Raw genomic sequence first — 55,872 nt, 5'->3', positions numbered from 1 at the left:
CGTGCCCCCAGGCGATGTGCCACGCGGGTGAGGGAGGACCTACGACGGTCGTGAGGGTTGGTGGATTACCAGCTGCTCTTGGTGACGCCCGGGAGCTCGCCGCGGTGTGCCATCTCGCGCAGGCAGATGCGGCACAGGCCGAACTTCTTGTACACCGAGCGGGGACGGCCGCAGCGCTGGCAGCGCGTGTAGCCACGGACCGCGAACTTGGGCTTGCGGGCCGCCTTGATCTTCAGGCCGGTCTTCGCCATGTCAGTTCTCCTTGAATGGGAAGCCGAGCCGCTTCAGCAGCGCGCGACCCTCGTCGTCGTTGATGGCCGTGGTGACGATGGTGATGTCCATGCCACGCGAGCGATCGATCTTGTCCTGGTCGATCTCGTGGAACATGACCTGCTCGGTGAGACCGAAGGTGTAGTTGCCGCGGCCGTCGAACTGCTTGCCGTTCAGACCACGGAAGTCGCGGATGCGCGGGAGGGCGAGCGTCAGCAGACGATCGAGGAACTCCCACATGCGGTCGCCCCGCAGCGTGACGTGCGCGCCGATCGGCATGCCCTCACGCAGCTTGAACTGGGCGATCGACTTGCGCGCCTTGGTCACCTGCGGCTTCTGGCCCGTGATGGCGGTGAGGTCGCGGATCGCGCCCTCGATGAGCTTGCCGTCGCGAGCAGCCTCGCCGACACCCATGTTGACGACGATCTTCGTCAGCCCGGGCACCTGCATGACGTTCGCGTGGTCGAACTCCTCGCGCAGGGCCGGGAGGATCTCCTCGCGGTACTTGGCCTTCAGCCGCGGAGCGGCGGTGGTGGACTCGGCCATGCTCAGATCTCCTTTCCGGTCTTGGAGGACACGCGCACGCTGCGCTGGGCCTCGTAGCTGGAACCGTCTGCACGGTTCTTGGTCACGTCGTCGCGGCGGTAGGACACGCGCGTGGTGGTCTTGTCACCGTCGACGTCGACCACGAGCATCACGTTCGAGACGTGGATCGGGGCCTCACGCGTGATGATGCCGCCCTGGCCGCCGTCGGCGCCGGCGCGCGTGTGCCGCTTGATGCGGTTCACGCCCTCGACGATGACGCGGTTGCGCTCGGCGATCACCTCGATGACCTTGCCCTCGACGCCCTTGTCGGCTCCGGCGATGACCTTGACCTGGTCACCCTTGCGGATCGACAGCGTCGACTTCTTGTTGCTGGTCATGTCAGAGCACCTCCGGGGCGAGCGAGATGATCCGCATGAACTTCTTGTCGCGCAGCTCGCGGCCCACGGGGCCGAAGATGCGCGTTCCACGCGGATCGCCGTCGGTCTTCAGGATGACCGCGGCGTTCTCGTCGAACTTGATGTACGAACCGTCCGGACGACGGCGCTCCTTGACGGTGCGCACGATGACGGCCTTGACGACGTCGCCCTTCTTGACGTTGCCGCCGGGGATGGCGTCCTTGACGGTGGCGACGATGGTGTCGCCGATACCGGCGTAGCGTCGACCCGATCCGCCGAGAACACGGATGCAGAGGATCTCCTTCGCACCGGTGTTGTCGGCGACCTTGAGTCGCGACTCCTGCTGAATCATCTGTCTCTCACTTCGCCTTCTCGAGGATCTCCACGACGCGCCAGCGCTTGGTGGCCGACAGCGGGCGGGTCTCCTGGATGAGCACACGGTCGCCGACGCCGGCCGCGTTGGCCTCGTCGTGCGCCTTGAGCTTCACGTTGCGACGCAGCACCTTGCCGTACAAGGCGTGCTTGACGCGGTCCTCGACGATGACGACGACGGTCTTGTCCATCTTGTCGCTCGTGACGAGTCCCTCGCGCACCTTGCGGTAGTTGCGGTCGCTGCTGGGGGTGTCGTTCGTGGTGGTCACGGTTTCCTTCTCGCTGGTGCTCATGCCTCGACCGCCTCGATGATGCCCAGCTCGCGCTCGGTCAGCACCGTGTAGATGCGGGCGATGTCGCGACGGACGGTCTTGAGGCGAGCGGTGTTGTCGAGCTGGCCCGTGGCGTTCTGGAAGCGCAGGTTGAACAGCTCTTCCTTGGCCTCGCGCAGCTTGGTCTCCAGAGCCTCGGCATCGAGGCCGCGCAGCTCTGCGGCAGTGGTCTTCGCAGCCATGCTCAGAACCCTCCCTCGGTGTCGCGGGTGATGAAGCGGGCCTTCATCGGCAGCTTGTGGATGGCGCGGCGCATCGCCTCACGGGCGACCTCCTCGGTCACGCCCGACAGCTCGAACATGACGCGTCCGGGCTTGACGTTCGCGACCCACCACTCGGGCGAGCCCTTGCCCGAGCCCATGCGGGTCTCGGCCGGCTTCTTGGTCAGCGGGCGGTCGGGGTAGATGTTGATCCACACCTTGCCGCCACGCTTGATGTGACGCGTCATGGCGATACGAGCGGACTCGATCTGGCGGTTGGTCACGTAGTGACCTTCGACCGCCTGGATGCCGAAGTCGCCGAACGCGAGCTCCGTGCCGCCCTTGGCCATGCCGCGCCGCTTGGGGTGGTGCTGCTTGCGGTACTTGACCCTACGAGGCATCAACATCAGGACTGCCCTCCTTCGGTGGCAGCGCCCGCGGCGGCCGCGGCAGGAGCTGCCTCGGCTGCGGGTGCGGCCTGCTCGGCCGAGGCCTGCGCAGCACCCTGTGCTGCCGGAGCCTGACCAGCCTGGTCGTCACGTGCGGGACGACGCCCGCGCTGGGGGCGACGGCTGCCGGGAGCGGCGGCGCGACGCGCGGTCTCGGCCTCGCGCTCGGCGCGGGTACCGGCGACCTCACCCTTGTAGATCCACACCTTGACGCCGATGCGACCGAAGGTGGTCTTGGCCTCGTAGAAGCCGTAGTCGACGTCGGCGCGGAGCGTGTGCAGGGGCACGCGGCCCTCGCGGTAGAACTCCGAGCGGCTCATCTCGGCGCCGCCGAGACGACCCGAGCACTGGATCCGGATGCCCTTGGCACCGGAGCGCATGGTCGTCTGCATCGCCTTGCGCATCGCGCGACGGAACTGCACGCGACCGCTCAGCTGCTCGGCGACACCCTGAGCGACGAGCTGGGCGTCGAGCTCGGGCTGCTTGACCTCGAGGATGTTGAGCTGCACCTGCTTGCCGGTGAGCTTCTCGAGCTCACCACGGATGCGGTCGGCCTCGGCGCCGCGGCGACCGATGACGATGCCCGGACGCGCGGTGTGGATGTCGACGCGGACGCGGTCACGCGTGCGCTCGATCTCCACGCGGCTGATGCCGGCGCGATCCATGCCCTTGGTCAGCAGCTTGCGGATCTTGACGTCCTCACCGACGTAGCTGCTGTACAGCTTGTCGGCGTACCAGCGGCTCTTGTGGTCGGTCGAGATGCCGAGTCGGAAGCCGTGCGGGTTGATCTTCTGGCCCATGTCAGCGACCGCCCTTCTTCGAGTTCTTGCGCGACTGCGGCACGTCAGCGGCCGGCTGCACGACGACGGTCAGGTGGCTCGTGCGCTTGAGGATGCGGTTGGCCGCACCCTTGGCGCGCGGGCGCCAACGCTTCATGGTCGGCCCCTCGTCGACGTGCACGACGGAGATCACGAGGTCGGACGCGTCCAGGCCCTCGGTGGTCTCGGCGTTCGCGACGGCGGACTCCACGAGCTTGTAGAAGTTCGACGCGACGGCCTGCGGAGCGAACCGCAGGATCGCGAGAGCCTCGTCGGTGTCCATGCCGCGGACCAGGTCGCCGACACGGCGGGCCTTCTGCGGCGTGACCCGCACGAAGCGGGCCACGGCGAACGCGCCCGGTGCGTCGCCCAGCAGGCGCTCGCGGCGCGCGCTGACGTTGTCTCGGGTGGCTGCACTCATCGCCTCTTGGCCTTTCGATCGTCCTTCTCGTGACCGCGGAAGGTACGGGTGGGGGCGAACTCGCCCAGCTTGTGCCCGACCATCGCGTCGGTGATGAACACCGGGACGTGCTTGCGGCCGTCGTGCACGGCGACCGTGTGTCCGATGAAGGACGGCAGGATCATCGAGCGACGCGACCAGGTCTTGATCACGGTGTGGGTTCCGGCCTCGTTCTGAGCGTCCACCTTCTTCTCGAGGTGGCCGTCGACGAAGGGACCCTTCTTCAAACTACGGGGCATTCTCTACTCCTGGTTCCTGAGCTCGTCGTAGCTCAGCGGCCGGACTTGCGGCGGCGGACGATCATCTGGTCGCTGGCCTTGCGCTTGCGCGTACGGCCCTCGGGCTTGCCCCACGGGGAGACGGGGTGACGTCCACCGGACGTCTTGCCCTCGCCACCACCGTGCGGGTGGTCGATCGGGTTCATGGCGACACCACGGACGGTCGGGCGCTTGCCCTTCCAGCGGTTGCGTCCTGCCTTGCCCCAGTTGATGTTGGACTGCTCGGCGTTGCCGACCTCGCCGATCGTGGCGCGGCAGCGGACGTCGACGTAGCGCATCTCGCCGGAGGGCAGGCGCACCTGGGCGCGCGTACCCTCCTTGGCGACCAGCTGGACACGCACTCCGGCGGACCGACCCATCTTGGCGCCACCACCGGGACGCAGCTCCACGGCGTGGATCTGGGTACCGACGGGGATGTTGCGCAGCGGCAGGTTGTTGCCGACCTTGATGTCGGCGGTCGGCCCGGCCTCGATGGCCTGGCCCTGACGGATGCCGTCGGGCGCGATGATGTAGCGCTTCTCGCCGTCGGCGTAGTGCAGGAGCGCGATGCGCGCGGTGCGGTTGGGGTCGTACTCGATGTGAGCGACCTTGGCCGGCACGCCGTCCTTGTCGTAGCGCTTGAAGTCGATCACGCGGTAGGCACGCTTGTGGCCGCCACCCTGGTGGCGCGTGGTGATGCGACCCTGGTTGTTGCGGCCGCCCTTCTTGGGCAGCGGCTCCACGAGGGACTTCTCCGGCGTGGTGCGGGTGATCTCGGCGAAGTCGGCGACGCTGGAGCCTCGACGGCCCGGCGTGGTCGGCTTGTACTTGCGAATAGCCATGTCTGGTCAGTCCTCAGCTCGGGCTCGAGAAGATGTCGATGCTCTGGCCGGCGGCGACGCTCACGATGGCCCGCTTGGTGTCCTTGCGCTTGCCCTCACCGTTGCGGGTGCGACGCGTCTTGCCCTTGCGGTTGATCGTGTTGACGGCCGTCACCTTGACGCCGAACACGTTCTCGACGGCGATCTTGATCTCCGTCTTGTTCGCGTCCGGACGCACCAGGAACGTGTACTTGTTGTCGTCGATGAGCGCGTACGTCTTCTCGGAGACGACGGGCGCGATCAGGACGTCGCGGTGGTCCTTGTGCAGGGTGCTCATGCTCACTCACCAGCCTTCGTGAAACCGGCGGCCTGCGCGGTCTCCTCGGTGTCGAACCAGACCTCGGCGACCGTCTGGTCGTACCAGGGGCTGTCCGCGGTGTGGTACTTCATCGAGTCGGCGTTGCCCTTGATCTCGTGACCCTTGGGGGCGTTGCCGCTCTTGAGCGGGGCCTTGGAGCCGGGACCGTAGGGCTGCGTCTTGGTCGCACCCTCGGTCGCGTCGGCGGCCGGGGCCTCGACCTTCTCGGCGGGCTCGGCGTCGGCCTTCGTGGCCTCGGCCTTCTTCGCCGGAGCCTTCTTCGCCTTGGCCTTCGTGGCCGGCTTCGCAGCAGGCTTGGCGTCGGCCTCGACGACCGCGGCGCTCAGCGCGACGGTCTCGGTGCCCTCGGCCGAACGCGCCTCGACGAAGGCCTCGAACGCGGCCTGCGTGAAGATCACGTCGTCGCTCAGCACGACGTCGTACGTGTTCAGCTGGTCGAAGGTCAGCACGACGAGGTCGGTGACGTTGCGCAGGCTCTTGGCCGTCAGCGCGTCCTCGCGCTTGACGACCACGAGCACGCGGCGACGCGTGGTGAGCTCGGCGATCGCGGCGACGGCGGCCTTGGTGGAGGGCACCTCACCGGTGACGAGCGACTCCACCACGTGCAGACGTCCGGAGCGGGCCCGGTCCGAGAGGGCACCGCGCAGGGCGGCGGCCTTCATCTTCTTGGGGGTCCGCTGGTCGTAGCTGCGCGGCGTGGGGCCGTGCACGATGCCACCACCGTTGTACTGGGGTGCGCGGATCGAGCCCTGACGGGCGCGGCCGGTTCCCTTCTGGCGGTAGGGCTTCTTGCCACCACCGGACACCTCGCCACGCGACTTGACGTCGTGCGTGCCCTGACGGGCGGCGGCGAGCTGGGCGGTGACGACCTGGTGGATCAGGGGGATGTTCGTCTGCACGCCGAAGATGTCGACGGGCAGCGCGGCATCAATGGTCTTGACGGCCATGGATCAGGCTCCCTTCGCGGCAGAGCGGACCACGACGAGTCCACCCTTGGGGCCGGGGACCGCGCCCTTGACGAGGATGACGCCCTTGGCGGCATCCACGGCGTGGACGGTCAGGTTCTGGGTGGTGACGGTCTCGGCGCCCATGTGGCCGGCCATGCGCAGGCCCTTGAAGACGCGACCCGGGGTGGCGCAGCCACCGATCGAGCCGGGCTTGCGGTGGTTGCGGTGCGCGCCGTGGGAGGCTCCGACGCCGGAGAAGCCGTGACGCTTCATGACGCCGGCGAAGCCCTTGCCCTTGCTCGTGGCGGTCACGTCGATCTCGTCGCCCGCGGCGAAGATCTCCGGGGAGATCTCCTGGCCCAGGGCGTAGTCGGCGATGGCCTCGGTGCGGATCTCGACGACGTGGCGGCGCGGCGTGACGCCGGCCTTCGCGAAGTGTCCGGCCTCGGGCTTGTTGACCTTGCGTCCGTCGATCTCGCCGAAGCCGATCTGGACGGCGCTGTAGCCGTCGGTCTCGGGCGTGCGGATCTGCGTGACGACGTTGGTCTCGGCAGCGAGGACCGTGACGGGCACGATCTTGCCCTCGGCGTCCCAGACCTGGGTCATGCCGAGCTTGCGGCCCAGGAGGCCGCGCGCGTTGACGGTGGAGGAGGTGCTCATGTGTTCAGGTCCTCCCTCAGAGCTTGATCTCGATGTCGACACCGGCCGGCAGGTCGAGTCGCATGAGCGAGTCGACGGTCTTCGGCGTCGGGTCGATGATGTCGATGAGCCGCTTGTGCGTACGCATCTCGAAGTGCTCGCGGCTGTCCTTGTACTTGTGCGGCGACCGGATGACGCAGTACACGTTCTTCTCGGTCGGCAGGGGCACGGGGCCGGCCACGGAGGCTCCGGTGCGCGTGACCGTGTCGACGATCTTGCGCGCCGAGGTGTCGATCACCTCGTGGTCGTAGGCCTTGAGCCGGATACGGATCTTCTGTCCCGCCATGCTCTGGTCGTCCTTACTCTTCGTCAGCTGTGTGTGCCCCTGGGGCTGGTTCTCCCTGGAGGGGATCGCTCCCCCTCCGCCCCCGAGGTCGGGCGTGTCGCGGAGTTGACCACGAGCGTGCGCGAACCTTCTGGAGTTGGGTGGTTGGACCGCCGGTCCCGGGCCGCGGCCTCTGACGAGTCCGCGTCTCCTACGTTTCCAGCAGCCAGGCCGTTCACCGTGCGGCGCACCCGTCGGTCCCGGCGTGAGTTCCGGGCAAGCACGCCCCAGCAATACGGCCGGAGCAACCGCACTAGTCTGACAGAGACTCCCCCGCAAACACAAATCGCCCCCTCCCCCGTTCTCGGGGGGCACGCGTGGGGGCTCCGTCGCCCCGCGGTTGCGCGGCGTCAGCACCCGCTGAGCCTGCTGCTGCGTCGGGCCGGCTCCTCCTCGCGGTGGGCTCCGAAAGGGCCTCGACCGAGGACCTCGGTGCGCCTCCGGACCGGGCTCGCGAGCTCCGGCGGGGCCAGGAGGTAGGTAGCGCACCGAACCACTCCGTCAGAGGTAGGTGACGCACCTGTCTGCCGCGCTGAGAGGTGCGATGCCTACCGCAGACCAGACGGTCGGGCGCGTCACCTACCCCCACGCACTCGCCGACTGCCCGGGAGCCCGCCCGAACCCGGTGCCACCCGGCCGACCCCCGCAGGAAACCCGCCCACGAGCCCGGACACGACGAAGCCCCCCGGACCCGAGGGTCCGAGGGGCTTCGTCTCAGCAGTGCTGGTGTGTCGTCAGATCACTTGTTGATCTTGGTGACACGACCGGCGCCGACGGTGCGGCCGCCCTCGCGGATGGCGAAGCGCAGGCCCTCCTCCATGGCGATCGGCTGGATCAGCTCGACGCTCATCTCGGTGTTGTCGCCGGGCATGACCATCTCGGTGCCCTCGGGCAGCGTGACGACGCCGGTGACGTCCGTCGTGCGGAAGTAGAACTGCGGACGGTAGTTGTTGAAGAACGGCGTGTGACGGCCACCCTCCTCCTTGGACAGGATGTAGACCTGGCCCTCGAACTCCGTGTGCGGCGTGGTGGAACCGGGCGCGATGATGACCATGCCGCGCTCGACGTCCTCACGCTTCGTGCCACGCAGGAGCAGTCCGACGTTCTCGCCGGCCTGGCCCTCGTCGAGCAGCTTGCGGAACATCTCGATGCCCGTGACGGTCGTCGTCTGCTTGGTCTCACGGATGCCGACGATGTCGACGGTCTCGTTGACCTTGACGATGCCGCGCTCGATGCGACCGGTGATGACCGTGCCACGACCGGTGATCGTGAAGACGTCCTCGACCGGCATGAGGAACGGCTTGTCCGTCTCACGCGGGGGCAGCGGGATGTACTCGTCGACCGCGTTCATGAGCTCGAGGATCGACTCGCCCCACTTGGCGTCGCCCTGCAGCGCCGGGTGAGCAGCGACCTTGACGACGGGGACGTTGTCGCCGTCGAACTCCTGGTCGCTGAGCAGCTCGCGGACCTCGAGCTCGACGAGCTCCAGGATCTCCTCGTCGTCGACCATGTCGCACTTGTTCAGGGCGACGACCATGGCGGGGACGCCGACCTGGCGGGCCAGGAGGACGTGCTCACGGGTCTGCGGCATCGGGCCGTCGGTGGCGGCGACCACGAGGATCGCGCCGTCCATCTGAGCCGCGCCGGTGATCATGTTCTTGACGTAGTCGGCGTGACCGGGGCAGTCGACGTGCGCGTAGTGACGGTTCTCCGTCTGGTACTCCACGTGCGCGATCGAGATCGTGATGCCGCGCTGACGCTCCTCGGGAGCCTTGTCGATCTGGTCGAAGGCCGAGGCCTCGTTCAGATCGGGGTACTTGTCGTGCAGCACCTTGGTGATCGCCGCGGTCAGCGTCGTCTTACCGTGGTCGATGTGACCGATGGTGCCGATGTTCATGTGCGGCTTGGTCCGCTCGAACTTCGCCTTAGCCACTGGGGCTCCTTCTGGGTTGTGAGTTGCAGTGTCTGGAATGTTGCCGGATCTGAAAGCCGTCGGGTCCCGCGGGGAGACCTAGGCCACCTTACCGATGACGCCGAGCGTTACTCGCCGCGGGCCTTCTTGATGATCTCCTCCGCCACGGCCTTGGGGACCTCGGCGTAGGAGTCGAACTGCATCGAGTACGAGGCACGCCCCGAGGTCTTGGACCTCAGGTCGCCCACGTAGCCGAACATCTCGGACAGCGGTACCAGTGCCTTGATCATCTTGGCACCGCCGTAGCCCTCCTCCATCGCCTGGACCTGTCCACGGCGGGAGTTGAGGTCGCCGATCACGTCGCCCATGTAGTCCTCGGGCGTCGTGACCTCGACGGCGAACATCGGCTCGAGCAGAGCCGGGTCGGCCTTGCGTGCGGCCTCCTTGAAGGCCATGTTGCCGGCCAGCTTGAACGCCAGCTCGCTGGAGTCGACGTCGTGGTACGCGCCGTCCTCCAGGGTGAACTTGACGTCGACCATGGGGTAGCCGGCGAGCACGCCGAACTCCATGGCTGCCTGACCGCCGGCGTCGACCGAGGGGATGTACTCCTTCGGCACGCGACCACCGGTGACCTCGTTGTGGAACTCGTAGCCGCCCTCGCCGCCCGCGTCGGGGCCGTTGGGGGCCACGCCGATGACGACCTTGGCGAACTGTCCGGAACCACCGGTCTGCTTCTTGTGGGTGTAGCTGTGACCGGTGACCGTCTTCTTGATGGTCTCGCGGTACGCGACCTGCGGCTTGCCGACGTTGGCCTCGACCTTGAACTCGCGCTTCATGCGGTCCACGAGGATGTCGAGGTGGAGCTCGCCCATGCCGGCGATGATCGTCTGTCCGGTCTCCTCGTCGGTGTGGACCTGGAACGTCGGGTCCTCCTCGGCGAGCTTCTGGATGGCGACGCCGAGCTTCTCCTGGTCGCTCTTGGTCTTGGGCTCGATGGCGACCTGGATGACCGGGTCGGGGAAGGTCATCGACTCGAGCACGATCGGCTTGGCCGAGTCGGCCAGCGTCTCGCCCGTGGTCGTGTCCTTGAGGCCCATGACGGCCACGATCTGGCCGGCGCCGACCGACGCGATCTCCTCACGCTTGTTGGCGTGCATCTGGTAGACCTTGCCGATCCGCTCCTTGCGGCCCTTGGTCACGTTGAGCACCGAGGTGCCCGACTCCAGGCGACCGGAGTACACGCGGACGAAGGTGAGCTTGCCCAGGTGCGGGTCCGTGGCGATCTTGAAGGCCAGGCCGGCGAACGGCGCGTCCTCCGACGGCGGGCGGGTGTCCTCGACGGTCTCGTCCTTGGCGTCGTGGCCCTTGACGTCGCCCACGTCGATCGGGGACGGCAGGAAGTCGACGACGGCGTCGAGCAGGGGCTGCACGCCCTTGTTCTTGAACGCCGTGCCGCACAGCACCGGGTTGAGCTCGGCGGCCAGGGTGGCGCGACGGATCGCGGCCTTCAGCTCGTCGACGGGGATGTCCTCGCCGTCGAGGAACTTCTCGGCGATCGCGTCGTCGACGTCGGAGAGCGTCTCCAGGAGGGCCTCGCGACCCTCGGCGGCGGCGTCGGCGAGCTCGGCCGGGATCTCCTCGACCGTGTAGTCCTCACCGATCGTCGTCTCGCCGCGCCACGTGAGGGCACGCATGCCGACGAGGTCGACGACGCCGAGGAAGTCGCTCTCGGCACCGATCGGCAGCTGCAGGACCAGCGGCGTGGCGCCGAGGCGCTCGCGGATGGTCTTGACGCAGAAGTCGAACGAGGCGCCCGTGCGGTCGAGCTTGTTGACGAAGCACATGCGCGGCACGCCGTACTTGTCGGCCTGGCGCCACACGGTCTCGGACTGCGGCTCGACACCGGCGACACCGTCGAACACGGCGACGGCACCGTCGAGGACGCGCAGCGAGCGCTCGACCTCGACCGTGAAGTCGACGTGACCGGGGGTGTCGATGATGTTGATCTGGTGGTCCTTCCACCAGCAGGTCGTCGCGGCGGACGTGATGGTGATGCCGCGCTCCTGCTCCTGCTCCATCCAGTCCATGGTGGCGCCGCCGTCGTGGACCTCACCGATCTTGTAGGTGATGCCGGTGTAGAACAGGATCCGCTCGGTGGTGGTGGTCTTGCCGGCGTCGATGTGCGCCATGATGCCGATGTTGCGGACCCGGGTCAGGTCGGTGGTGATGTCGGTTGCCACGTGGCTTCAGCTTTCCTTCGGAAGTCTTGGATGTTCTGTCGCCGGAGCACCGGGGTGCTCCGGCGAACCGGCTACCAGCGGTAGTGGGCGAAGGCGCGGTTGGCCTCTGCCATCTTGTGCGTGTCCTCGCGCTTCTTGACGCTGCCGCCGAGGCCGTTGCTGGCGTCGAGGAGCTCGTTCATGAGGCGCTCGGCCATCGTCTTCTCGCGACGCTCGCTCGAGTACTTGACCAGCCAGCGCAGGGCGAGGGTGGTCTGGCGGGCGGGGCGGACCTCGATCGGGACCTGGTAGGTCGCACCGCCGACACGACGGGACTTGACCTCGAGGGCGGGCTTGACGTTGTCGAGCGCGCGCTTGAGGGTGACGACCGGGTCGGTGCCGGACTTGTCGCGGGTGCCCTCGAGCGCGGTGTAGACGATGCGCTGGGCGGTCTGCTTCTTGCCGTCGACGAGGATCTTGTTGATCAGCATCGTGACGAGCTGGTTGTTGTAGACCGGGTCGGTCTCGGGGATGCGCTTCGGCGCGGGACCCTTGCGAGGCATTAGCTCTTCTCCTTCTTCGCGCCGTAGCGGCTGCGAGCCTGCTTGCGACCCTTGACACCCTGGGTGTCGAGGGAGCCGCGAACGATCTTGTAGCGCACACCCGGGAGGTCCTTCACACGACCGCCACGCACGAGCACGATGGAGTGCTCCTGGAGGTTGTGGCCCTCACCGGGGATGTACGCGGTGACCTCGGTACCGGAAGACAGACGCACACGAGCGACCTTGCGAAGCGCCGAGTTCGGCTTCTTCGGGGTCGTGGTGTAGACGCGGGTGCAGACACCGCGGCGCTGGGGCGAGCCCTTGAGTGCCGGCGTGGTGGTCTTGGTCACCTTGGTCTGGCGGCCCTTGCGGACCAGCTGGTTGATCGTGGGCACTACGGACTTCTTTCTTCAGGCGAGAAGGACTCTGAGTCGTGCTGCACTCGCCGCCGAACTGGTGCTGGGTGGCGGGATGCGCGCAGCGGCCTGGCAGATCCAGGCACAGCACTCAACAGTACCTTCCCGCACAACGCCCGAGCAAATCGCGGAGTTCCCGCGGCCGGGCTGCTCCGGACGGGTCTCGTCCTGCGGCTGCGTCGGCTCGGACTCGTCCTGCGGCTGCGCTGCCTCGGCGCCGAGCCGGGTCAGGCTCCGAAAGGCCTCGAACGGGGAGCCGACCGGGCCGGCGGGGCCACCACCGGGCAGTGAGAGGTAGGTGGGCCGCGCCACGCGAGGGGTGGAGGTAGGCCGCCCGCGGATGGCGGGCCCGTATCCGCGGGCGGCCTACCTCCCGGGGCGGCTGAAGCGCGGGCCACCTACCGCGCGGGGCACGGAGCGGGCGCACCCGGATCGGCGCGCACCCAGGTCCCTCGTCGAGGCCTCCGCGGCGCAGGTCCGCGGCGAGGCGCGGCGGCGCAGCCGCAGGACGGGACGAAGCCGGGCGGCGCAGCCTCGGGACGAGACCTACTCCCCCGGCGCGAGCAGCTCGGTCAGGTGGATCGCCGGCACGTCGGCCAGGTCGTCGAGCTGGGTGCGGCAGGAGAAGCCGTCGGCCAGGACGACCGCGCCCTCCCCCATCGCGCGGACGGCGGGCATCAGCTGCTGCTCCGCGACCGCCACCGACACCTCGTAGTGGCCACGCTCGACCCCGAAGTTGCCGGCCAGGCCGCAGCAGCCCGACAGCCTCGTGACCGTGGCCCCGGTCCGGCCGAGCAGGTCCATGTCGGCCTCGAAGCCGAGCACCGACGACTGGTGGCAGTGCGGCTGGACGACGACCTCGGTGCCCCTGAGGTCCGGCGGCTCCCAGCCGTCGGTCCGCGCCAGCAGCTCGGCCACGGTGTGGACGCCGGCCGCGACCTCGACGGCCCGCGGGTCGTCGGTCAGCTCCACGGCGTCGGACCGCAGGACGGCGAGGCACGAGGGCTCGAGGCCGACCACCGGCACGCCGGCGGCGACGTACTCGTGCAGCACGGCCACGGTGCGCTCGACGAGCTCGCGGGCGGTGTCGAGCTGGCCGGTCGTGATCCACGTGAGCCCGCAGCAGGACTGCTTCTGCACGACCTCGACCCGGTAGCCGGCGGACTCCAGGAGCCGGACGGCGGCGAGGCCGCCCGACGTGGAGAAGTACTCGGTGAAGGAGTCGGCCCAGATCGCCACGCGCGGTCGCTCGTCGCGGGAGGCCTCGGCCCGAGCGGTGAGCAGCGGTCGCGCCGCCCGGCTGAAGCGCTGCGTGGCGAAGGCAGGCAGGCTGCGACGCTGGTCGACGCCCGCCACCCAGCGAGCCACGTGGGCGAGTCCGGGCACGCGCAGCGCGAGGTTCGCCAGGCGAGCCACCGGAGAGGTGAGCCGCGCCCAGAACGGCAGCTTGCCGAGCACGTAGTGGCTGCGGGGACGGACCCGCCCCCGGTAGGTCTGGTGCAGCACCTCGGACTTGTAGGTGGCCATGTCGATGCCGGTGGGGCAGTCGTTCAGGCAGCCCTTGCAGGAGAGGCAGAGGTCGAGCGCCTCGTGCACCTCGGGAGCGCGGTAGCCGCCGGTGACGAGACGTCCGTCGACCATCTCCTGCAGCACACGGGCGCGGCCACGGGTGGAGTCCTTCTCGTCGCGGGTGGCCTGGAACGAGGGGCACATGACGCCGTTCGACGTCCGGTTGTCGGCCAGGCACTTGCCGACGCCGGTGCAGCGGTGCACGGCGGCACCCAGGTCGCCGTCGTCGTGCAGCAGGCGCAGGCCGCGACGGGTGCCCTGGAGGCCCGCGGCCCACCCCTTGCCCTGCGCGCGTAGATCGGCATCCAGGGCGCGCACGCCCGGCAGGGGTGCCGGGACTCCGCGGCCATGGGGGGCGGCGGACGGCACAGGATCGGGGTCGACGAGGACGCCGGGGTTGAGCAGGTCGTCGGGGTCGAGCACGTGCTTGACGCCGCGGAAGAGCGCGAGAGCCGGGGCGGAGTACATGAGCGGCAGCAGCTCCGAGCGGGCCCGGCCGTCGCCGTGCTCGCCCGAGAAGGAGCCACCGTGCGACGCGGTCAGGCGGGCGGCGTCCTCGATGAAGGCCCGGTACCCGGCCGGACCACCGGGCTCGGAGATCGGGAAGTCGATCCGCACGTGCACGCAGCCGTCGCCGAGGTGGCCGTACGGCTCGCCGTGCAGGTCGTGCTGCTGGAGCAGGGCGTCGAAGTCGCGCAGGTAGGCGCCGACGCTCGCGGGCGGCACGGCGGCGTCCTCCCAGCCGGAGAGCGCGGGGCGGTCCCAGATGCGTGACGCGAGACCGGCGCCCTCCTCGCGGATCCGCCAGAACGCCGCCTGCTCGGCCACCGACGTCACGTGGCGGTGCGCCAGCGCGGCCGAGTCGGCCACGACGCGGTCGGCCTGGGCCGCGAGCTCGGCGGGGTCGTCGCCGGCCAGCTCCACGTAGAGGAAGCCGCCGCCGCGGGGATACTCGGGCACGCCCGCGGCACCCTTGGCGGCCCGGTAGACCTCGATGATCCGGGCGCCGAGGCCCTCGCAGGCGATCGGACCGTGCGGAAGCATGGTGGGCACGTCGTCCCCGGCCTCGGCCATCGACCCGTACCCCAGCACGACGAGGTGCACGTGGCGCGGCGTGGCCACCAGGTCGACGGTGGCACCGAGCAGCACGCCGAGCGTGCCTTCGGACCCGGCCATGAAGGACGCGACGTCGAAGCCCCGCTCGGGCAGCAGGTGCTCGAGGCTGTAGCCGGAGACCTGGCGGCCGAAGCGGCCGAGCTCGGTGCGCACGGTCGCGAGATCGGTCGCGACGACGTCGCGCAGCCGGTCCAGGGTGGGCGACGTCGCGGTGACGTCACGGCCCACCACCAGGCGCTCCCCCGTCCCCGCGGCGAGGTCCAGCGCGGCCACGTTGTCGGAGCTGCGGCCGTACCCGAGGGCACGGTTGCCGCACGCGTTGTTGCCGATCATGCCGCCGATCGTGCAGCGGGTGTGCGTGGACGGGTCGGGCCCGAAGCGCAGGCCCTGCGGCGCCGCGACCTTCTGCAGCGCCGCGTGCACCACACCCGGGTCGACCCGTGCGACCCGCCGCTCGGCGTCGACCTCGTGCACCCGGTTGAGGTGCTTGGCGAAGTCGACCACGATCCCGGTGCCGACGGCGTTGCCGGCGATGGAGGTGCCGGCGCCGCGGGACGTGACGGGCACCCCGGTGGCGCGCGACGCGTCGAGGACGGCGAGCACCTCGTCGACCTCGCGCGGCCGCACGACCACCTGCGGCACGACGCGGTAGAGCGAGGCGTCGGTGCTGTAGAGCGCACGCGTGGTGGTCGAGTCGTCGACGTCGGCGACGCCGCGGCGGCGCAGCTCGGCCACCACGTCGGACGCGGAGGCGCTCCCGGCCGTCGGCGGCGCCTCGAGGCTCACCACAGCTCGAGCGAGGCGTCGAGGATCCCCGCGACGTCGTCCTCGGTGACCTCGCGCGGGGCCGTGGCGAGGAGGCGCTGCTGCTTCATGGCGCCCTCGACGAGCGGGTCGAGGTCGGCGGCGCCGAACCCGACGGCGGCGAGGCCGGCGGGGATGCCGACGTCGCGCATGACCGCCGTGAGCACCTGCGGCAGCAGGTCGGCCGGGTCGTCGGTCATGACGGCGTCGGGGTCGAGCAGGCGGGCGGCGCGCACGTGGCGGTCGGGGGCGGCGTCGAAGGTGAACCGGAACGCGGCGGGTGCGGTGAGGGACACCGCCATGCCGTGCGGCACGAGGCCGGCGTGGCCTGAGGCGCCGTCGTCCGCCGGGTAGTGGTCGGGACGGAACTCGCGGACCTGTCCGGCGATCGGGTAGGCGTTCGCGTGCGGGATGTGCACGCCCGCGTTGCCGAACCCGAGCCCGGCGAAGGTGGCGGCCGTGGCGACCTGCGTGCGTGCCTCGAGGTCGCCGCCGTGGGTCACGGCGCGACGGAAGGACGTGGCCATGAGGGCGAGAGCGCGCTCGGACCAGACGTCGGAGATCGGGTTCGAGCCGCAGTAGGGCACCCGCTGGTCGGCGGTCTTGGCCTCGTAGGACGCGTAGGGCCGAGCCGTGTAGCTCTCCAGCGCGTGGCACAGGATGTCGAGCCCGGACGCGGCGGTCACGTTCGCCGGCTGGGTCAGGGTCAGCTCGGGGTCCACGACGGCCAGGGTCGGCCGCAGCCGGGGGTGGGAGATGCCGGTCTTGACGTGCTGGCTCACCACGTCGAGGACGCAGATGGTCGTGCTCTCGCTGCCCGTCCCGGTCGTGGTCGGCACGGCCACGAGGGGAAGCAGCGGGTTGGCCGGGGCGCGACCGCCGCCGACGGGCGCGTTCACGTAGTCCATGAGCTCGCCGTCGTTGGTGAGCATCAGGTCGACGGCCTTGGCGGTGTCGATGCTGCTGCCGCCACCGACCGCGAGCACGGCGTCGAACGGACCGTTCTCGCGGGCGAAGGAAATGGCCTCGAGCAGGCTCGCGTCGGTGGGCTCCACCCGACTCCGGTCGAAGGTCACGACGTCGATCCCGTCGCGACCGACGCGCTCGGCGATCTCGGCGGGCGCCCCGGTGGCGGCCACGCCGGGGTCGGTCACCAGCAGGACCCGGCGCGCGCCCAGCACGGCGAGGTCGTGGCCGAGCTCGTGGCGGGCGCCGACGCCCAGCTTGAGGCCGGGAGCACCGTAGGTGAAGACGGTCTCGGGATGGTCGGGGGCGAACCCGCTCGCACCGTGGCTCATGTCCGCTCCTGCCGGCCGGGATCCGATGATCGGGAGATGTCGTCCGACAGTAGCATGCTACTGACGACGAACGAGGCGGTCCGCGTCCTCCAGGCCGCGACGTCGACCTCCGGGTCCAGCTGGCGCGCGAGCAGCTCGGCGGTGTGCACGAGGTGGTCGCGCATGAGCACCGCCGCGCTCCGGACGTCACCGGCGACGACCGCCTCGACGATGGGCGTGTGCTCCTCGAGGATCTCCTGCGCACCACGCGACCGGTGCAGGGTCACCGCGCCTCGCGCCTGGATGGAGGCGCGCAGCGCCAGCACCTCCTCCCCCAGCCTGCTGTTGCCGCTCACCGCGTGCAGGGCGGCGTGCAGGGCCCGGTCGTGGCCGTCGAACGCCTGCTCGTCCCCGTCCCTGGCCGCCTGCGCCATCGCCGCCAGGTGACCCTCCAGAGCGGCGCACTGGTCGGCGTCGGCGTGCCGTGCGGCGAACGCGGCGGCGGGGACCTCCAGCAGCAGGCGCAGGTCGAAGACCTCCAGCACGTCCTGCACCGTGACGCCCCGGACCCGGAGCCCCCGGTTGCGCTCGACCGTGACGAGCCCGGCGTCGGCCAGGCGGAGCACGGCCTCGCGCACGGGGGTGCGGGAGACCTCGAGCTCGTCGGCGAGCCGGTAGATCGAGTGCTGGGACCCCGGAGCCATCCGACCGGTCAGGATCTCCTCCCGCAGGCGGGCGAACACCCGCTCGGCGGTCGTCGTGCGGGCGGTCATCGCGTCGCCTCCTCGCCCCGTGTCCGGACCTGACGCGCCAACCTACCGCGCCCGCGTCGACCTGGGAGGCGCACCGTTGTGCGCCTGCGGCAGGATGGAACGGACCGGTTCGCGCTCCGGACCGGTCGAGGCACGCCCCCGCACCGGGCTCGACCCAGCCCCGAGGAGACCCATGAGACGGACCGCGACCCTGCTCGCCCTCGTCGGCGTGCTCACCCTCGGCGCGTGCGAGACCCGGTCCCAGTCCGACGTCGACCCGAGTGCCGACCCGAGCGCCCAGGCCTCTGCCGCCGTCGACGTCACCGAGCACGAGTCCGGCCCGCAGAGCCCGATCTCCTACGGGCTGGAGGTGCCCTCCGGCGCCGCGCAGCTCGGCCCGCTCGTGCGCTACCGCAGCCCCGCACTCATCCAGGCCTACCAGCCGCAGCTCGACGCGGCCGAGGCCCAGAGGGAGGCGGCCGAGGCCGCCGGCGACGAGGACGCCTCCGAGGCACCGGAGCCCACGCCGAGCGAGAGCGAGACGCCCGCGACGCGCCCCAGCGACGACACCTTCGCCCTCATCGACGACGCACCTCGCCCCGACGTCACGATCTCGCTGCTGCGCGTCGACGGGGACCCGACGCTCGTGCTGCGGCGGCTGATCGCCCAGGTCAACGCCGTCATCCCCGATGCCAACCTCGTCGAGGACGACCTCTCGCAGTACTGCAGGGCCGAGGGCAAGCGGATCACCGGCTGCACGGTCTCCGCGCGCGGCGCCACCGCCGACGACCGCGACATCCGCATCACCATCACCGCCGACCCCGGCGACGTGGCCACCCGCACCGCGTACCCGGCCAGCGACCGCCGCCCCGTCATGACCGTGCGCGCCGAGTACCTGGGCGATCCCCGCAGTGGCCAGCTGGAGCCCCGCGCCTCCTCGGCCGAGGTCCCCCGCGACGTCGAGGGCGAGGACCGGTCCGGGCTCATCTGGCCGAGCATGGACGTCGAGGCCGAGGGCAGCGAACCCCTGCTCGATGGACGCTGGACCGTCCCGTCCACGGGGACCCTCCTGCTGAGCGGCGACCGACCGCGCTTCGCGGCCGTCGTGGCCGACCGGGTGCGCGAGGCCGACGCGATCGCCGAGGACTTCGCGGCCAGCGTCGGGACCCCCACCAAGGACGTGGTGGAGGACCTCAACGAGATCAGCACGACGTACTCGGCGCGCGGCGAGGACGGGAGCCGCGCCCGCGCGACCTTCGTGCTGTCGGCCCGCGGGAGCTACGCGATGCTCTTCTACACGCCCGCGCCCGCCAAGCCCTGATCGCCCCGGCTCGCTACCGACACCGCCCGCTACCGGTACTGCTCGAGGTGCTCGAGCGCGTGCTGGACGGCGGGCAGCAGCCGGCGTTCTCCGTCGTCGACGTGGTCGAGCGGGAGCCAGGCCGCGACGTCGGCGGTGCCGTCGACCTCGACGACCCGAGGCGCGGGCAGCGGTCGGCCGGGCCCTGCCCCCTCGACGGTGACGGCGTACAGCAGGTGGACGCCGTGGTAGTCCTCGAACCGGTCGTCGCGCCCCGGCGCCACGGTGTGCACGTCGTGGACGTCGACCAGGCGGCTGGTGGTCGCGGCGAGACCCGTCTCCTCGTGCAGCTCGCGCAGCACGGCGTCGTGCGGCGACTCCCCGTGCTCGACGCCGCCGCCGGGCAGCGCCCACCACCCCGCGGGGTAGCCGGACGGCGAGACCCGGGTCAGCAGCAGGTGCGGCACGCCGCGCTCGTCGTCGACGACCACGACCGCATAGGCACCCAGTCGCTGGGTGCGACGCGCGTCCTGGCTGCTCGTCATCGGCTCCCCCTTGCCCGCTCCACTAGAGTTCTTCCACGATGAGCGCTCTCGACCCGTTGCCCGTGACGACCGCTGCCCCCAAGGAGCGTGTCGCCTACCTCGACAACGCACGGTACTGGGTGATGCTGCTCGTCGTGATCGGGCACTCCCTGACGCAGTTCGTGGCCATGGACTCGGCCCGCGGCGTGTACGTGTGGATCTACGCGTTCCACATGCCGTTCTTCATCCTGATCTCCGGGTACACCGCGCGCCGGTACATGGGCGACGCCCGCCAGGTGCGGCGGATCGTCAGCACCCTCGTCGTCCCGTACCTGATCGTCGAGATCTCGATGCAGATGATCACGCGCCACTACACCGACGAGCCGGACCCCTACATGTTCCTCTCGCCCCAGTGGCTGGCCTGGTTCATGGCGGCGCTGTTCGTGTGGCGGCTGACCACCCCGATCTGGCGGGCGCTGAAGTACCCCATCACGACGTCGATCGCCATCTCGCTCCTCGTCGGGCTCATCGAGGTGCCGAACGTGCTCGCGCTGCCGAAGATCCTGGGGTTCCTGCCCTTCTACGTGATCGGGCTGCACATGAGTCGCGAGCGCTTCGAGCGGCTGGCCGACACCCGCATCCGCATCGCGTCGGCGCTGCTGCTCGCCGGCAGCTTCGTGGTCTGCTACCTGTACTCGGCCGACTGGACGCTCGACTGGCTGCTCTGGAAGCAGCGCTACGACGAGGACCCGTTGGGCGCCACCCCGCTCGAGGGGATCACGCAGCGCGCCGAGCTGTTGGTGGTGGGCCTCGTGCTCACGTTCGCGGCCCTCTCGCTCGTGCCGCGTCGACGCTCGTGGACGACGTTCATGGGCAGCCGCACCTTCTACTGCTACCTCCTGCACGGCTACATCATCCTGGTCCTGCGGTACCAGTTCGAGGTCTTCGACCGGATCGACCGGTACGGCGCCCCCGCCGCGGCCCTCACGATGGTGGTGGCCGTCGTGGTGGCCAACCTGCTGATGACCAAGCTCGTCTCCACCGTCTTCCGACCGGTCTTCGAGCCGCGCCTGACCTGGTTGTTCCGTCCCGAGGCGGACGCGAAGCCGGCCGAGAAGAAGGCGGCCACGGCGGGCTGAGTCGGCGCGCTGCCGGCGGTAGGTCTCGACCTGCGTGGGCGCTGCCTGCGCGGATCCGGTCCGGGCGTCGGGGTGACGCAGGATGCTGCGTCCCCCGAGGCCCGACGACAGCCCGAGAGCTCGACGAAGGTCCCGCCCCGCCGCCCGGTCGAGGCTCTTTCGGAGACCGCGCCGAGCGCTGGCCGAGGCAGCGCACCAGGTCGCGACCCCCTGCGAGAGCGCACCGGTGGGTCGGACGAAGGGCGACAGCGCACCACCACGTCGTCCGCCCGAACGCCGACGGCCCCGGACCGTGAGGTCCGGGGCCGTCGGGGTGTCAGTCGCTCAGGACTCGTACGACGTGAAGTCGTAGTCGTCGAGCTGGACGGGCTGGCCGTCGGCGGAGCCGAAGCCGTAGTCGTAGGACTCGTAGCCCGTGACGGCGTACGCCGCCTGGCGTGCCTCCTCGGTGGGCTCGACCCGGATGTTGCGGTACCGGTCGAGACCGGTGCCTGCCGGGATGAGCTTGCCGATGATGATGTTCTCCTTCAGGCCACGCAGCGAGTCCGACTTGCCGTGGATCGCCGCGTCGGTGAGGACGCGGGTCGTCTCCTGGAAGGAGGCGGCCGACAGCCACGACTCGACGGCCAGCGAGGCCTTCGTGATGCCCATCAGCACCGGACGACCCGAGGCCGGGGTGCCGCCCTCGGCGACGACCCGACGGTTCTCGGACTCGAACGTCGCACGATCGGCCAGGTCACCGGGGATCAGGTTGGAGTCACCCTGCTCGATGACCGTCACCCGACGCAGCATCTGCCGCACGATGATCTCGATGTGCTTGTCGTGGATCGCCACGCCCTGGCTGCGGTAGACCTCCTGGACCTCGTCCACGAGGTGCTCCTGCGCCCGACGGACACCGAGGATGCGCAGGACCTCCTGCGGGTCCGGCGTGCCGTGCGTGAGCTGGTCGCCGACCTCGACGTGGGAGCCGTCCTCGATGAGCAGGCGCGAGCGCTTGCTGACCGGGTACTCCTGCTCCTCGGACCCGTCGTCGGGGACGACGACGAGCTTGCGGGTCTTGTCGGTGTCGTCGATGCGCACCCGTCCGGCCGACTCCGTGATGGGAGCGCGACCCTTGGGCTGGCGTGCCTCGAACAGCTCGACCACGCGCGGCAGACCGTGCGTGATGTCGTCACCGGCCACACCACCGGTGTGGAAGGTACGCATGGTCAGCTGCGTGCCGGGCTCACCGATCGACTGGGCGGCGATGGTGCCGACCGCCTCGCCGATGTCGACGAGCTTGCCGGTGGCCAGCGAACGGCCGTAGCACTTGGCGCAGGTACCGGCCGCCGCCTCGCACGTGAGCACCGTGCGGACCCGGATGGACTCCACACCGGCCACGACGAGCTGGCTGATCTCGACGTCGCCGAGGTCGCCACCGGCCTCCACGAGCACCTCGCCCGTCTCCGGGTGCGTGATCTGGGTGGCTGCGCTGCGCGAGTACGCCGAGGTCTCGACGTTCTCGGCGGGCACGAACGTGCCGTCGTCCAGGCGGGTCGCGATCACCTTGGGCAGACCGCGCTCGGTGCCGCAGTCCTCCTCGCGGATGATCACGTCCTGGCTGACGTCGACGAGTCGACGCGTCAGGTAGCCGGAGTCGGCCGTGCGCAGGGCGGTGTCGGCCAGGCCCTTGCGGGCACCGTGCGTCGCGATGAAGTACTCGACGACGCTCAGGCCCTCACGGAAGTTGGCCTTGATCGGGCGCGGGATGATCTCGCCCTTCGGGTTGGCCACGAGGCCACGCATGGCGGCGATCTGACGCACCTGCATCATGTTGCCTCGCGCACCCGAGTGGACCATCATCCAGATCGGGTTGTCGGCGTCGGCCGTGAACTTCTTCTCCATCTCGCTGGAGACCTCGGCCGTGGCCTGGGTCCAGATCTCGATGAGCTCCTGGCGCCGCTCGTCCTCGGTGATGAGACCGCGGTCGAACTGCTGCTGGACCTTGGCAGCCTGACCCTCGTACTTGGTGAGGATCTCCTGCTTGTTCTCCGGCGTGACGACGTCCTCGATGGAGATGGTGACGCCCGAGCGCGTGGCCCAGTGGAAACCGGTCTCCTTGAGGTTGTCGAGCGCGACGCCCACGTCGATCTTGCTGTAGCGCTCGGCGAGGTCGTTGACGATGACCCCGAGCTCCTTCTTGCCGACCTGGTAGTTCACGTACGCGTAGTCGTCCGGCAGCGCCTGGTTGAAGATGGCGCGACCCAGCGTGGTCTCGCGCGACTCGACCGTTCCGTCGACGCCCGGGATGCGGATGCGCACCTTGCTCTGCAGGGTGATCTCGTGGCGGTCGAACGCCATGACCGCCTCGGAGACCGAGCTGAACGCACGACCCTCGCCCACGTGCCCCTCACGCTCGAGCGTGAGGAAGTACAGGCCGATGATCATGTCCTGGGTCGGCATGGTGACCGGGCGGCCGTCGGACGGCTTCAGGATGTTGTTCGTGCTCAGCATGAGGATGCGGGCCTCGGCCTGCGCCTCGGCGCTCAGCGGCAGGTGCACGGCCATCTGGTCACCGTCGAAGTCGGCGTTGAAGGCCGAGCAGACGAGCGGGTGGATCTGGATGGCCTTGCCCTCGATGAGCTGCGGCTCGAACGCCTGGATGCCCAGACGGTGCAGGGTGGGTGCACGGTTGAGCAGCACGGGGTGCTCGGTGATGACCTCCTCGAGCACGTCCCAGACCTCGGCCCGGACTCCGCGCTCGACCATGCGCTTGGCGCTCTTGATGTTCTGCGCGTGGTTGAGGTCGACGAGACGCTTCATGACGAACGGCTTGAACAGCTCGATCGCCATCTGCTTGGGCAGACCGCACTGATGCAGCTTGAGCTGCGGGCCGACCACGATGACCGAACGGCCGGAGTAGTCGACGCGCTTGCCGAGCAGGTTCTGACGGAACCGACCCTGCTTGCCCTTGAGCATGTCCGAGATGGACTTGAGCGGACGGTTGCCCGGCCCCGTGACGGGACGGCCACGACGGCCGTTGTCGAACAGCGAGTCGACGGCCTCCTGCAGCATCCGCTTCTCGTTGTTGACGATGATCTCGGGCGCGCCGAGGTCGAGCAGTCGCTTGAGGCGGTTGTTGCGGTTGATGACGCGGCGGTACAGGTCGTTGAGGTCGCTCGTCGCGAAGCGGCCACCGTCGAGCTGGACCATCGGACGCAGCTCCGGCGGGATCACCGGGACGGCGTCGAGGACCATGCCCTCGGGGTGGTTGCTGCTGCCGAGGAACGCGGAGACGACCTTGAGGCGCTTGAGCGCACGGGTCTTCTTCTGGCCCTTGCCGGTGGCGATGATCTCGCGCAGCGACTCGGCCTCGGCGTCGAGGTCGAACGACTGCAGGCGCTTCTGGATGGCGGCGGCGCCCATGTACCCCTCGAAGTACGCACCGAAGCGGTACGTCATCTCGCGGTAGAGCATCTCGTCGCCCTCGAGGTCCTGGACCTTGAGGTTCTTGAAGCGGTCCCAGACCTCGTTCAGGCGGTCGATCTCGCGCTGGATGCGGTCACGACGCTGCTTGGCCTCACGCTCGGCGGCGTCCTTGACCTTGCGCTTGGCGTCGGCCTTGGCACCCTCGGCCTCGAGGGCCTTGAGGTCCTCCTCGAGCTTCTGCAGACGCTCGTTGACCTCGTTGTCGCGACGGGTCTCGAGCTGCTCGACCTCGAGGCCGATCTTCGACTCCAGGGACGACAGGTCGCGGTGACGCGCGTCCTCGTCGACGCGGGTGATCATGTAGGCCGCGAAGTAGATGACCTTCTCGAGGTCCTTCGGGGCGAGGTCGAGCAGGTAGCCCAGACGGCTGGGAACACCCTTGAAGTACCAGATGTGGGTGACGGGAGCGGCGAGCTCGATGTGGCCCATGCGCTCGCGACGGACCTTCGAACGGGTCACCTCGACGCCGCAGCGCTCGCAGATGATGCCCTTGAAGCGCACGCGCTTGTACTTGCCGCAGTAGCACTCCCAGTCCCGGGTGGGACCGAAGATCTTCTCGCAGAAGAGGCCGTCACGCTCAGGCTTGAGCGTGCGGTAGTTGATCGTCTCAGGCTTCTTGACCTCGCCGAACGACCACTGACGGATGTCGTCCGCGGTGGCGAGGCCGATCTTGAGCTGATCGAAGAAGTTCACGTCGAGCACGTTGTCTTCTTTCCCTTACGTTTCGAAAGTTCTGTGTAGAGCGGGGAGTGAGGGTGGGGCGCCGCCGAGGCGGCGCCCCAGGGGCTCACACTTCTTCGACGCTGGAGGGCTCGCGACGCGACAGGTCGATGCCGAGCTCCTCGGCGGCGCGGAAGAGGTCTTCCTCCGCGTCGCGCATCTCGACCCTCGAGCCGTCGGCCGAGAGGACCTCGACGTTCAGGCACAGCGACTGCATCTCCTTGACGAGCACCTTGAAGGACTCCGGGATGCCGGGCTCGGGCACGTTCTCGCCCTTGACGATGGCCTCGTAGACCTTGACGCGGCCCACGATGTCGTCGGACTTGATCGTCAGCAGCTCCTGCAGCGCGTACGCGGCACCGTAGGCCTCGAGGGCCCAGACCTCCATCTCACCGAAGCGCTGGCCACCGAACTGGGCCTTACCGCCGAGCGGCTGCTGGGTGATCATCGAGTACGGACCGGTCGAGCGGGCGTGGATCTTGTCGTCGACCAGGTGGTGCAGCTTCAGGATGTACATGTAGCCGACGCTGATCGGGTCGGGGAACTTCTCGCCGGTACGACCGTCGAAGAGCACCGCCTTGCCGTCGGGGCCGACCATGCGCTCGCCGTCGCGGTTGGGCAGGGTCGAGGCGAGCAGGCCCTGGATCTCGTCCTCGCGGGCACCGTCGAAGACGGGCGTCGCGATGTTGGAGTTCGAGGGTGCCCGGTCGGCGCCGATGGCGCGCAGCCGGTCGGCCCACTCGTCCTTCATGTCCTTGATGTCCCAGCCGGCCTTGGCGACCCACCCGAGGTGGATCTCCAGCACCTGGCCGACGTTCATGCGGCCGGGCACGCCCAGCGGGTTCAGCACGATGTCGACCGGCGTCCCGTCCTCGAGGAACGGCATGTCCTCGATGGGCAGGATCTTGGAGATGACGCCCTTGTTGCCGTGACGTCCGGCCAGCTTGTCGCCGTCGGAGATCTTGCGCTTCTGCGCCACGTACACGCGCACCAGCTGGTTCACGCCGGGGCTCAGCTCGTCGCCGTCGGCCGCGTCGAACACGCGGACGCCGATGACGGTGCCGGACTCGCCGTGGGGCACCTTGAGCGACGTGTCGCGGACCTCGCGCGCCTTCTCGCCGAAGATGGCGCGCAGCAGGCGCTCCTCCGGCGTCAGCTCGGTCTCGCCCTTGGGCGTGACCTTGCCGACGAGGATGTCGCCGTTGCCGACCTCCGCGCCGATGCGGATGATGCCGCGCTCGTCGAGGTCGGCCAGCATCTCCTCGCTGACGTTCGGGATGTCGCGGGTGATCTCCTCCGGGCCCAGCTTGGTGTCGCGCGCGTCGACCTCGTGCTCCTCGATGTGGATCGAGGTGAGCAGGTCGTCCTGCACGACGCGCTGGCTGAGGATGATCGCGTCCTCGTAGTTGTGGCCCTGCCAGGGCATGAAGGCCACGAGCAGGTTGGTGCCCAGGGCCATCTCGCCCTCGTCGGTGCACGGACCGTCGGCCAGCGGGGTGCCGACCTCGACGCGCTGGCCCTCGGCGACGAGGGGGCGCTGGTTCGTGCAGGTGCCGTGGTTGGAGCGGCGGAACTTGGCCAGGCGGTACGTGGTGTACGTGCCCTCGTCCTCCATGATCTCGACCATGTCGGCCGAGACCTCCTTGACCACACCCGCCTTCTTGGCGATCGTGACGTCGCCGGCGTCGACGGCGGCACGGAACTCCATGCCGGTACCGACGAGCGGGGCGTCGTTGCGCACCAGCGGCACGGCCTGACGCTGCATGTTGGCGCCCATGAGCGCGCGGTTGGCGTCGTCGTGCTCGAGGAACGGGATCAGCGCGGTCGCGACCGACACCATCTGGCGCGGCGAGACGTCCATGTAGTCGACGTCGCCGGCGGGGCGCAGCTCGGCCTCGCCACCGCGCTGGCGCACCAGCACGGCGTCGTCGACGAACGTGCTGTCGTCGGTGAGCGGCGAGTTCGCCTGGGCGATGATGTAGCGGTCCTCGTCCGTGGCGGTCAGGTAGTCGATCTGCTCGGTGACCGTGCCGTCGACGACCTTGCGGTACGGCGACTCGATGAAGCCGAACGCGTTGATCCGACCGTAGGAGGCGAGCGAGCCGATGAGGCCGATGTTCGGGCCTTCCGGCGTCTCGATCGGGCACATGCGGCCGTAGTGCGACGGGTGGACGTCGCGGACCTCGTAGCCGGCGCGCTCACGCGACAGACCACCCGGGCCGAGGGCGTTCAGACGACGCTTGTGCGTCAGGCCCGCCAGCGGGTTGTTCTGGTCCATGAACTGCGACAGCTGGCTCGTGCCGAAGAACTCCTTCAGCGCCGCCACGACCGGACGGATGTTGATGAGCGTCTGCGGCGTGATGGCCTCGACGTCCTGGGTGGTCATGCGCTCGCGCACGACGCGCTCCATGCGGGCCAGGCCCGTGCGGAGCTGGTTCTGGATCAGCTCGCCGACCGTGCGGATGCGACGGTTGCCGAAGTGGTCGATGTCGTCGGCCTCGACGATCGTGGAGCCCACGGGCGTCTCGAGCTCGGTCTCGCCGGCGTGCAGCGCCACCACGTACTTGATGGTCGCGACGACGTCGTCGATCGTCAGCGTCTGCTGGTCGAAGGCCTCGTCCGCACCCAGCTTCTTGTTGACCTTGTGACGACCGACCTTCGCGAGGTCGTACCGCTTCGTGTTGAAGTAGTAGTTGTCGAGCAGGTTCTGGGCGGCCTCGCGCGACGGCGGCTCGCCCGGACGCAGCTTGCGGTAGATGTCGAGCAGCGCCTCGTCCTGGGTCTGGACGTTGTCCTTCTCCAGCGTGAGGCGGATCGACTCGTACTGGCCGAACTCCTCGAGGATCTGCGCCTCGGTGAAGCCGAGGGCCTTGAGCAGCACGGTGACGCTCTGCTTGCGCTTGCGGTCCAGACGGACGCCGACGAGGTCGCGCTTGTCGACCTCGAACTCCAGCCAGGCGCCACGCGACGGGATGACCTTCGCGGTGTAGATGTCCTTGTCGGACGTCTTGTCGGGCGTGCGCTCGAAGTAGACGCCCGGCGAGCGGACGAGCTGGCTGACGACGACACGCTCGGTGCCGTTGATGACGAAGGTGCCCTTGCCGGTCATGAGCGGGAACTCACCCATGAAGACGGTCTGGCTCTTGATCTCGCCGGTCTCGTTGTTCATGAACTCGGCGGTCACGAACAGCGGGGCGGCGTAGGTGACGTCGCGGTCCTTGCAGTCCTCCACCGAGTACTTCGGCGGCTCGAACCGGTGGTCGCGGAACGACAGGCTCATCGTCTCGGAGAAGTCCTCGATGGGCGAGATCTCCTCGAAGATCTCCTCCAGACCGGACTTCGTGGAGATGTCGGTGCGGCCGGCAGCGAGGGATGCCTCGACCTCGGCCTTCCACTTCTCGCTGCCGATCAGCCAGTCGAAGCTGTCGGTCTGCAGGGCCAGGAGCTCGGGAACCTCGAGCGGTTCGGAGATCTTGGCGAAGGAGATGCGGCGGGGGGCGTTCTTGTCCCCGGTGTTCTGGACAGGTGCGGCGGCGGTGCGCGAGGCGGCCAAGAGGGGTCCTTCCAAAGGCTCGCAAAGGGGTGTCACGTGATGGACTGCGCGCATGACTGACGCCCCCAGTCAAGGGGCAACGAGGGCGACGAGGTGGGCGCGAAGAATCAGTCTAGCCCCCGGGCCCACACGCACGCAAGCCTGGTCCTTGACAAGACGGCCGGTATGGTTCAGAGTATTCGGCCGCTCGTACGGGGAGCAGCGTATTGGGACTGCAATGCCAGTGATTCTCGAGGACCCCAGGCGTCCGGTCGGCACCGGGCGAAGCACCGTCGCCCGCAGGCGGACGTTGGTTCAGAGGGCCTGGATGTCGTCGACGAGCCAGCGGCCGTCGCGCTCGACCATGGTGAGCTCGACACGGTTGCCGAAGACCGTCGGCACCTGCGACCCGTCGGCGAGCCGAGCCTGGTCGACGAAGAGCAGGACCTTCGCCTCGCTGCGCGTGCAGTCGTCTCCGCACGGCAGCGCAGCGGAGTCGCGGGTCGTGGCCTCGACCTGGATCTTGCGCTGCGGAGCCAGGTCGTTGAGGGCCGGCGAGATGGTCTCGAAGTCCTTCGCGAACGAGGGCGTCATGACGTCCTTGGAGTCCTCGAGGTACTGGTCGAGCTGGTCGTAGCGATACGTGAAGATCGTCTCCGCCGCGGACGCCGCGGTCTCGGCCGCCTCCTCGTGGGCGCCGTCCACGCCGTGCGTCTGGCGCCACTCGACGACGCCCCGGTACCCGAAGAACGCGCCGAACACGAGCGAGGCCACCACCATGGCGAGCAGCAGGACCCGCCCGAGCGGCGGGCGGCCACGCGGACCGCTCGGCTCCACCGGAGCGGCCGACGTGGTCTCCGACGTGCCCTCACCGTCGGTGGCCGCGGCTGCGGCGGCGCGATCCTGACGACGCGCGACCCGCGGAGCCACGCGCGGCGCGGCGACACGGTCCTCGTCGTGGTCCTGGTCCGCGCCGGTCCCGACCTGCGCGGCGTCGGCGGCGCCGGTGTCGCGGTCGTCGGTCGGGGTCGCCTCGGGTGCAGCAGGACCCGTGGTCGACTCCTCGACGGGCGTGGCCGGCTCCTCGCGCGGGGTCGAGCCGGGCGTCGACGTCGGAGGCGTGCCGGGACGCGCGACAGGCTTCTTGACGACCTTCTTGGCCGGTCCGGGGCGGGGCGCGTCGCTCGGCTTGCTCTCGCCGGCGATGCGGCGGCGCCTGGAGGGTCCGTCGTGGGTGCTCACTGGTCGGCCTCCGGCGTCTCCTGGGGCTCCGCGCCGGCGCTCGGGGTGGCGCTCGGCGCCGGGGTGGCGCCGCCGTCGGTGCCGGGCTCGCCCGTGGTGGCGTCGAGCGGCACGACGGTCTCGAACTGGCTCACGAGCCAGTCGTCGCCGCTGCGCGTGAGCGTGACCTTCCAGCGGAAGCGACGCTGCACGGCTGCCTCGTCGGCCGACGTCGTGATCGAGGCGTCGACGGCGACGATGGCCACGGCCGAGTCGTCGTCGATGCTGTCGACGGCGACCCCGAGCACGTTGGCGGCGCCGCTCTTCTGGTCCTTGGACTCGAGGGCTCCGAAGACGGCGCCGGTGATCCGCTCGAACTCGGTGTAGTAGCCCGGCGTCAGCAGCGGCTTCATCCGCTTCTGGTAGTCCGCGAGGTCGGCCACGTCGTAGGTGTTGTACACCGTGGCGAAGTCGTTGACCCGCGCCGCGACGGCGGAACGGTCGGAGTCCTCGCCGCCGTCGCCGATCACCCGCGGCACCACCAGGCCCGCGGCCCCCACGAGCACGCCGAGGACGGCGAGCACGACGAGGATGCGGGAGGAGCGGTGCGCGGTCAGCTGGTCGCCGGTCCGAGCAGGAGCCACTTCCACGAGTCCTTTCCGGCGGCGTCCGCCCCGGTCCCCACGGCGGCCCGGTCACGGTTGATGACGGTCTTGTCGGGCCCGCGCGGGACCTTGTCCTTGACGATACAGCCGGCCTCAAGGTCGAACTGCATGTCGTACAGCTCCTGCGGCTCGCGCCGCGGGCGCTGGCCGTTGTCGTCCTCGTCGCACGGCTTGATCGCGGCCGGGTCGGCCGGGTTGGTGATGACCAGGCCGAACGTGGCGTCGAACTCGCCCTCGGCCTGCTTGGCCGGGGCGACCACGCTGAACGAGCCCTCGAGCAGGTACGGGTAGAGGATCGCCAGCACGCGCAGCGACTTGGCGTTGCGTGCGAGCGGCTCGGTGGCCGAGCGCAGGTCGGCGAAGATCGTCTGCAGCTGCGCTGCGTTCTCCTCCACGACGTCGTTGACGAGCGCCGCGCTCGGCGCGCCCTCGTCGACCAGACGTCGCAGGTCCGGGTCCGCGTCGACCAGCGTGTCCGAGAGCAGAGCGAGGTTCTCGGCGAACGTCGCGAGCTGGGGCTGCTTGTCGATCTGGGTCTGCAGGACTCCCGAGGAGTTGCGGATGAGGCTCTGGGTCACGCCGAGGTTCTCCTGGGCGGCCTCGATGAACTCCGACGACGTGTCGAGGATGCGCTCCAGGTCGGGCGCGGTCCCCTCGAAGGCGGCGCCGAGCTCGTCGACCACGGTCTTGAGGCTGCCGGTGTCGATGCTGGAGACCAGCGAGTTCAGGTTGAGCAGCAGCGTCGTGGTGGAGATCGGGATGTTCGTGTCCGACCGCGGGATGACGGTGCCGGCCTTGAGGTACGGGGCCTGGTTGGAGCGCGGCGACAGGTCGACGTACTGCTCGCCGATGGCCGACTTGTTGGCCACGGTGGCGACCACGTCGTCGGAGATCTTGGGGGCGCTCTTCTCGATGTCGAGGATCACGTCCACGCCGTCGTCGGTGAACTTCAGCTGCTTGACCTTGCCGACCGCGATGCCGCGGTAGGTCACCTCGGCGCCGGCGAAGATGCCGCCGGAGTCGGCGAAGTCGGCCGTGACCGGGAAGGTCCGGTCGACGAAGAGCCGGTCGAGCTGGGCGTACTTGCCGCCGACGAAGGTCGCACCGACCGCCACGATGATGGCGAAGATGACGAGCTGGATCTTGGTGAGCCTGGTGATCATCGCGACACCACCGGTCCGAGCACGAGCCGGCCGACGTCCTCGGTCTGCTCCGCCATCAGCTGGCTCGTGGTGGTGACCCGGCAGTTGCCGAGCAGCGCGCAGATGCCGCTCCCACCGGATCCGCCCTGGCTCGAGCCGCCCCCGCCCGAGCTGCTCGACCCCGCGGACGGCGAGGCACTGGGCCTCGGCGTGGTGCCGGTGAGCGAGCCGAGGCCACCGTCGGTGGGCAGCGACGTGAGGCCCTCGACCAGGTCGACGAGCTGGCCCGCCGGGTCCGTCGCGGTCTCGCCCTCGGCGGGCGCCTCGGCGGTGGCCCCGGCCGGGACGAGCGTGTTGCCGAGCGACAGCAGGCCCTCGATCAGGCTCGTGAGCTGGTTGGTGTTGAGCGACAGGTTGATGTCGAGGTTCATGAAGTCGCCGTAGCAGGCGCCGTCGGCCACGTCCTGACGGACGGTCGCATCGTTCTGCGTGGAGGCGTCGTCGGGGTTGTAGGCCGTGCAGGGGTTGCTCGCACGGGCGGGGCTGCCGCCGACGATCGCGTCGGTGAACGGGAAGCTGAAGATCAGCTGGCTCGCGGTCGCGAGGTCGTCACCGGCGTTCGCCAGCTCGCGCAGCGTCGGCTCGAGGTCGCGCAGCACCGCGAGCGTGTCGTCCTTCGACCGTCGGATGACCCCGGTCGCGGTGTCGCTGAGCCGGTCGAGCGAGGTGAGCAGGCCGACGAGGTCGTCGCGCTGGGCGTTCAGCACCCGCAGGGCCTCGGGCAGGTCGTCGAGTGCGGCGGTGATGGCGCCCTCCTGGTCCTGCGTGGCCCGGGCGAGGTTGTCGACCTTCTCGAGCGCGGTGAGGATGTCGGCCTTGTTGTCGTCGAGCTGACCGACGAACGTCGTGGTGCTCTGCAGGAGCTGCTTGATCTCCGGCTCGTTGCCGTCGAGCGTCTTGTTGAGCTCCTTGACGATGGTGTTGGTCTTCTCGAGCCCGCCGCCGTTGAGCAGCAGCGAGGCAGCGCCCAGCACCTCCTCGATGTCGGGGTTGCGCCCCGAGCGGTCGAGCGGGATGCGGTCGCCGTTGCCGAGCTGGCCCACACCGCCGGTGGTCGGCGGGGCGAGCGAGACGAACTTCTCGCCCAGCAGGCTCGTCTGACGGATCTGGGCCTCGGCGTTGTCGGGCAGCTCCACGTCGCGGTTGATCTTGAGCGTGGCGGTGGCCGTCCAGCCGTCGAGCCGGATCTTGGTGACCTTGCCGACCGCGATGTCGTCGACCCGGACGGCGCTCTGGGGCACCAGGTCGAGGACGTCGCGGAACTGCACCGTGACGGTGTACGGGTCGGACCCGAGGTCCGCGCCGCCGGGCAGCGGGAGCTCGTAGGGCGAGAACGAGCAGCCCGAGAGCAGCACGGCGCTCGCCGCGCCGGCGGCCACGGTCCGCCAGGGGCGTCGTCGCGTGGAGGTGTTCACGGTCCGGGTGCTCATCGGTCCACCGCCAGCATCTGGGAGAGGGACGTGTCGGTGCGGTCCGGCGACGTGGGCTCGGCCACCGCCGCGTTCGCCACTGCGGCCCGTGGGAGCGGGAGCCCGCCGATGATCGGCGAGACGATCCCGTCGAGGATCGGCCCGAGCACGTCCTCGCAGGGTCCGTTGAGGTCGATCGGCAGCTGCTCGCTGAGGTTGCAGAGGAGGTCGCCGGGGTTCTCGGCGGCCCCGAGCACGAGACCCAGGACGTCGGCGTGGTTGTCGAGCGTGCCGGAGTCGCCGTTGTAGGCCAGCGCGACGTTCGACAGCGCCGTGGGGCCGCTCACGGTGAACTCCTCGAGGTCCTTCTGGTGGTCACCCAGCACCTCGGCGATCGTGGCGAGCTGCTTGACGTTGCCGCGCAGCTCCGAGCGGTTGTCCTTGACGAGCCCGCGCACCTCGACGAGGGCCTTGGCCAGCGCCTTCACGGTGGCCTGGAGGTCCTCGCGCTCGCCCTCGAGCACGGTGGAGACCTCCGCCGTGCTGTCGAAGAAGTCGCGGACCGCCTGGTCGTTGGTCTGGAGCAGCTGCACGAACTGGTCGACCTCGCGCATGCTGCCGAACAGCTCGTCCTTGTTGTCGGAGAGCGTCTGGCTGAGCTTGCCGAAGTTGCGCAGGGTCTCGTTGAGCTGGGTGCCCTGGCCGTCGAGCTGCGCCGCGGTGTCCTTCACCAGGTTGCTCACGGCACCGTTCCTGTTGGCGCCGTCGGGACCCAGGGCCACCGACAGGTCGTCGAGCGACTTGTAGATCTGGTCGAGCTCCACCGGCACGGCGGTGCGGTCGACGCCCAGCCGGGCGCCGTCCGCCAGCACCTGCCCACCGTCGTAGGCCGGGGCCAGCTGCACGAACCGGTCCCCCACGATCGACGGCGAGACCACGACGGCCTTGACGTCGGCCGGCAGCTTGACGTCGGCGTCGTAGGAGATCGTCGCGCGCACGGTCTCGCCGCGCGGGACGAGCCGGTCGACGGTGCCGACGGCCACGCCGAGGATGCGGACGTCGGAACCCTCGTACAGCGAGTTGGTCTGGGCGAAGTCGACCGTGATCGTGTTCTTCGCGTCGCGCTGGCCGAAGACGATCACCAGTCCCACGACGAGGACGAGGGCGACGAGCACGGTGAGGATGCGGGCGACGCCGGCGAGCCTGGTCATCCGGCACCTCCGATCTTGACGTAGGTCTCGAACCACGGACCGTTGCCCAGGGCGTTGGCGAAGACCCGCAGGAAGCCGGGCATCACGGTGAGGGCGCGGTCGAGGCTCTGCTCGTTGCGCGCCAGCATGGTCGTGACGGCGCGCAGCTGCCTGAGGGCGGGCTTGAGGTCGGCCTCCGTGTCGTCCACGAGGGCGCTGAGCTGCTCGGAGATCTCCTGCGTCGAGACGAGCAGGCGGTGGATGGCCTCGCGTCGCTCGGTGACCGCGTCGAAGAGGACCGAGGAGTCCTTCACCAGCTGGACGAGCTCGTCGTCGCGCGAGTTGATGACACCCGTGACCTTCTTGAGGTTCACCAGGAGGGTGTTGATCTGGTCGTCGCGGGCCGCGAGGTTGCGCGAGAGGTCCGAGACCCCGCGGATCGCGCCGCGGAACTCCTCGGGCGTCTGGGCGGCGACGTCGGACAAGGTCTCGAGCGCGTCGGAGATCTGGCCGACGTCGAGCGCGTCGGTGGTGGTGCTGAGGTCGGAGAAGGCCTGCACCACGTCGTACGGCGGCACCGTGCGGGACACCGGGATCGTGGTGCCCTTCTCGAGGCGGCCCGAGCCCGAGGGCGTGAGTGCCAGGAACTGCGCGCCGAGGAGGGTGCGGATGCGGATCTCCGCACCTGTCTCGCGGCCCAGCCGCGTGCCCTTGTCGACCTTGAACGTGACCTTGACCTTGTTGCCGGCGAGCTCGATGCCACGCACCTTGCCGACCGGCACGCCGGCCACGCGGACCTCGTTGCCGTCCTTGAGGCCACCGATCTCGGAGAACTCGGCGTGGTACGTGTCCCCTGCGCCGATGATCGGGAGCCGATCGGCGCGGAAGGCCGCGACGAGGAGCAGCGCGATGATCGTGAACCCGAGCAGGCCGATGATGACGGGGTTGCGCTCGCGGAAGGGCTTCATGAGGCGGCCTTCCCGTACTCGCCGTTGCCGGTGCGGCAGCGGTCGCCGCCGGCCTGGACGGCACCCAGCTCGCTGATCAGGCCGTCGAGCAGGCCGTCGAGCGGGGTTCCGGTCAGCTGGGAGACGTCGACGTTCAGCTCGCAGACGTAGAAGTTGAACAGGCTGCCGTTGGAGGCCAGGTTGCCCAGCTTCTCCATCTTGATGGGCAGGATCTGCACGGCTTCCTCGATGGTCTTGAGGTTGCGCTCGCTCGACAGGTTCTTGGTCAGGCGGCGCAGCTGCTTGACGTCGGCCGTGAGGTCGGGCCGGCCCTCCACGAGCAGGTTGGAGGTCTCGGTGGTGAGGTCGGAGATCGAGTCGAGCGAGCCGAGGATCGCCTCGCGGTCGCCCTTCAGGCCGGTGACGAACTGCTGCAGGGTGTCGATCGTGGCCGTGAGCTGCTGGTCGCGGCTGCCGATCGTGTCGAGCACGTCGGACAGGTTCACCACGACGTCGCCGATGAGCTCGTCGCGGTCGGCGAGCGTGCTGGTCAGCGACGCGGTGCGGGCCAGCAGGCTCTGCACGTTGCCGGCCTCGCCCTGCAGGGTCTGGACGATCTCGAAGGCGAACTTGTTGGTGTCCGACGGTGACAGCGCCTGGAAGACGGGCTTGAAGCCGTTGAGCAGCACGTTGAGGTCGAGTGCCTCCTCGGTGCGGTCCTGCGGGATGGTCGAGCCCGGGGCCAGGCGTGCGGTGCCGCCCTCGCCGCCCTGGAAGAGCGCCAGGTAGCGCTGGCCGACGAGGTTGCGGAACCGCAGCTGCGCGTTGGTGTCCTGGGTGAGCGGGGTCGAGGTGCGCACCGAGAAGGTGATGATGGCCTCGTCGGTGTCGTGGATCTCGACCTTCTTGATCGACCCGACGGAGACGCCGGCGATGCGGACGTCGTCGCCCTTGGCCACGCCGGTGACGTCGGAGAAGACGGCCTTGTACTCGTTGCTGCTGCCGAGGTTGGCCCCGCTGAGGGTCAGCATCAGCAGGAACGTGGCCGCACCGGTGACGGCGAAGAAGATCGACAGCTTGACGATCGCAGAGATGGACTCGCGGTCCAGAGCCTTGCTCATCGCGTCACCCCCGTCGGAAGAGCACGGTACGGGAGCAACGCGATGAGGTGCTGGTCGTTCGCTCGCTTGCGCTCGCTCATCTCACCGTCACCTCCGTGCCACGCAGGATCGGGCTGAGCAGGAGCGACGCGGCGTCGGGGACGCGGTCGGCGTCGACACCGGCCACGGCGGCGGCCATCCGGCGCACGTCGTCACGCTGCTGGGCGCTGTCGGTGTCGGCCAGGCTGGGGTTCCAGAAGCCTGCCGAGTCGAGGTTGGCCACGGCAGCGCGCTCGAAGTCCGCCTCGCTGCCGAACTTGCCGTTGTGGCTGTTCTCGACGCCCACGAGCTTGTAGATCTCCGGAGCGACCTGGAACGGGTCGGCCTGGTTGTAGGGCCACTTGCTCGGGTCGTTGGCGTTCTTCTTGAAGACCTTGAGGTCCTCGCACACGGCGCCCAGGGTGTTGGGGAGTCGACCGTTGTCCTTGTCCGGCGCGTCGATGTACTTCACCTTGTTCGGGTCGGTCTGCTCGGTCTCGTCGAGGGTCTTGTTGTCGGGCACCACGGCGTTCTCCCCCAGCTGGTAGCCGGTGGGCTGCTCGGCGAGGAGCTCCAGGTCGATGTGCACGGTGTTGTTGCGCAGGACGCTGTTGAGCTTCGGCAGCACCGTGGCCATGCCGCCCGTGAAGCACGGGAAGGTGCTGGAGTAGTCGGCCGTGACGCTGAGCAGCTCGCGGTTCTGCTTGGCGAGCACCTCGAGGTTCTCGCCGTTGGCGTCGACGAAGTCGGTCAGCGTGTTCGCCAGCCGGGTGCCCTCGTCGAAGAACGCCGCGAGCTGCGTGCGCTTGGCGACGACCGTGTTGCCGGTGACGACCGTGTTCTTCAGCAGGCGCCCGAGGGTGGGCATCTGCGCGGCGTAGCCGTCGGAGACGGTGCCGAGCTTGGTGAGGTCGTCGACCAGCGTCGGGACGTCGGGGTTGAGTGCCGTGAGGTACTCGTTGGCGGACACGAGGGTCTCGCCGAGCTTCTCACCGCGTCCCTCGAGCGCCTGGGAGACCGCCGTGAGCGTGTACGACAGCTCAGCCGGTTCCACGGCCTGCAGCAGCGGGTAGAGGTCGTTGAGCAGCTCCTCGACCTCGATCGGCACCTCGGCGCGCTGGATCGTGTCGCCGGCCTTCAGCCGCTCGCTGCCCGCGTCGTCGGCGGGGATCAGCGCGACGTACTTCTCGCCGAACAGGGTCTTGGGCACGATCTCCGCGGTGACGTCGGCCGGCACCTGGCCGATCAGGTCGGGCTTGAGACCGAGCACGAGTCGCACGCCGCCGTCGCGCGGCTCGACGTCCTTGACCTCGCCCACGATCATGCCGCGCAGCTTGACGTCGGCGGCCTGCGGCAGGTTCAGGCCGGCCTTGCCGGTGTCGACGGTGACGTCGTCGGTGGCCACGAAGGTCTTGGAGAAGAACGCGAACGTCAGCCAGACGAAGAAGGCCATGAGGACGACGAGACCGGCCCCGAGGAGCTTCAGGCTCGTGGGACGCTCGGCGAAGGGAGTGGCAGCCATCGTCAACCTGCCAATCTGACGGTGACGGTCGTGCCCCAGATCGCCATGGAGGCGAGCAGGTCGACGACGTTGACGGCGACGATCGACGTACGGACGGCGCGGCCCACGGCCACACCCACGCCCGCGGGTCCGCCGGAGGCGTAGTAGCCGTAGTAGCAGTGGATCAGGATCACCACGACGGCGAAGATCAGCACCTTGCCGAACGACCACAGCACGTCACCTGGTGGCAGGAACGTCGAGAAGTAGTGGTCGTAGGTCCCGGTGCTCTGCCCGAGGAACTGCGTGATCGTCAATCTGGTCGCGAAGTAGGACGACAGCAGGCCGACGACGTAGAGCGGGACCACGGCGATGAGCCCGGCCAGCACGCGCGTGGTGACGAGGAACTGCATCGACGGCACGGCCATGACCTCGAGCGCGTCGACCTCCTCGGAGATCCGCATGGCGCCGAGCTGCGCGGTGAAGCCGCAGCCGACGGTCGCGGCGAGCGCGATGCCGGCGACGATCGGCGCGATCTCACGCGTGTTGAAGTAGGCCGAGACGAAGCCGGACAGTGCGGCGGTGCCGAGCTGGTCGAGCGCGGCGAAGCCCTGGATGCCGACCTCGGTGCCGGTGAAGAAGCACATGGCCACGATGACGCCGACGGTTCCGCCGATGACGGCGAGGGCGCCGGAACCGAGCGCGACCTCGGCGAGAAGCCGCAGGATCTCGCGGCTGTAGTTCTTGATCGTGAACGGGATGGCCCGCAGGACGCGCAGGTAGAACAGCAGCTGGGTGCCGAGGCCCTCCAGCGCTGCCGCGGGGCGCTCGTAGACGGCACTGATCTTCGTCGCCATGTCACATCCCCTTCGGTGGGACGAGCTGGATGTAGATGGACGACACGAAGAAGTTCACGATGAACAGCAGCAGGAAGGTGATGACGACGGCCTCGTTGACCGCGTCGCCCACGCCCTTCGGGCCGCCCTTGGCGTTCATCCCCTTGTAGGCGGCCACGATGGCCGCGATGTAGCCGAAGATGACGGCCTTCACCATGCCTTGGTACATGTCGGGCAGCTGGGCCAGCGCCGTGAACGAGGCCAGATAGGCCCCTGGTGTGCCGTCCTGCAGCACGACGTTGAACACGTAGCCACCGGCGACACCGACGATCGTCACCAGGCCGTTGAGGAAGACGGCGATGAGCATGGCGGCGAGCACGCGGGGCACGACGAGGCGCTGGATGGGGTCGATGCCCAGCACCATCATCGCGTCGAGCTCCTCGCGGATCTTGCGCGAGCCGAAGTCGGCCGCGATGGCCGAGCCGGCGGCACCGGCGATCAGCAGCGCGGTGGCGATGGGGCCGGCCTCGCGCACCACGGCCAGCACCGCGGCGGAGCCCGTGAACGACTGCGCACCGAACTGCTTGATGAGCCCGCCGACCTGGAGGGCGATGACGGCACCGAAGGGGATCGAGACCAGGGCCGTCGGCACGATCGTCACGGTGACGATGAACCAGGCCTGGGTCAGGAACTCCTTGAGCTGGAAGGGTCGCCGGAACAGCGCGACGGTGACGTCGAGCATGAAGGCGAAGAGGCCACCTGCGATCCGTGCGGGCGCCGCGATCTTGGTTGCGCTCACGCGGTGCTGCCCGGAGCGAGGCTCATGTTCTCGTCGAACGACCCGGGCGGAGGCGTGATGCCGTTGTCGCGGCACCAGGCGCCCGGCTCGCGCTGCGCGACACGGGGACGACCGTCCGACGGCTCGAGCTGGCGCGGGATGGGCGGCAGCGGCGGCATCTCGATCTCGGACTCGGCCGCGAGCTCGTCGGCGTCCTTCTCCTCGGACATGCCGATCGGACCGACGCGCTGGGCGTTGAGGAACTGCGCGACGACGGGCTCGGTGCTCGACAGCAGCATCTCGCGCGGGCCGAACATCGCCAGGTGCTTGTGGTAGAGCAGGCCGATGTTGTCGGGCACGGTGCGGGTGGAGTTGATGTCGTGCGTGACGATGAGGAACGTGGCGTCGATCTGGGCGTTCAGGTCGATGAACAGCTGGTTGATGTAGGCCGTGCGCACCGGGTCGAGGCCGGAGTCGGGCTCGTCGATGAGCAGGATCTCGGGCTCCAGCACGAGTGCGCGGGCCAGGCCGGCACGCTTGCGCATGCCGCCGGAGATCTCGCCGGGGAGCTTGTTCTCCGCACCGGCCAGGCCGACGATGTCCATCTTGTCCATGACGATCTGGCGGATCTCGGACTCGGACTTCTTGGTGTGCTCGCGCAGCGGGAAGGCGCAGTTGTCGTAGAGGTCCATGGAGCCGAACATGGCGCCGTCCTGGAACAGCACGCCGAACAGCTTGCGGATCTCGTAGAGGTCCTTCTCCTTGCACGTCGCGATGTCGACGCCCTCGATCCAGATGTGGCCCTCGTCAGGCTTCAGCAGACCGATCAGCGTCTTGAGGAACACCGACTTGCCCGTGCCGGACGGACCGAGCATCACGGAGATCTCACCCGCGGGGAGGGTCAACGAGACGTCGCCCCAGATCAGCTGCGAGCCGAAGCTCTTCGTCAGGTTCTCGACCTTGACCTCGACGCCCACGGACCCCTCCTCCACTCCAGCTCGGCCGGTCCCCGTACCGGGCCCGCAGTCGATGTGACCCGGGCCACCCAGCCTAACGAATTTCGGGCGACTCGGTTACGAGTTCGCTCCGTCATGATGACCCGCGAGTAACGTGTCGCAGGTCTCAGAGACCGTACCCCATGCAACTGCGAGTCACAAAGGTGGCCTCGGTCACGTCCCTGACCCTGCCGTTCGGCCCGTCAGCGGAGCGCGACGGCCGCTCGGGCGATCGGCGCGCCGCCGCCTCCGGACACGACGAGACCCCCGCCGACCCGGTCGGAACCGGGTCTGCGGGGGTCTGCGTCGACGTCACGTGGACGTCAGGCTGACAGCCAGGTCACTTGAGCGTGACGGTGGCGCCGGCGGCCTCGAGGGCCTCCTTGGCCTTCTCGGCGGCATCCTTGGCGACCTTCTCCAGGACGGGCTTCGGAGCGCCCTCGACGAGGTCCTTGGCCTCCTTCAGGCCGAGGCTCGTGAGACCGCGCACCTCCTTGATGACCTGGATCTTCTTGTCGCCGGCCGACTCGAGGACGACGTCGAACTCGTCCTGCTCGGCGGCGTCGCCACCGGCGTCGCCACCGGCGGCAGCGGGGGCCGCAGCGGCCACGGCCACGGGGGCAGCGGCGGTGACCTCGAAGGTCTCCTCGAAGGCCTTCACGAACTCGGAGAGCTCGATGAGGGTCAGTTCCTTGAATGCGTCGAGCAGCTCGTCGGTGCTGAGCTTCGCCATGATGTGGCGTCCTTTCGTTGGTGAGACCCCGAGGGGGTCCCGATCAGATCGGGCGTTCAGCCCTCGGTGGAGTCGGTCTCGGCGGGAGCCTCGACCTCGGGTGTTGCCTCGGCCGCGGGGGCCTCGGCAGCAGTGTCGGTGGAAGCGTCGGCGGGAGCCTCTTCGGCCTTCTTCGCCTCGAGGGCCGCCACGAGGCGGGCCGTCTGGGCGAGCGGGGCGTTGAAGAGGGACGCGGCGTTCTGAAGGCTGCCCTTCATGGCGCCGGCGAGCTTGGCGAGGAGGACCTCGCGCGACTCGAGGTCCGCCAGCTTCTTGACCTCGTCGGCATCGAGCGACTTCCCGTCGAGGAAGCCTCCCTTGATGACGAGGGTGGTGTTCGCCTTCGCGAAGTCACGCAGACCCTTGGCGGCCTCGACGACGTCGCCCTTGATGAAGGCGATGGCGGTCGGGCCGGTGAGCAGGTCGTCCGACAGGTCGACCCCGGCCTCCTTGGCCGCGATCCTCGTCAGCGTGTTCTTGGCGACGGCATAGCTCGCACCCTCACCGAGCGAGCGCCGCAGTTCCTGCAGCTGCTTCACGGTGAGACCGCGGTACTCGGTGAGGACGATGCCGTCGGAGTCGCGCAGGCTCTGCGTGAGCTCGGCGACGGCAGCAACCTTGTCCGGGCTTGCCATGGGTCTCCTTCTGGTGGTCGTTGCCTCGACCGACGCACGCGCTGCGGTGCACGTCGTCGGGAGGTCCTGACGGACCCACCTCTGAAGGACACCTGCGCGGGCCGCCTCGTTCGAGGCACTTCGCGGGCCCTTGCGGGACCCGGCCAGCGGTCTTCGGCGTGGTCAGTCTACGCACGAGCCCCCGCCGCACCAAATCGGTGCGACGGGGGCTCGTGCGGAGCGCTGGTCGAGCGGCGTCACCCGGCAGGTGCCGGGTGGGCTCGCTCGGACTCAGGCACCGCCCATCTGGGAGAGGTCGACGTCGGAGATCTGGTCCTTCGCCGGCGCCTCGATGGTGACGTCCTCGCCCCACTTGGTGTAGTCCATGGTCATCTTCGTGCCCGCGACGTCCATGAGGATGCGACGCGGCAGGTTGTCCGGGCCGATGTACATCGTGTACGTGAGGGTGTCGGGGACCTGCGCGGCGTCCTGGCCGGTGGCACCCAGCTGCTCGGTGAGCTTGCTGGAGTCCACGGTCACGACGTACGGGGTGGCCTCGACGCCGTCGAGCTTCTCCGCGTCGCCCTTCTGCTCGAAGCCGGTGACGGCCTCCTGCATCTGCTCGATCTGCTTGGAGGGGTCGACGCTGTCGAGGAGACCGCCGTACTGCTCGCCCAGCGGGTTGTCCTTGTCGTTGAGGTCGATCTTCGTGAACTTGTTCTGCGTCATCGAGCCCATGTTCATGTAGAGCACGCCGTCGATGAGGCGCATCTCCATCTCGCCCTGGGCGCCGAGCGTCATGGTCATGCTCATGGCGGAGTCGGCAGCGGACTTGCCGGTCGACACGTCGCCGGAGGCCTTGATGTCCTGGCCACCGACGCCGAACGCCATCTCGACGTGGCTGGTCTTGGCGTCCTGCTGGGCCTTGGTCACCTCCGTGAAGAAGTTCTCCTGGGTGAGCTCGGTGTCGGCCTTCTCGCCGACCGAGGACGTGTCTCCCTTGGCGCCGGAGGAGTCGTCACCACCACAGGCGGCGAGGCCGAGGCCGGCGGTCAGGACGATGGCCACCGCGGCGGCGGACTTCTTGAGGCGCAGGTTCATGTTTGGATCATACCTCTCACTTCGCCCGATCCGGCGTCCGGTCGGCCAATTCCGGACGTCCGTCCGGCGACGGGCGAGGATCGCCGCGCCGGCGGACCGAGCCGAGAGGCGCCAGGTGTGACATGGTCGGGCGAAGCGATCGAGGAGGTCCGATGAGCACCGTCGTCGGGGGAACGATCGAGCAGCAGGAGCTCGAGCTGGAGCGCTACGCCGTGCTCAGCGAGCCCGTGGGCCGCGACCTGCAGGCGCTCGTCGACCTCGTCGCGCAGGCGTGCGACGTGCCCAGCGCAGCGATCAACATCATCACGCGCAACCAGCAGCACCAGATCGTCGCGACGGCCGGCATCGAGCCGTCCGTCTGCTCCCGGTCGGACTCCATGTGCGCCGCCGTGATGGCCGAGACCGGGAACGTGGTCGTGCCCGACGCCACGCAGGACGAGCGGTTCCGCACCAACCCGTTCGTCACCGGCGACATCGGCGCCGTGCGGTTCTACGCGTCGGCGCCGTTGATCACGCCCGACGACGTGCACCTCGGCCGGCTGTGCCTGTTCGACGAGACCGCGCGGACCCTGACGTCCGCGCAGGAGGTCTCGTTGCGCACCGTGGCCGGGCAGGTGATGGACGTCCTCGAGCTGCGCCTGCGCACCCGCGAGCTGGAGCGGGCCAACCACCACCTGGCGCTCTTCGCGGGCCAGGTCAGCCACGACCTGCGCAGCCCGCTCACCGCCATCCTCGCCAACGCCGAGCTGCTCGAGACCGAGCCCGTGGTGGTCACCCACGACGACCTCGGCGCCGTCGTGCGCGCCGTGTCGGAGGCGGGCCGGCGGATGAACCGCATGATCGAGGAGATGCTCGACTTCGCGGTCCGCGGTGGCCGGCTGTCGCTCGTCGACACCCCGCTGGAGCACGTGTTCACGCTGGCCCTCGCGGACCTGGAGCCCGTGGTGCGCCGCGGTGGCGCGACGATCACCGTCGAGTCGCTGCCCACCGTGGCCGCCGACGCCGACATGCTCTACTCCGTCGTGCTCAACCTGCTGACCAACGCGCTCAAGTTCACCCGTGAGGGCGTGCCCGCCCAGGTGGTCGTGAGCGCCGAGCGACACGGCGACGCGTGGCGGGTCGTCGTGGCCGACAACGGGCGCGGCATCGAGCCCTCTCGCCGGAGCGCGGTCTTCGACCTGTACGACCGCGGCGACGACCCCGGCGGGCACGGCATCGGCCTGGCCACCACGCGTCGCCTGGTTCGTGCGCACGGGGGTCGGGTGGGCGTGGGCGAGTCGCCCACCGGTGGCGCCGCGGTGTGGTTCGAGCTGCCCGCGAGGTAGCCGGCGGCGAGTTCCGAGATGTGGATCTCGTGGGGAGCTCGTGGGGGACTCGTGTGGATCTGGGCTCCGTAGCGTTCTAGCCATCACCTCGACCACGGTCGAGCCCCACCGGTCCACACAGGAAGAACCCCCATGAACACCAAGAAGGTCCTCGTCCCCCTCGCCACCCTGCTCGCCGCCGGCGCCGTCGCCATCGGCTCGGGCGCCACGTTCACCTCGAGCACCGCCAACACCATCAGCTCGGTGACCTCCGGCACCCTGTCGCACACCAACTCCAAGAGCAACGCCGCGGTCTTCAACCTCACGAACATCAAGCCCGGCGACGTCGTCAACGGCAGCCTGACCATCACCAACACCGGCTCGCTGCCGGCCGCGTTCAGCCTGACCGAGACCACGTCGACGAACCAGTTCGCCGACGACGCCCTGACCCTCACCATCACGAACACGACCTCGGGAACCCAGGTCTACAGCGGCAACTTCGGCGGTCTCGTCGACGGCAAGAAGAACGCCCTGGGCACCGTCGAGCCCGGCGTCGTGGGCAACTACACCTTCTCGGTGCGCCTCGCCGACACCGCCGACAACACGCAGCAGGGCAAGACCGCCTCCGCCGCGTACAGCTGGGACTCCACGCAGCTCTCGGCCACCACCACCAACCAGTGAGACTCGCCCGGACGCCGGCCGTGAGGGAGGCCGACGTCCGGGTGCCCCCGGCCACCAGGGGTGGTCCGCGCGCCTGACTGGGTTCGCGGACCACGGCCGGACGCAGGACACGTGCTGGTCCCCGTACGAGGAGAGGGACCGCACGTTACGACCACCCGCCACGAGCAGGAGAAGGAGAACGTCATGACCATCCCGCACCGCCGCACCCCCCGACGCGCGAGCCGGGTCCTCCCGGTCATCGTCAACTCCCTCCTGCTCGTGGCGACCGTGGCCGGACTGGCCTACCTGGCGCCCAGCCTGCTGGGCTACGAGCGCTACGTCATCACCGGCGGGTCCATGTCCGGCTCGATCGAGAAGGGCGCGGTCGCCTTCGAGAAGGCCACCCCCGTCGCCGACCTCGCCGTGGGCGACGTCATCACCTACCAGCCTCCGGCCGACAGCGGCGTCACCAACCTGGTGACGCACCGCATCACCGACATCGCCACCTCCGAGAGCGGCGCACCCCTGTTCCGCACCCAGGGCGACGCCAACCCGCAGCCCGACCCCTGGTCCTTCTCGCTCACCGCGCCGGACCAGCCCGTGGTCGAGTTCCACGTGCCGCACGTCGGCTGGGCGCTCGTGGCGCTCGCCGACCGGGACACGCGCCTGCTCGTGATCGGCGTGCCGGCCGGCCTCATCGCCCTCGTCAGTGCCGTCGAGCTGGTCGGCGCCCTGCGCAGCGGGGGACGACGTCGCGACCGCGCCGAGGCGCCCGTCCAGCCGCCCGCGCAGCCGGTCGTCCAGCCGATCGCCCCCCTGGTCCCCGTCCAGCTCCCGGTCCCCGTGACCGTCCACTCCTGACCGTTTCCGTGGAGGTCGTGTGACCTTCCCGTGGGGTCCCCGTGGAGTCGACCTCCCTACCGTTGAGGACATGAGCATGAACGCCCGTCACCGAGCACCGTCGCCCCTGCGGGGCCGCGCGCCGCTGGCGGGCGTCGTCGTGGTCCTGGTCGCGCTCGCGTTCTCCGTGACCGGCTTCTCGTCGGCGAGCTTCTCGGCCCGCACCGTCAACCCGGTCGGCACCGTGACGGCCGCGTCGGACTGGACGCCGCCGACCGTCGCGGTCACGCAGCCGGCTGGCAGCACCGTGAACGGCACCACGACGATCGCCGCCACCGCGAGCGACGCGCAGTCGGGCGTCGCCCAGGTGGTCCTGCAGTACCAGCCCGCCGACGCGTCGAGCTGGGTCACGCTGTGCACGGACGCCACCGCCCCCTACTCCTGCTCCTGGGACACCCGGGCGAGCGGCGCGACCCCGGACGGTCCGTACGACCTGCGTGCCATCGCCACCGACAAGGCGGGCTACAGCACCACGTCCGAGGTCGTGCGGACCTACGTCGCCAACACCTTCGCGGTCGTCCTGGCGCCGCTCGGCGAGGTCCTGACCGGGACCACGACCGCATCGATGACCGTCTACAACGCGGGCATCGGCTTCGGCTCCGTCCGCCTCGAGTACGCACCGGCCGGGACGACCCGGTGGACGACGGCGTGCAGCGCCTTCCTGCTGATCAACACGGCCTCCAGCTGCCAGTGGAACACCGCAACGGTGCCCGACGGCACGTACGACCTGCGCGCCACCTACTCCGGCTCCGCGTCGACGGTCCAGACCGACGTCCTCGTCGACAACACCAGGCCCGCCGTCACGATGACCGACCCGGGCACGCCGCTGAGCGGCTCGCGCACCTTCGCGGCCACCGCCACCGACGCCGGCTCCGGGGTCGAGACGGTCGAGCTGCAGTACTCCCAGGGCACCACCGGCACGTGGAAGGCGCTGTGCACCGTCGCGGCTGCCCCGTGGTCGTGCCGCTACGACACCACGGCGCTGGCCGGCGGCACCTATGCGTTCCGCGCCGTGGCCACCGACGCCGCCGGGCTGCAGACGACCTCCGCGATCGTGGCCAACCGGGTCGTCGACAACACGGTCTCCTCGGTGTCGCTGGCCGACCCCGGCCAGTACCTCACCGGCACCGTCACCCTGACCGCGTCCGCCAACGCCTCCGCCGGGATCACCTCGGTCCGGATCCAGCGCGCACCGGCCGGCGGAACCACGTGGACCGACGTGTGCACCGACACGACCGCCCCCTACAGCTGCGCCTTCGACACCAAGGCCGTCGGCGACGGCAGCTACGACCTGCGCGCCCAGCTGGTCGACGTCCGAGGCACCACGACGACCTCCGCCGTCGTGGGTGCCCGATTCGTCGACAACAGCCCGCTGCGGGCCCTCGACGTGCAGGCCTCCAACGGCGGCGGCACGTTGGGTCGGCTCGACAACGGCGACTCGCTCATCCTGACCTACAGCGAGAAGCTGGCTCCCGCCTCCGTCGTCGCCGGATGGGACGGCAGCGCGCGGCCGGTGACGGTGCGGCTGCGCGACGGCAACGTCTCTCCCATCGGCGGCGGCGCCAAGGACGACACCATCGACGTGCCCGGCGTGAACCTCGGTGCGGTGAACCTCAAGGCCGACTACGTCAAGAGCGGCAAGACCGTCCAGTGGTCCGGCACGATGACGGCGACCACGGTCACCGTGGGCACCACGACCCGTACCGTCGTCACCGTCGCGCTGGGTGGGGTGACCTCGGGCTCGGGCCTGCGCACCGTGACCACCGCAGCGACCATGATGTGGACGCCGTCCGCGGCCGCCACCGACCTGTCCGGCCAGAAGTGCTCGACGGCCCCGGCCGTCGAGACCGGCACCGCCGACCGGGACTTCTGATGGCACGCGTCGCTCCGTCGCACCTCGCGCCGGCCGGCACGGCCCTGCTCGGGCTGCTGCTCGGACGGGCGGCCGTGTCCACCGCGCACGAGCCGTACGCGTCGGTGCTGCTGGGGGTCCTGGCCGCCATCGCGCTCCTCTCGGCGGCCCGCCTGGGCACGGCCCGGTGCATCGAGTCGCGGGTGGCTGCGACCGCGGTGGCCCTGGCGACGGTGACGGGCGTCGTGCTCGCCAGCACCGTGGGTCCTCCCGGCTCGACACCGCACCCGGTCGACGTCACGGTGGTCGCACTTGCGCTGGCGGCCGCGGCGGTCCTGACCCTGGTGGTGGCACCCGAGCCGGAGCGCGCGCCCGCAGGTGACCTCTATGCTCGATGAGGTGTCTCACACTCTCTTGATCGTCGAGGACGACGACCAGATCGCCGCTCCCCTGATCCGCACGCTGGAGCGCGAGGAGCACCTGGTCGAGCGCGTGGCCACCGGCACCGAAGCCCTGGAGCGGCTGGCCGTCGGCGGCGTCGACCTGGTGCTGCTCGACCTCGGCCTGCCCGACCTCGACGGGCTCGAGGTCTGCCGGAGGGCCCGGGCGGACGGGTTCGAGGGCGGCATCATGATCCTGACCGCCCGCGGTGGAGAGCTCGACCGCGTCGTCGGTCTGGACGTCGGCGCGGACGACTACCTCGCCAAGCCCTTCGCCCTGGCCGAGCTGCTCGCCCGGGTCCGGGCACTGCTGCGGCGCAGCGCCCGGCCAGGACCCGAGGTCGCCCCCGCGCCTCCCGTGTCGTCCCCGACCGGCGGGGTTCGCGTCGACCGCGACACCCGGCGCGCCTGGGTGGGCGACTCCGAGCTCACGTTGACGGTCAAGGAGTTCGACGTGCTGGCGCTGGTCGAGGCCGCCGGCGGCAGCGTCGTCACGCGCGAGCGCGTGATGGACGAGGTGTGGGACGAGAACTGGTTCGGCTCCACCAAGACGCTCGACACCACGATCGGCCGGCTGCGCCAGAAGCTCGAGGACGCCGAGGCCCCGGGCCGCGTCGTCACCGTGCGGGGCGTCGGCTTCCGCTGGGAGATCGACGCCGCGGATGCGTGACCGCCTGGTCGCGACCTTCGTCGGGCTGACCCTGCTCGTGCTCGCGCTGTTCGCCGTCGCGGCGTCCTACGTGGTGGCCGACGTCGTGCAGGACCAGGAGCGCGAGCGCGCCGATCGCACCGCCGCCCTGGTGGCGGCCGCGGTGGGTGCCCGGCTGACCACGGGAGCGACCGTCGACCAGGACTACCTCGCGTCCCTGCTGCGGGACGACGAGCGCGTGGTCTACCGGACCTCCGGCGGTGAGCGCCTCGCGGCAGGGCGCACGGCCGCCGACGGACCGCGCAGTACCCGGACGGTCGACGGTGGCGGGAGCGTGACCCTCGGCCTCTCCGGGCGGTCGATGACCGACCGTGTGTCGGCCGGAGTCCTGCCGCTGGTCCTGCTCTCCCTCGCGCTCGCCGCATTCGCGGGCGTCGTGGCGGTGGTGATGGCACGACGCTTCGCCCGGCCCTTCGGCGAGCTCTCGGTCGTGGCCGCCGAGATCGGGGCGGGCCGCTTCGACACGCCGGTCCCCCGCTACCGGGTCCGGGAGGCCGACGAGCTGGGCCGTGCGCTGCGCGACACCGGTCGCCGGCTCGACGTCCTGCTGGAGCGTGAGCGCTCGCTGGCCGTGACCGCCTCGCACGAGCTCCGCACGCCCATCACCGCCCTGCGCCTCTCGCTGGAGGACCTCACGCTCTGGAAGCAGGTGCCGCCCGAGGTGGCAGCGGAGCTGACCAGCGCGATCGCCGCCGTGGACCGGCTGGGCGTCGCGGTCACCGAGCTGCTCGAGGAACGTCGCGACGACGCCCTCGACGACGAGGTCGCCCTGGACCTCGTGGACCTCACGTCCACCGTCGCCGAGCGCTGGCGGGAACGGCTGTCCGAGCAGGGTCGCGATCTCGTCCTCACGTCGCGGGCGCCCGTCCCGGCCAAGGTGGCCCCCGAGCCGGTGCGGCAGGTCGTCGACGCCCTGCTGGCACAGGCGACCGACGGCGGCACGGGCAACGTCACCGTCGACGTGTCGACGCTGCGCACCGTGCTGCGCGTGCGCGTGACCGACCAGGGACCACGTCGCCTGCCGAGCGGCGTGCTGCACGGCGACGCCGGGGTCGACGGCCTGGCCGAGGCTGCCGTGACCGCCGAGTCGGTCGGCGGCTACGTCACCGTGCAGGACGCACCGCAGTCACGCGTGATGCTGATCCTGCCCCACCACTGAGGTCGCGCCCCCGGACGCACGGACCCCCTCCGCCCGAGGGGCGGAGGGGGTCCGGTGTCGGCTGGAGGCTCAGGCCTCGTCGGCCGACGTGAAGTTCCGCAGGTGCGTCGTGTCGACGGGGACACCCGGGCCGTTCGTCGTGGAGACGGTGATCTTCTTCAGGTACCGACCCTTGGAGCTGGCCGGCTTGAGACGCAGGATCTCCTCGAGGGCCGCGCCGTAGTTCTCGGCGAGCTGCTCGGCCGAGAACGAGGCCTTGCCGATCACGAAGTGCAGGTTGGCGTGACGGTCGACGCGGAACTGGACCTTGCCGCCCTTGATGTCGCCGACGGCCTTGGCGACGTCGGTGGTCACCGTGCCGGTCTTCGGGTTCGGCATCAGGTTGCGCGGGCCGAGGACGCGGCCGAGCCGGCCGACCTTGCCCATCATGTCGGGCGTGGCGACGACGGCGTCGAAGTCGAGCCAGCCCTCGTTGACCTTGTCGACGAGCTCGTCGGCACCCACGTGGTCGGCGCCGGCCTCACGGGCGGCGTCGGCGTTGGCACCGGTCGCGAAGACCAGGACCCGAGCGGTCTTGCCGGTGCCGTGGGGCAGGTTGACGGTGCCGCGCACCATCTGGTCGGCCTTGCGGGGGTCGACGCCGAGGCGGACGGAGACGTCGACCGTGGAGTCGTAGTTCTTGCTGCCCGACTCCTTGGCCAGCGTGGTGGCCTCGAGCGGGGTGTAGACGGCGTCCTTGTCGATCTTCTCGGCGACGGCGCGGTACGCCTTGCTGTGCTGTGTCATGTCTGGCTTCCTTCGGTGTGCACCAGGTGTGGTCTCGCGGGCCCAGCCGGCCCTGCCACGTGTTGCTGGTCGGGGTGGGTGTGTCAGTCGGTGGTGACGCCCATGGAGCGGGCGGTTCCCTCGACGATCTTCATGGCCTGGTCGAGGTCGTTCGCGTTCAGGTCAGGCAGCTTGGTCGTGGCGATCTCGCGGATCTGGTCCTTGCTGAGCTTGCCGACCTTGTCGGTGTGCGGCGTGGACGAGCCCTTGGACAGACCGGCGGCCTTCTTGATCAGCTCGGCGGCCGGCGGCGTCTTGGTCACGAACGTGAACGAGCGGTCCTCGTAGATCGTGATCTCGACGGGGACGACGTTGCCGCGCATGGACTCCGTGGCGGCGTTGTACGCCTTGCAGAACTCCATGATGTTCACGCCGTGCGGGCCGAGCGCGGTACCGACGGGGGGCGCCGGGTTCGCCATGCCGGCGTTGAGCTGCACCTTGACGAGTGCGGCGACCTTCTTCTTGGGAGGCATTGTTCTTCGGGTCCTTCTGTGGATGGGTGGTGCAGGCCGGAGGAGCCGGCTCAGACCTTCTGGATCTGGGTGAAGCTCAGCTCGACCGGGGTCTCGCGACCGAAGATCTCGACGAGGGCCTTGACCCTCTGCGCGTCGAGGTTGATCTCCGTGATCGTCGCGTGGAGCGTGGCGAACGGACCGTCGACGACCATGACGGAGTCACCCGTCGTGAAGTCGGCGAACTCGACCTTGGGGGACGATGCGGTCTGCTGCTGCTCGGGGGCGTCGGCCGCCTGCTGGGCGACCTCGGCCTCCACCGCCGGGGCGAGCATCTGCTCGACCTCGGCGAGGCTGAGGGGCACCGGCTGGTGGGAGTTGCCCACGAAGCCGGTGACCGACGGGGTGTGGCGCACGACGCCCCACGACTCGTCGGTGAGGTCCATGCGGACCAGGACGTAGCCGGGGAGCACGGTGCGCTTGACGAGCTTGCGCTGCCCGTTCTTGATCTCGGCGACCTCCTCGGTGGGGACGACGATCTCGAAGATGTAGTCCTCGGCGTTGAGCGAGGTGATGCGGTTCTCGAGGTTCGCCTTCACACGCTTCTCCATGCCGGAGTAGGTGTGCACGACGTACCAGTCGCCGAACTGGCTGTAGAGCCGCTCGCGGAACTCCGCGAGCGCGTCGACGGGGGCGTCCTCGCCGGCCTCTTCACCGTCACCGGCCTCGTCGGCAGGGACGTCGGCGTCGAGCTCGGCGTCGAGCTCGGCGTCGACCTCGGCCTCGGCGGCCTGGTCGGCGTCGACGGTCTCGTCGGCGCCCTCGGGCACGTCCTCGACCTCGGGGGCCTCGTCGATCGACGCGGCGGACTCGTCCGACGCCTCGACGTCGGAGAGCTCCTCGACCTCGACGTTGCTCGTCTCGGGGGACTGTTCAGTCACTGGTTTCCTCTGCAGTTCACGCGAACACGGCGAACATCGCCTTGCCGAACCCGTAGTCCAGGCCGGCGACGAACGCCATCATGATCAGGACGAAGACGAGCACGACGAAGAAGTAGTTGACGACCTGCGGCCGCGTGGGCCACACGACCTTCCGCAGCTCCGCGACGACCTGCCGGTAGAAGGTCAACGGCGACGTGCGCCGTTCCTTCGTGGCCGACGTCTCGTGGCGATCGCTCACGGTGTCCCCTTCGTTGGTCGTGCTGGTCTGGATGGTGCGATGTGGTGATGGTGCTGGCACGGCACGAGGGACTTGAACCCCCAACCTTCGGTTTTGGAGACCGATGCTCTGCCAGTTGAGCTAGTGCCGTCCACCGGCGCTTCTGCCCGTCTCCCCCGTCCTGCGTGCAGGACACGAGGGCATGACGAAACAGAGTGAGATCTCACCGGTCCGTCCAGTGTAAGGGGTGCGCACCGGCCGAGTCGAACCGACCGCCGGCGCCCTCTGCCGCCTGCGGCCCGGCACCCCCGCTGCGCCGTCTGCCGCCGGCGGCCCGGCACCCCGCCGTACCGTCTGCCGCCCACGGCCCGGCAACCCCGCCGCGCCGTCTGCCGCCTGCGGCCCGGCACCCCGCCGTACCGTCCGCCGCCCACGGCCCGGCACCCCCGCCGGGCGGCGTGAACTCAATGTGCACGACTCGCGGGTAACCGGTCCGGTCCCGTAGAACAGAGGATCGTGAGCCATTCCACGACCGAAAGTGCCGTCGGCGCGTCCCCCGCCCCGAACGTGTCCCACTCCATCACGGTGCGCCTCGAGGTGCCGGCCGGCGGCACCGCCGTGAGCCACCTGACGACCACGGTGGAGTCCAGCGGGGGCATCGTGACCGCGCTCGACGTGGCCGCGTCGCGCGCCGACGCCCTGCGCATCGACCTGACCATCGCCGCCGGCGACACCGCCCACGCCGACCGCATCGTCGAGGGGCTGCGGGCGATCCCCGACGTCGCCGTCAAGAAGGTCTCCGACCGCACCTTCCTCATGCACCTCGGCGGGGTCATCGAGACCGCGTCCAAGCACGCGCTGCGCAACCGCGACGACCTCTCGATGGTCTACACCCCCGGCGTCGCCCGCATCTGCCAGGCGATCGCGGCCGACCGCGAGGACGCGCGGCGCCTGACCATCAAGCGCAACAGCGTGGCCGTGGTCACCGACGGCTCGGCCGTGCTCGGACTCGGCAACATCGGCCCGCACGCAGCCCTGCCGGTCATGGAGGGCAAGGCCGCCCTGTTCAAGACCTTCGGCGGCATCGACGCCTGGCCGCTGTGCCTGGACACCCAGGACGTGGACCAGATCGTCGAGACCGTCGCCGCCGTGGCCCCCGGGTTCGCCGGCATCAACCTCGAGGACATCTCGGCGCCGCGGTGCTTCGAGATCGAGGCACGCCTGCGCGAGCGGCTCGACATCCCCGTCTTCCACGACGACCAGCACGGCACCGCCATCGTGGTGCTGGCCGCGCTGCGCAACGCCCTGCGCGTGGTCGAGAAGTCGCTCGAGGACGTGCGCGTGGTGCTGGTGGGTGCCGGCGCCGCCGGCACCGCGATCCTGCGGCTGCTCCTCGGGGCAGGCCTGCGCGACGTGGTCGTGTGCGACGTCGACGGCATCGTCTCCACGGAGCGCGGCGACACCGACCCCACGCTCGCCTGGATCGGGGAGAACACCAACCCGCGTGGCGTCTCGGGCACCCTGAAGGACGCTCTCGTCGACGCCGACGTGTTCATCGGCGTCAGCGCGCCACGCCTGCTCGGTGCCGCCGACGTCGCCACGATGGCCGACGACGCCGTGGTGTTCGCCCTCGCCAACCCGGACCCGGAGATCGACCCGGCCCTCGCCCGCGAGCACGCGCGCGTGGTGGCCACCGGTCGGTCGGACTACCCGAACCAGATCAACAACGTGCTGGCGTTCCCGGGGATCTTCCGCGGACTGCTCGACGCGCACAGCCACGGCATCGACGTGCCGGTGCTCCTGGCGGCGGCCGAAGCCATCGCGGCGTGCGTCGAGGACGACGAGCTCAACGCCGACTACATCGTGCCGAGCGTCTTCCACCCGGAGGTCCACCACCGCGTGGCCGACGCGGTCGAGCGTGCCGCCCGCGCCTCGCAGTAGCCGCGGCCTTTACCCGGCGCACGCGCGACGCACCCGGCGGTGGACGGGCGCGGGGTCGGCACCGGCCGATACGGTGACGCCATGAGCGTCGCCCAGCCCGCCCCGTCCCCCGGCCGCTCGCTGCGGGTCCTCGCGCTCACGTTGGGCACCTCGCCCCTCATCGTGCTGGTCGCGATCCTGTTCGTGCTGCCTCCCGACCAGGGTGAGCTCTCGGTGGTCGGCGCGGCCGCCGCCCTCGGTGCCGTGGTCCTCGGCTTCCTCGCCGCGCAGACGATCGGCTACCGCGTGGCCGCACTGGAGCCCGGGCTCGACGAGGCCGCCGCCCGGCGCGCCTCGGTGCAGGCGTTCCAGACCACGATGATCCTGCGCTTCGTCCTGACGGAGGCCCCGCTGATCGCCGCGCTGGCGCTGTCGTTCGTCCTCGACGAGGGGCCGTGGCCGTTCGTCCTCGCCGTCGTCGTCGGGGTGCCCTCCATGCTGTTCCACGTGCTGGTGCGTCCTCGCACGATCGAGCGGGTCCGGGCCGGGCTCGAGGCCCGCGGGGCCCGCTCGTACGTGGCGGAGGCCCTCACCCCGTGAGGTCCGTCGCCACGCTGCCCAAGGCGCACCTGCACCTGCACTTCACCGGGTCGATGCGCCACACGACCCTGGTGGAGCTCGCCGAGCGCGACGGCATCCGGCTGCCGCCGGCCCTCGTCGAGGAGTGGCCGCCCCAGCTCGTGGCCACGGACGAGAAGGGCTGGTTCCGGTTCCAGCGGCTGTACGACGTGGCCCGCTCGGTCCTGCGCACGGAGGACGACGTGCGGCGCCTGGTCCTGGAGGCGGCCGAGGACGACGCCCGCGACGGTGCGGTGTGGACCGAGATCCAGGTCGACCCGTCGGGCTACGGCGCCCGGTTCGGTGGCATCACCGCCTTCACCGACCTCGTGATCGACGCCGCCCGTGACGCCGGAGAGCGCGTGGGCACCGGCATGGCGGTCGTGGTGGCCGCGAACCGCACCCGCCACCCCCTCGACGCCCGCACGCTGGCGCGCCTCGCCGGGCAGTACGCCGGACGCGGCGTGGTCGGCTTCGGGCTCTCGAACGACGAGCGGCGGGGCGACACGGCCGCCTTCGCCCCGGCCTTCGCGATCGCCGAGCGGGCCGGGCTCTCGCTCGTGCCCCACGGCGGTGAGCTGCGCGGCCCGGCCCACGTGGCGCAGTGCCTCGACCACCTGCACCCCACCCGCCTGGGCCACGGCGTGCGCTCGAGCGAGGACCCGGCGGTGCTCGAGCGGGTCGCCGAGGCCGGCGTGGCCCTCGAGGTGTGCCCCACCTCAAACGTGGCGCTCGGCGTGTACGCCACGCTCGAGGAGGTGCCGGTGCGCACCCTCGTCGAGGCCGGCGTCGACGTCGCGCTCGGCGCCGACGACCCGTTGCTCTTCGGCTCGCGGCTGGCCGGTCAGTACAACGTGCTGCGGGCCGCGCAGGACTTCAGCGACGACGAGCTGGCCGACCTCGCCGCGATGTCGCTGCGCCGCTCGCACGCCCCCGACGACCTCAAGG

The 55,872-nt window shown here is 69.9% G+C and carries 55 protein-coding genes and 1 tRNA gene (1 of these 56 only partly in view); 12 read left to right on the top strand and 44 right to left on the bottom strand.

What is annotated here, in order from left to right; genetic code table 11:
- Positions 1-65: 65 nt before the first annotated feature.
- The 22 genes from NBW76_RS05860 to NBW76_RS05755 all read right to left on the bottom strand — a co-directional run bounded on the left by NBW76_RS05860 (position 66) and on the right by NBW76_RS05755 (position 17,898).
- Positions 66-251 (bottom strand): type Z 30S ribosomal protein S14, encoded by a 186-nt coding sequence (locus NBW76_RS05860; RefSeq protein WP_055964310.1) that lies wholly within the window; start codon positions 249-251, stop codon positions 66-68.
- Between the two features lies 1 nt (position 252).
- Positions 253-816, bottom strand: a complete 564-nt coding sequence (gene rplE / locus NBW76_RS05855; protein WP_055964307.1) for a 50S ribosomal protein L5 — start codon at positions 814-816, stop codon at positions 253-255.
- A gap of 2 nt (positions 817-818) precedes the next feature.
- Positions 819-1,193, bottom strand: a complete 375-nt coding sequence (gene rplX, locus NBW76_RS05850; protein WP_055964304.1) for a 50S ribosomal protein L24 — start codon at positions 1,191-1,193, stop codon at positions 819-821.
- 1 nt (position 1,194) lies between these two features.
- Complete coding sequence (gene rplN / locus NBW76_RS05845) at positions 1,195-1,563, bottom strand: 50S ribosomal protein L14 (protein WP_055964301.1); 369 nt, start codon at positions 1,561-1,563, stop codon at positions 1,195-1,197.
- 7 nt (positions 1,564-1,570) lie between these two features.
- Entirely contained in the window at positions 1,571-1,876 is a 306-nt protein-coding gene (gene rpsQ, locus NBW76_RS05840; protein ID WP_056555843.1) for a 30S ribosomal protein S17, read from the bottom strand.
- A complete protein-coding gene (rpmC, locus tag NBW76_RS05835; RefSeq protein WP_055964293.1) occupies positions 1,873-2,097 on the bottom strand; it encodes a 50S ribosomal protein L29 in 225 nt (74 codons plus the stop codon). The genes rpsQ and rpmC overlap by 4 nt, the downstream gene beginning before the upstream one ends.
- Before the next feature lie 2 nt (positions 2,098-2,099).
- Positions 2,100-2,522: a 50S ribosomal protein L16 gene (rplP, locus tag NBW76_RS05830; protein ID WP_055964290.1), complete on the bottom strand. Its 423-nt coding sequence runs from the start codon at positions 2,520-2,522 to the stop codon at positions 2,100-2,102.
- Positions 2,522-3,364: a 30S ribosomal protein S3 gene (gene rpsC, locus NBW76_RS05825; RefSeq protein ID WP_055964287.1), complete on the bottom strand. Its 843-nt coding sequence runs from the start codon at positions 3,362-3,364 to the stop codon at positions 2,522-2,524. Before rpsC ends, rplP begins: the two co-directional genes overlap by 1 nt.
- 1 nt (position 3,365) lies before the next feature.
- Positions 3,366-3,803, bottom strand: a complete 438-nt coding sequence (gene rplV, locus NBW76_RS05820) for a 50S ribosomal protein L22 (RefSeq protein WP_082480222.1) — start codon at positions 3,801-3,803, stop codon at positions 3,366-3,368.
- Entirely contained in the window at positions 3,800-4,081 is a 282-nt protein-coding gene (gene rpsS, locus NBW76_RS05815) for a 30S ribosomal protein S19 (protein ID WP_055964284.1), read from the bottom strand. Before rpsS ends, rplV begins: the two co-directional genes overlap by 4 nt.
- A gap of 32 nt (positions 4,082-4,113) precedes the next feature.
- Positions 4,114-4,941: a 50S ribosomal protein L2 gene (gene rplB / locus NBW76_RS05810; protein WP_055964281.1), complete on the bottom strand. Its 828-nt coding sequence runs from the start codon at positions 4,939-4,941 to the stop codon at positions 4,114-4,116.
- 13 nt (positions 4,942-4,954) lie between these two features.
- A complete protein-coding gene (gene rplW, locus NBW76_RS05805; RefSeq protein WP_055964278.1) occupies positions 4,955-5,257 on the bottom strand; it encodes a 50S ribosomal protein L23 in 303 nt (100 codons plus the stop codon).
- Between the two features lie 2 nt (positions 5,258-5,259).
- The gene (rplD, locus tag NBW76_RS05800; RefSeq protein WP_056555845.1) at positions 5,260-6,246 is read right to left on the bottom strand and encodes a 50S ribosomal protein L4; all 987 of its coding nucleotides are present in this window, start codon (positions 6,244-6,246) and stop codon (positions 5,260-5,262) included.
- A gap of 3 nt (positions 6,247-6,249) precedes the next feature.
- Positions 6,250-6,906 (bottom strand): 50S ribosomal protein L3, encoded by a 657-nt coding sequence (gene rplC, locus NBW76_RS05795; RefSeq protein ID WP_055964270.1) that lies wholly within the window; start codon positions 6,904-6,906, stop codon positions 6,250-6,252.
- A 16-nt stretch (positions 6,907-6,922) separates the two neighbouring features.
- Entirely contained in the window at positions 6,923-7,231 is a 309-nt protein-coding gene (rpsJ, locus tag NBW76_RS05790; protein ID WP_055964267.1) for a 30S ribosomal protein S10, read from the bottom strand.
- A 778-nt stretch (positions 7,232-8,009) separates the two neighbouring features.
- On the bottom strand, positions 8,010-9,203 hold the full coding sequence (gene tuf, locus NBW76_RS05785) for an elongation factor Tu (protein WP_055964264.1): 1,194 nt from the start codon (positions 9,201-9,203) through the stop codon (positions 8,010-8,012).
- A gap of 107 nt (positions 9,204-9,310) precedes the next feature.
- Positions 9,311-11,422, bottom strand: a complete 2,112-nt coding sequence (gene fusA / locus NBW76_RS05780) for an elongation factor G (protein ID WP_055964261.1) — start codon at positions 11,420-11,422, stop codon at positions 9,311-9,313.
- 71 nt (positions 11,423-11,493) lie between these two features.
- Complete coding sequence (gene rpsG, locus NBW76_RS05775; RefSeq protein WP_055964258.1) at positions 11,494-11,964, bottom strand: 30S ribosomal protein S7; 471 nt, start codon at positions 11,962-11,964, stop codon at positions 11,494-11,496.
- Positions 11,964-12,338, bottom strand: coding sequence for a 30S ribosomal protein S12 (rpsL, locus tag NBW76_RS05770; RefSeq protein WP_055964255.1), 375 nt, complete (start codon positions 12,336-12,338; stop codon positions 11,964-11,966). Before rpsL ends, rpsG begins: the two co-directional genes overlap by 1 nt.
- 567 nt (positions 12,339-12,905) lie before the next feature.
- A complete protein-coding gene (locus NBW76_RS05765; protein WP_235493039.1) occupies positions 12,906-15,833 on the bottom strand; it encodes an FAD-binding and (Fe-S)-binding domain-containing protein in 2,928 nt (975 codons plus the stop codon).
- Complete coding sequence (locus NBW76_RS05760) at positions 15,827-17,146, bottom strand: hydroxyacid-oxoacid transhydrogenase (RefSeq protein WP_056555847.1); 1,320 nt, start codon at positions 17,144-17,146, stop codon at positions 15,827-15,829. The genes NBW76_RS05765 and NBW76_RS05760 overlap by 7 nt, the downstream gene beginning before the upstream one ends.
- Positions 17,143-17,898 (bottom strand): GntR family transcriptional regulator, encoded by a 756-nt coding sequence (locus NBW76_RS05755; protein WP_056555851.1) that lies wholly within the window; start codon positions 17,896-17,898, stop codon positions 17,143-17,145. The genes NBW76_RS05760 and NBW76_RS05755 overlap by 4 nt, the downstream gene beginning before the upstream one ends.
- 172 nt (positions 17,899-18,070) lie before the next feature.
- Here NBW76_RS05755 and NBW76_RS05750 point away from each other — a divergent pair, with 172 nt between their 5' ends.
- Complete coding sequence (locus NBW76_RS05750; RefSeq protein WP_056555854.1) at positions 18,071-19,198, top strand: hypothetical protein; 1,128 nt, start codon at positions 18,071-18,073, stop codon at positions 19,196-19,198.
- 29 nt (positions 19,199-19,227) lie between these two features.
- On the opposite strand, the gene NBW76_RS05745 is transcribed toward NBW76_RS05750, so the two are convergent.
- Positions 19,228-19,722 carry an NUDIX domain-containing protein gene (locus tag NBW76_RS05745; RefSeq protein ID WP_056555857.1) on the bottom strand — a complete coding sequence of 165 codons (495 nt, stop codon included), beginning with the start codon at positions 19,720-19,722 and terminating at the stop codon, positions 19,228-19,230.
- A 38-nt stretch (positions 19,723-19,760) separates the two neighbouring features.
- Between NBW76_RS05745 and NBW76_RS05740 the strand changes: the two genes are divergently transcribed.
- Entirely contained in the window at positions 19,761-20,840 is a 1,080-nt protein-coding gene (locus tag NBW76_RS05740; protein ID WP_082480227.1) for an acyltransferase family protein, read from the top strand.
- Positions 20,841-21,164: 324 nt separating this feature from the next.
- Here the strand turns inward: NBW76_RS05740 and NBW76_RS05735 are convergent, their stop codons facing one another.
- The 16 genes from NBW76_RS05735 to NBW76_RS05660 form a co-directional block, all read right to left on the bottom strand.
- Complete coding sequence (locus tag NBW76_RS05735) at positions 21,165-25,010, bottom strand: DNA-directed RNA polymerase subunit beta' (RefSeq protein ID WP_055964235.1); 3,846 nt, start codon at positions 25,008-25,010, stop codon at positions 21,165-21,167.
- Between the two features lie 85 nt (positions 25,011-25,095).
- Positions 25,096-28,581 carry a DNA-directed RNA polymerase subunit beta gene (rpoB, locus tag NBW76_RS05730; RefSeq protein WP_055964232.1) on the bottom strand — a complete coding sequence of 1,162 codons (3,486 nt, stop codon included), beginning with the start codon at positions 28,579-28,581 and terminating at the stop codon, positions 25,096-25,098.
- 294 nt (positions 28,582-28,875) lie between these two features.
- The gene (locus tag NBW76_RS05725) at positions 28,876-29,802 is read right to left on the bottom strand and encodes a hypothetical protein (RefSeq protein WP_056555862.1); all 927 of its coding nucleotides are present in this window, start codon (positions 29,800-29,802) and stop codon (positions 28,876-28,878) included.
- Positions 29,799-30,425, bottom strand: coding sequence for a hypothetical protein (locus NBW76_RS05720; protein WP_055964226.1), 627 nt, complete (start codon positions 30,423-30,425; stop codon positions 29,799-29,801). The genes NBW76_RS05725 and NBW76_RS05720 overlap by 4 nt, the downstream gene beginning before the upstream one ends.
- The gene (locus tag NBW76_RS05715; RefSeq protein WP_055964224.1) at positions 30,395-31,609 is read right to left on the bottom strand and encodes an MCE family protein; all 1,215 of its coding nucleotides are present in this window, start codon (positions 31,607-31,609) and stop codon (positions 30,395-30,397) included. Before NBW76_RS05715 ends, NBW76_RS05720 begins: the two co-directional genes overlap by 31 nt.
- Positions 31,606-33,078, bottom strand: a complete 1,473-nt coding sequence (locus NBW76_RS05710; protein ID WP_056555865.1) for an MCE family protein — start codon at positions 33,076-33,078, stop codon at positions 31,606-31,608. Before NBW76_RS05710 ends, NBW76_RS05715 begins: the two co-directional genes overlap by 4 nt.
- Positions 33,075-34,268 carry an MCE family protein gene (locus NBW76_RS05705; protein ID WP_055964218.1) on the bottom strand — a complete coding sequence of 398 codons (1,194 nt, stop codon included), beginning with the start codon at positions 34,266-34,268 and terminating at the stop codon, positions 33,075-33,077. Before NBW76_RS05705 ends, NBW76_RS05710 begins: the two co-directional genes overlap by 4 nt.
- Positions 34,265-35,215: an MCE family protein gene (locus NBW76_RS05700; RefSeq protein WP_055964215.1), complete on the bottom strand. Its 951-nt coding sequence runs from the start codon at positions 35,213-35,215 to the stop codon at positions 34,265-34,267. Before NBW76_RS05700 ends, NBW76_RS05705 begins: the two co-directional genes overlap by 4 nt.
- Positions 35,212-36,315 carry an MCE family protein gene (locus NBW76_RS05695; RefSeq protein ID WP_055964213.1) on the bottom strand — a complete coding sequence of 368 codons (1,104 nt, stop codon included), beginning with the start codon at positions 36,313-36,315 and terminating at the stop codon, positions 35,212-35,214. The genes NBW76_RS05700 and NBW76_RS05695 overlap by 4 nt, the downstream gene beginning before the upstream one ends.
- A gap of 76 nt (positions 36,316-36,391) precedes the next feature.
- Positions 36,392-37,855, bottom strand: a complete 1,464-nt coding sequence (locus NBW76_RS05690; protein WP_055964211.1) for an MCE family protein — start codon at positions 37,853-37,855, stop codon at positions 36,392-36,394.
- Between the two features lie 2 nt (positions 37,856-37,857).
- Positions 37,858-38,688, bottom strand: a complete 831-nt coding sequence (locus NBW76_RS05685; protein WP_055964208.1) for an ABC transporter permease — start codon at positions 38,686-38,688, stop codon at positions 37,858-37,860.
- 1 nt (position 38,689) lies between these two features.
- Positions 38,690-39,409: an ABC transporter permease gene (locus NBW76_RS05680; RefSeq protein WP_082480398.1), complete on the bottom strand. Its 720-nt coding sequence runs from the start codon at positions 39,407-39,409 to the stop codon at positions 38,690-38,692.
- A gap of 53 nt (positions 39,410-39,462) precedes the next feature.
- A complete protein-coding gene (locus NBW76_RS05675; protein ID WP_055966233.1) occupies positions 39,463-40,422 on the bottom strand; it encodes an ABC transporter ATP-binding protein in 960 nt (319 codons plus the stop codon).
- Between the two features lie 358 nt (positions 40,423-40,780).
- Entirely contained in the window at positions 40,781-41,173 is a 393-nt protein-coding gene (gene rplL, locus NBW76_RS05670; protein WP_055964201.1) for a 50S ribosomal protein L7/L12, read from the bottom strand.
- A 56-nt stretch (positions 41,174-41,229) separates the two neighbouring features.
- Positions 41,230-41,847, bottom strand: a complete 618-nt coding sequence (gene rplJ, locus NBW76_RS05665; protein WP_056555868.1) for a 50S ribosomal protein L10 — start codon at positions 41,845-41,847, stop codon at positions 41,230-41,232.
- Between the two features lie 270 nt (positions 41,848-42,117).
- Positions 42,118-42,927 carry a hypothetical protein gene (locus NBW76_RS05660; protein WP_056555872.1) on the bottom strand — a complete coding sequence of 270 codons (810 nt, stop codon included), beginning with the start codon at positions 42,925-42,927 and terminating at the stop codon, positions 42,118-42,120.
- Positions 42,928-43,079: 152 nt separating this feature from the next.
- Between NBW76_RS05660 and NBW76_RS05655 the strand changes: the two genes are divergently transcribed.
- From NBW76_RS05655 to NBW76_RS05625, 7 genes are all read left to right on the top strand, one after another.
- Positions 43,080-44,252 (top strand): GAF domain-containing sensor histidine kinase, encoded by a 1,173-nt coding sequence (locus NBW76_RS05655; protein ID WP_056555875.1) that lies wholly within the window; start codon positions 43,080-43,082, stop codon positions 44,250-44,252.
- A 132-nt stretch (positions 44,253-44,384) separates the two neighbouring features.
- The gene (locus NBW76_RS05650; protein WP_056555878.1) at positions 44,385-44,912 is read left to right on the top strand and encodes a TasA family protein; all 528 of its coding nucleotides are present in this window, start codon (positions 44,385-44,387) and stop codon (positions 44,910-44,912) included.
- A gap of 183 nt (positions 44,913-45,095) precedes the next feature.
- Positions 45,096-45,752, top strand: coding sequence for a signal peptidase I (locus NBW76_RS05645; RefSeq protein WP_056555888.1), 657 nt, complete (start codon positions 45,096-45,098; stop codon positions 45,750-45,752).
- 70 nt (positions 45,753-45,822) lie between these two features.
- Positions 45,823-47,664, top strand: a complete 1,842-nt coding sequence (locus NBW76_RS05640) for an Ig-like domain-containing protein (protein ID WP_156364855.1) — start codon at positions 45,823-45,825, stop codon at positions 47,662-47,664.
- On the top strand, positions 47,664-48,041 hold the full coding sequence (locus NBW76_RS05635; protein WP_055964182.1) for a hypothetical protein: 378 nt from the start codon (positions 47,664-47,666) through the stop codon (positions 48,039-48,041). The genes NBW76_RS05640 and NBW76_RS05635 overlap by 1 nt, the downstream gene beginning before the upstream one ends.
- Positions 48,031-48,753: a response regulator transcription factor gene (locus NBW76_RS05630; RefSeq protein ID WP_056555893.1), complete on the top strand. Its 723-nt coding sequence runs from the start codon at positions 48,031-48,033 to the stop codon at positions 48,751-48,753. The genes NBW76_RS05635 and NBW76_RS05630 overlap by 11 nt, the downstream gene beginning before the upstream one ends.
- Positions 48,746-49,951: a HAMP domain-containing sensor histidine kinase gene (locus tag NBW76_RS05625; protein ID WP_056555911.1), complete on the top strand. Its 1,206-nt coding sequence runs from the start codon at positions 48,746-48,748 to the stop codon at positions 49,949-49,951. Before NBW76_RS05630 ends, NBW76_RS05625 begins: the two co-directional genes overlap by 8 nt.
- Before the next feature lie 69 nt (positions 49,952-50,020).
- Here NBW76_RS05625 and rplA read toward each other — a convergent pair whose 3' ends face one another.
- The 5 genes from rplA to NBW76_RS05600 form a co-directional block, all read right to left on the bottom strand.
- Complete coding sequence (rplA, locus tag NBW76_RS05620) at positions 50,021-50,737, bottom strand: 50S ribosomal protein L1 (RefSeq protein ID WP_055964173.1); 717 nt, start codon at positions 50,735-50,737, stop codon at positions 50,021-50,023.
- An 83-nt stretch (positions 50,738-50,820) separates the two neighbouring features.
- Positions 50,821-51,249, bottom strand: a complete 429-nt coding sequence (gene rplK, locus NBW76_RS05615; protein WP_055964170.1) for a 50S ribosomal protein L11 — start codon at positions 51,247-51,249, stop codon at positions 50,821-50,823.
- Positions 51,250-51,299: 50 nt separating this feature from the next.
- Positions 51,300-52,169 (bottom strand): transcription termination/antitermination protein NusG, encoded by an 870-nt coding sequence (nusG, locus tag NBW76_RS05610; RefSeq protein WP_082482008.1) that lies wholly within the window; start codon positions 52,167-52,169, stop codon positions 51,300-51,302.
- 16 nt (positions 52,170-52,185) lie between these two features.
- Positions 52,186-52,407 (bottom strand): preprotein translocase subunit SecE, encoded by a 222-nt coding sequence (gene secE / locus NBW76_RS05605; protein WP_055964164.1) that lies wholly within the window; start codon positions 52,405-52,407, stop codon positions 52,186-52,188.
- A gap of 54 nt (positions 52,408-52,461) precedes the next feature.
- Positions 52,462-52,537 (bottom strand) — tRNA-Trp (locus NBW76_RS05600).
- Between the two features lie 416 nt (positions 52,538-52,953).
- Here NBW76_RS05600 and NBW76_RS05595 point away from each other — a divergent pair.
- The 3 genes from NBW76_RS05595 to NBW76_RS05585 all read left to right on the top strand — a co-directional run.
- A complete protein-coding gene (locus NBW76_RS05595; RefSeq protein WP_235493042.1) occupies positions 52,954-54,327 on the top strand; it encodes an NAD-dependent malic enzyme in 1,374 nt (457 codons plus the stop codon).
- Between the two features lie 81 nt (positions 54,328-54,408).
- The gene (locus tag NBW76_RS05590) at positions 54,409-54,906 is read left to right on the top strand and encodes a hypothetical protein (RefSeq protein WP_156364856.1); all 498 of its coding nucleotides are present in this window, start codon (positions 54,409-54,411) and stop codon (positions 54,904-54,906) included.
- Positions 54,903-55,872, top strand: partial view of an adenosine deaminase gene (locus NBW76_RS05585; RefSeq protein WP_082480234.1) — the 5' portion only. It continues 41 nt past the right edge of the window; only the first 970 of its 1,011 coding nucleotides appear in the window; the start codon lies at positions 54,903-54,905; the stop codon falls past the right edge of the window. The genes NBW76_RS05590 and NBW76_RS05585 overlap by 4 nt, the downstream gene beginning before the upstream one ends.

Origin of the sequence: Aeromicrobium sp. Leaf245 (assembly GCF_942548115.1) — a bacterium.
GTDB lineage: Bacteria > Actinomycetota > Actinomycetes > Propionibacteriales > Nocardioidaceae > Aeromicrobium.
This window is presented reverse-complemented; position numbering and strand designations above follow the sequence as displayed.

Coding starts and splice junctions, on each gene's coding strand:
- NBW76_RS05630 (WP_056555893.1), top strand. CDS start 48,031: ATGCTCGATGAGGTGTCTCACACTCTCTTGATCGTCGAGGACGACGAC.
- NBW76_RS05705 (WP_055964218.1), bottom strand. CDS start 34,268: ATGACCAGGCTCGCCGGCGTCGCCCGCATCCTCACCGTGCTCGTCGCC.
- NBW76_RS05635 (WP_055964182.1), top strand. CDS start 47,664: ATGGCACGCGTCGCTCCGTCGCACCTCGCGCCGGCCGGCACGGCCCTG.
- NBW76_RS05680 (WP_082480398.1), bottom strand. CDS start 39,409: ATGCTCGACGTCACCGTCGCGCTGTTCCGGCGACCCTTCCAGCTCAAG.
- rplC (WP_055964270.1), bottom strand. CDS start 6,906: ATGAGCACCTCCTCCACCGTCAACGCGCGCGGCCTCCTGGGCCGCAAG.
- rplK (WP_055964170.1), bottom strand. CDS start 51,249: ATGCCTCCCAAGAAGAAGGTCGCCGCACTCGTCAAGGTGCAGCTCAAC.
- NBW76_RS05590 (WP_156364856.1), top strand. CDS start 54,409: ATGAGCGTCGCCCAGCCCGCCCCGTCCCCCGGCCGCTCGCTGCGGGTC.
- NBW76_RS05655 (WP_056555875.1), top strand. CDS start 43,080: ATGAGCACCGTCGTCGGGGGAACGATCGAGCAGCAGGAGCTCGAGCTG.
- NBW76_RS05640 (WP_156364855.1), top strand. CDS start 45,823: ATGAGCATGAACGCCCGTCACCGAGCACCGTCGCCCCTGCGGGGCCGC.
- rpsC (WP_055964287.1), bottom strand. CDS start 3,364: ATGGGCCAGAAGATCAACCCGCACGGCTTCCGACTCGGCATCTCGACC.
- rpsS (WP_055964284.1), bottom strand. CDS start 4,081: ATGCCCCGTAGTTTGAAGAAGGGTCCCTTCGTCGACGGCCACCTCGAG.
- rpsQ (WP_056555843.1), bottom strand. CDS start 1,876: ATGAGCACCAGCGAGAAGGAAACCGTGACCACCACGAACGACACCCCC.
- rplJ (WP_056555868.1), bottom strand. CDS start 41,847: ATGGCAAGCCCGGACAAGGTTGCTGCCGTCGCCGAGCTCACGCAGAGC.
- rplP (WP_055964290.1), bottom strand. CDS start 2,522: ATGTTGATGCCTCGTAGGGTCAAGTACCGCAAGCAGCACCACCCCAAG.
- NBW76_RS05710 (WP_056555865.1), bottom strand. CDS start 33,078: ATGAGCACCCGGACCGTGAACACCTCCACGCGACGACGCCCCTGGCGG.
- NBW76_RS05860 (WP_055964310.1), bottom strand. CDS start 251: ATGGCGAAGACCGGCCTGAAGATCAAGGCGGCCCGCAAGCCCAAGTTC.
- NBW76_RS05760 (WP_056555847.1), bottom strand. CDS start 17,146: ATGAGCCACGGTGCGAGCGGGTTCGCCCCCGACCATCCCGAGACCGTC.
- rplX (WP_055964304.1), bottom strand. CDS start 1,193: ATGACCAGCAACAAGAAGTCGACGCTGTCGATCCGCAAGGGTGACCAG.
- rpsJ (WP_055964267.1), bottom strand. CDS start 7,231: ATGGCGGGACAGAAGATCCGTATCCGGCTCAAGGCCTACGACCACGAG.
- rplW (WP_055964278.1), bottom strand. CDS start 5,257: ATGAGCACCCTGCACAAGGACCACCGCGACGTCCTGATCGCGCCCGTC.
- NBW76_RS05755 (WP_056555851.1), bottom strand. CDS start 17,898: ATGACCGCCCGCACGACGACCGCCGAGCGGGTGTTCGCCCGCCTGCGG.
- rplB (WP_055964281.1), bottom strand. CDS start 4,941: ATGGCTATTCGCAAGTACAAGCCGACCACGCCGGGCCGTCGAGGCTCC.
- rplN (WP_055964301.1), bottom strand. CDS start 1,563: ATGATTCAGCAGGAGTCGCGACTCAAGGTCGCCGACAACACCGGTGCG.
- rplA (WP_055964173.1), bottom strand. CDS start 50,737: ATGACACAGCACAGCAAGGCGTACCGCGCCGTCGCCGAGAAGATCGAC.
- rplE (WP_055964307.1), bottom strand. CDS start 816: ATGGCCGAGTCCACCACCGCCGCTCCGCGGCTGAAGGCCAAGTACCGC.
- rplV (WP_082480222.1), bottom strand. CDS start 3,803: ATGAGTGCAGCCACCCGAGACAACGTCAGCGCGCGCCGCGAGCGCCTG.
- rpmC (WP_055964293.1), bottom strand. CDS start 2,097: ATGGCTGCGAAGACCACTGCCGCAGAGCTGCGCGGCCTCGATGCCGAG.
- NBW76_RS05745 (WP_056555857.1), bottom strand. CDS start 19,722: ATGACGAGCAGCCAGGACGCGCGTCGCACCCAGCGACTGGGTGCCTAT.
- rplD (WP_056555845.1), bottom strand. CDS start 6,246: ATGGCCGTCAAGACCATTGATGCCGCGCTGCCCGTCGACATCTTCGGC.
- NBW76_RS05660 (WP_056555872.1), bottom strand. CDS start 42,927: ATGAACCTGCGCCTCAAGAAGTCCGCCGCCGCGGTGGCCATCGTCCTG.
- NBW76_RS05740 (WP_082480227.1), top strand. CDS start 19,761: ATGAGCGCTCTCGACCCGTTGCCCGTGACGACCGCTGCCCCCAAGGAG.
- NBW76_RS05750 (WP_056555854.1), top strand. CDS start 18,071: ATGAGACGGACCGCGACCCTGCTCGCCCTCGTCGGCGTGCTCACCCTC.
- NBW76_RS05650 (WP_056555878.1), top strand. CDS start 44,385: ATGAACACCAAGAAGGTCCTCGTCCCCCTCGCCACCCTGCTCGCCGCC.
- NBW76_RS05715 (WP_055964224.1), bottom strand. CDS start 31,609: ATGATCACCAGGCTCACCAAGATCCAGCTCGTCATCTTCGCCATCATC.
- NBW76_RS05685 (WP_055964208.1), bottom strand. CDS start 38,688: ATGGCGACGAAGATCAGTGCCGTCTACGAGCGCCCCGCGGCAGCGCTG.
- NBW76_RS05690 (WP_055964211.1), bottom strand. CDS start 37,855: ATGGCTGCCACTCCCTTCGCCGAGCGTCCCACGAGCCTGAAGCTCCTC.
- NBW76_RS05645 (WP_056555888.1), top strand. CDS start 45,096: ATGACCATCCCGCACCGCCGCACCCCCCGACGCGCGAGCCGGGTCCTC.
- rplL (WP_055964201.1), bottom strand. CDS start 41,173: ATGGCGAAGCTCAGCACCGACGAGCTGCTCGACGCATTCAAGGAACTG.
- NBW76_RS05700 (WP_055964215.1), bottom strand. CDS start 35,215: ATGAAGCCCTTCCGCGAGCGCAACCCCGTCATCATCGGCCTGCTCGGG.
- rpsG (WP_055964258.1), bottom strand. CDS start 11,964: ATGCCTCGCAAGGGTCCCGCGCCGAAGCGCATCCCCGAGACCGACCCG.
- NBW76_RS05625 (WP_056555911.1), top strand. CDS start 48,746: ATGCGTGACCGCCTGGTCGCGACCTTCGTCGGGCTGACCCTGCTCGTG.
- NBW76_RS05695 (WP_055964213.1), bottom strand. CDS start 36,315: ATGAGCAAGGCTCTGGACCGCGAGTCCATCTCTGCGATCGTCAAGCTG.